The sequence below is a fragment of the Sphingobacterium sp. JUb20 genome (assembly GCF_004342035.1).
In the GTDB taxonomy this organism is placed as follows: domain Bacteria; phylum Bacteroidota; class Bacteroidia; order Sphingobacteriales; family Sphingobacteriaceae; genus Sphingobacterium; species Sphingobacterium anhuiense.
The window spans coordinates 288,358-346,028 of sequence record NZ_SLYV01000001.1; the positions used below are offsets into that span (position 1 = coordinate 288,358).

General features: G+C 37.7%; 52 protein-coding genes (1 of these 52 running past the window's edge). 18 read left to right on the forward strand and 34 right to left on the reverse strand.

All coding sequences use genetic code 11. The annotated features are described in order from the left end of the window. The first annotated feature begins 53 nt into the window (after positions 1–53). Both EDF66_RS01265 and EDF66_RS01270 read left to right on the forward strand, forming a co-directional pair. The gene (locus tag EDF66_RS01265) at positions 54–563 is read left to right on the forward strand and encodes a DinB family protein (RefSeq protein ID WP_132839958.1); all 510 of its coding nucleotides are present in this window, start codon (positions 54–56) and stop codon (positions 561–563) included. Between the two features lie 111 nt (positions 564–674). Next, entirely contained in the window at positions 675–1,163 is a 489-nt protein-coding gene (locus EDF66_RS01270; protein WP_132839959.1) for a PA2169 family four-helix-bundle protein, read from the forward strand. 160 nt (positions 1,164–1,323) lie between these two features. Here EDF66_RS01270 and EDF66_RS01275 read toward each other — a convergent pair whose 3' ends face one another. Then, positions 1,324–2,181, reverse strand: coding sequence for a bestrophin family protein (locus tag EDF66_RS01275; RefSeq protein ID WP_243655968.1), 858 nt, complete (start codon positions 2,179–2,181; stop codon positions 1,324–1,326). A gap of 193 nt (positions 2,182–2,374) precedes the next feature. On the opposite strand from EDF66_RS01275, the gene EDF66_RS01280 reads away from it, so the two are divergent. Together EDF66_RS01280 and EDF66_RS01285 are read left to right on the forward strand one after the other, a co-directional pair. Next, on the forward strand, positions 2,375–3,109 hold the full coding sequence (locus tag EDF66_RS01280) for a hypothetical protein (RefSeq protein ID WP_132839963.1): 735 nt from the start codon (positions 2,375–2,377) through the stop codon (positions 3,107–3,109). Positions 3,110–3,404: 295 nt separating this feature from the next. After that, the gene (locus EDF66_RS01285; RefSeq protein ID WP_243655969.1) at positions 3,405–4,325 is read left to right on the forward strand and encodes a hypothetical protein; all 921 of its coding nucleotides are present in this window, start codon (positions 3,405–3,407) and stop codon (positions 4,323–4,325) included. A gap of 245 nt (positions 4,326–4,570) precedes the next feature. Here EDF66_RS01285 and EDF66_RS01290 read toward each other — a convergent pair whose 3' ends face one another. From EDF66_RS01290 to EDF66_RS01300, 3 genes are all read right to left on the reverse strand, one after another. Next, positions 4,571–5,737 carry an FAD-dependent oxidoreductase gene (locus EDF66_RS01290; RefSeq protein WP_132839966.1) on the reverse strand — a complete coding sequence of 389 codons (1,167 nt, stop codon included), beginning with the start codon at positions 5,735–5,737 and terminating at the stop codon, positions 4,571–4,573. A gap of 28 nt (positions 5,738–5,765) precedes the next feature. Continuing rightward, a complete protein-coding gene (locus tag EDF66_RS01295) occupies positions 5,766–6,521 on the reverse strand; it encodes a helix-turn-helix domain-containing protein (protein ID WP_132839967.1) in 756 nt (251 codons plus the stop codon). Positions 6,522–7,059: 538 nt separating this feature from the next. After that, entirely contained in the window at positions 7,060–7,527 is a 468-nt protein-coding gene (locus tag EDF66_RS01300; RefSeq protein WP_132839969.1) for a PA2169 family four-helix-bundle protein, read from the reverse strand. Positions 7,528–7,783: 256 nt separating this feature from the next. On the opposite strand from EDF66_RS01300, the gene EDF66_RS01305 reads away from it, so the two are divergent. Further along, on the forward strand, positions 7,784–8,290 hold the full coding sequence (locus EDF66_RS01305) for an ankyrin repeat domain-containing protein (RefSeq protein WP_259192884.1): 507 nt from the start codon (positions 7,784–7,786) through the stop codon (positions 8,288–8,290). Positions 8,291–8,395: 105 nt separating this feature from the next. On the opposite strand, the gene EDF66_RS01310 is transcribed toward EDF66_RS01305, so the two are convergent. The 3 genes from EDF66_RS01310 to EDF66_RS01320 all read right to left on the reverse strand — a co-directional run bounded on the left by EDF66_RS01310 (position 8,396) and on the right by EDF66_RS01320 (position 11,551). Further along, positions 8,396–8,863: a ferritin-like domain-containing protein gene (locus EDF66_RS01310; RefSeq protein ID WP_132839973.1), complete on the reverse strand. Its 468-nt coding sequence runs from the start codon at positions 8,861–8,863 to the stop codon at positions 8,396–8,398. Positions 8,864–9,171: 308 nt separating this feature from the next. Then, positions 9,172–10,698, reverse strand: a complete 1,527-nt coding sequence (gene eptA, locus EDF66_RS01315; protein ID WP_132839975.1) for a phosphoethanolamine--lipid A transferase EptA — start codon at positions 10,696–10,698, stop codon at positions 9,172–9,174. Next, a complete protein-coding gene (locus EDF66_RS01320) occupies positions 10,679–11,551 on the reverse strand; it encodes a phosphatase PAP2 family protein (RefSeq protein ID WP_132839977.1) in 873 nt (290 codons plus the stop codon). The genes eptA and EDF66_RS01320 overlap by 20 nt, the downstream gene beginning before the upstream one ends. Before the next feature lie 215 nt (positions 11,552–11,766). On the opposite strand from EDF66_RS01320, the gene EDF66_RS01325 reads away from it, so the two are divergent. Continuing rightward, positions 11,767–12,444 carry a response regulator transcription factor gene (locus EDF66_RS01325; protein WP_132839979.1) on the forward strand — a complete coding sequence of 226 codons (678 nt, stop codon included), beginning with the start codon at positions 11,767–11,769 and terminating at the stop codon, positions 12,442–12,444. Next, the gene (locus tag EDF66_RS01330; protein WP_207898380.1) at positions 12,441–13,703 is read left to right on the forward strand and encodes a sensor histidine kinase; all 1,263 of its coding nucleotides are present in this window, start codon (positions 12,441–12,443) and stop codon (positions 13,701–13,703) included. Before EDF66_RS01325 ends, EDF66_RS01330 begins: the two co-directional genes overlap by 4 nt. Before the next feature lie 196 nt (positions 13,704–13,899). Here the strand turns inward: EDF66_RS01330 and EDF66_RS01335 are convergent, their stop codons facing one another. The 3 genes from EDF66_RS01335 to EDF66_RS01345 form a co-directional block, all read right to left on the reverse strand. Next, positions 13,900–16,287, reverse strand: a complete 2,388-nt coding sequence (locus EDF66_RS01335; RefSeq protein ID WP_132839981.1) for an ABC transporter permease — start codon at positions 16,285–16,287, stop codon at positions 13,900–13,902. Between the two features lie 215 nt (positions 16,288–16,502). Next, entirely contained in the window at positions 16,503–17,363 is an 861-nt protein-coding gene (locus tag EDF66_RS01340) for a polysaccharide deacetylase family protein (RefSeq protein ID WP_132839982.1), read from the reverse strand. A gap of 323 nt (positions 17,364–17,686) precedes the next feature. Further along, positions 17,687–18,406 (reverse strand): hypothetical protein, encoded by a 720-nt coding sequence (locus EDF66_RS01345; RefSeq protein ID WP_207898382.1) that lies wholly within the window; start codon positions 18,404–18,406, stop codon positions 17,687–17,689. Between the two features lie 309 nt (positions 18,407–18,715). Between EDF66_RS01345 and EDF66_RS26225 the strand changes: the two genes are divergently transcribed. Both EDF66_RS26225 and EDF66_RS01355 read left to right on the forward strand, forming a co-directional pair. Next, positions 18,716–18,958 (forward strand): hypothetical protein, encoded by a 243-nt coding sequence (locus tag EDF66_RS26225; RefSeq protein WP_132839984.1) that lies wholly within the window; start codon positions 18,716–18,718, stop codon positions 18,956–18,958. Between the two features lie 73 nt (positions 18,959–19,031). Continuing rightward, positions 19,032–19,268 carry a hypothetical protein gene (locus EDF66_RS01355; RefSeq protein WP_132839986.1) on the forward strand — a complete coding sequence of 79 codons (237 nt, stop codon included), beginning with the start codon at positions 19,032–19,034 and terminating at the stop codon, positions 19,266–19,268. Between the two features lie 44 nt (positions 19,269–19,312). Here the strand turns inward: EDF66_RS01355 and EDF66_RS01360 are convergent, their stop codons facing one another. The 7 genes from EDF66_RS01360 to EDF66_RS01390 form a co-directional block, all read right to left on the reverse strand. After that, positions 19,313–20,281 (reverse strand): Gfo/Idh/MocA family oxidoreductase, encoded by a 969-nt coding sequence (locus tag EDF66_RS01360; RefSeq protein ID WP_132839988.1) that lies wholly within the window; start codon positions 20,279–20,281, stop codon positions 19,313–19,315. Positions 20,282–20,288: 7 nt separating this feature from the next. Next, positions 20,289–21,491 carry a M20 family metallopeptidase gene (locus EDF66_RS01365; RefSeq protein WP_031289285.1) on the reverse strand — a complete coding sequence of 401 codons (1,203 nt, stop codon included), beginning with the start codon at positions 21,489–21,491 and terminating at the stop codon, positions 20,289–20,291. Between the two features lie 33 nt (positions 21,492–21,524). Further along, the gene (locus EDF66_RS01370; RefSeq protein WP_132839989.1) at positions 21,525–23,090 is read right to left on the reverse strand and encodes an SLC5 family protein; all 1,566 of its coding nucleotides are present in this window, start codon (positions 23,088–23,090) and stop codon (positions 21,525–21,527) included. After that, positions 23,087–24,460 (reverse strand): hypothetical protein, encoded by a 1,374-nt coding sequence (locus tag EDF66_RS01375; protein ID WP_132839991.1) that lies wholly within the window; start codon positions 24,458–24,460, stop codon positions 23,087–23,089. Before EDF66_RS01375 ends, EDF66_RS01370 begins: the two co-directional genes overlap by 4 nt. A 135-nt stretch (positions 24,461–24,595) precedes the next feature. Next, the gene (locus EDF66_RS01380) at positions 24,596–25,378 is read right to left on the reverse strand and encodes an SDR family NAD(P)-dependent oxidoreductase (RefSeq protein WP_132839993.1); all 783 of its coding nucleotides are present in this window, start codon (positions 25,376–25,378) and stop codon (positions 24,596–24,598) included. A gap of 10 nt (positions 25,379–25,388) precedes the next feature. Further along, positions 25,389–26,567, reverse strand: coding sequence for a galactonate dehydratase (gene dgoD / locus EDF66_RS01385; RefSeq protein WP_132839995.1), 1,179 nt, complete (start codon positions 26,565–26,567; stop codon positions 25,389–25,391). A gap of 192 nt (positions 26,568–26,759) precedes the next feature. Further along, positions 26,760–28,079 (reverse strand): aspartate aminotransferase family protein, encoded by a 1,320-nt coding sequence (locus EDF66_RS01390; protein WP_132839996.1) that lies wholly within the window; start codon positions 28,077–28,079, stop codon positions 26,760–26,762. Between the two features lie 201 nt (positions 28,080–28,280). Here EDF66_RS01390 and EDF66_RS01395 point away from each other — a divergent pair, with 201 nt between their 5' ends. Continuing rightward, positions 28,281–29,096: an SMP-30/gluconolactonase/LRE family protein gene (locus EDF66_RS01395; protein WP_243655971.1), complete on the forward strand. Its 816-nt coding sequence runs from the start codon at positions 28,281–28,283 to the stop codon at positions 29,094–29,096. 21 nt (positions 29,097–29,117) lie between these two features. Here EDF66_RS01395 and EDF66_RS01400 read toward each other — a convergent pair whose 3' ends face one another. The 4 genes from EDF66_RS01400 to EDF66_RS01415 form a co-directional block, all read right to left on the reverse strand. Further along, positions 29,118–29,753: a GntR family transcriptional regulator gene (locus tag EDF66_RS01400; RefSeq protein ID WP_132839998.1), complete on the reverse strand. Its 636-nt coding sequence runs from the start codon at positions 29,751–29,753 to the stop codon at positions 29,118–29,120. Between the two features lie 109 nt (positions 29,754–29,862). After that, positions 29,863–32,595, reverse strand: a complete 2,733-nt coding sequence (locus EDF66_RS01405) for a hypothetical protein (RefSeq protein WP_132840000.1) — start codon at positions 32,593–32,595, stop codon at positions 29,863–29,865. 72 nt (positions 32,596–32,667) lie between these two features. Continuing rightward, a complete protein-coding gene (locus tag EDF66_RS01410; protein ID WP_165902326.1) occupies positions 32,668–34,281 on the reverse strand; it encodes a RagB/SusD family nutrient uptake outer membrane protein in 1,614 nt (537 codons plus the stop codon). A 10-nt stretch (positions 34,282–34,291) separates the two neighbouring features. Continuing rightward, complete coding sequence (locus EDF66_RS01415; protein ID WP_132840003.1) at positions 34,292–37,387, reverse strand: SusC/RagA family TonB-linked outer membrane protein; 3,096 nt, start codon at positions 37,385–37,387, stop codon at positions 34,292–34,294. A gap of 527 nt (positions 37,388–37,914) precedes the next feature. Here EDF66_RS01415 and EDF66_RS01420 point away from each other — a divergent pair. The 4 genes from EDF66_RS01420 to EDF66_RS01435 are packed head-to-tail and all read left to right on the forward strand — an operon-like array spanning position 37,915 to position 42,769. Further along, positions 37,915–39,426, forward strand: a complete 1,512-nt coding sequence (locus tag EDF66_RS01420) for a PQQ-dependent sugar dehydrogenase (RefSeq protein WP_132840005.1) — start codon at positions 37,915–37,917, stop codon at positions 39,424–39,426. A gap of 6 nt (positions 39,427–39,432) precedes the next feature. Next, positions 39,433–40,659, forward strand: a complete 1,227-nt coding sequence (locus EDF66_RS01425) for an Nramp family divalent metal transporter (RefSeq protein ID WP_132840007.1) — start codon at positions 39,433–39,435, stop codon at positions 40,657–40,659. Positions 40,660–40,664: 5 nt separating this feature from the next. After that, positions 40,665–41,684 (forward strand): NAD-dependent epimerase/dehydratase family protein, encoded by a 1,020-nt coding sequence (locus EDF66_RS01430; RefSeq protein WP_132840008.1) that lies wholly within the window; start codon positions 40,665–40,667, stop codon positions 41,682–41,684. Continuing rightward, a complete protein-coding gene (locus EDF66_RS01435; RefSeq protein WP_132840010.1) occupies positions 41,684–42,769 on the forward strand; it encodes a dihydrodipicolinate synthase family protein in 1,086 nt (361 codons plus the stop codon). The genes EDF66_RS01430 and EDF66_RS01435 overlap by 1 nt, the downstream gene beginning before the upstream one ends. Before the next feature lie 445 nt (positions 42,770–43,214). On the opposite strand, the gene EDF66_RS01440 is transcribed toward EDF66_RS01435, so the two are convergent. The 9 genes from EDF66_RS01440 to EDF66_RS26415 all read right to left on the reverse strand — a co-directional run bounded on the left by EDF66_RS01440 (position 43,215) and on the right by EDF66_RS26415 (position 49,158). Continuing rightward, the gene (locus tag EDF66_RS01440) at positions 43,215–43,442 is read right to left on the reverse strand and encodes a hypothetical protein (RefSeq protein ID WP_132840012.1); all 228 of its coding nucleotides are present in this window, start codon (positions 43,440–43,442) and stop codon (positions 43,215–43,217) included. Between the two features lie 361 nt (positions 43,443–43,803). Next, on the reverse strand, positions 43,804–44,208 hold the full coding sequence (locus EDF66_RS01445; RefSeq protein ID WP_132840013.1) for a DUF5675 family protein: 405 nt from the start codon (positions 44,206–44,208) through the stop codon (positions 43,804–43,806). Continuing rightward, positions 44,205–44,738, reverse strand: a complete 534-nt coding sequence (locus EDF66_RS01450; RefSeq protein WP_132840015.1) for a DUF6266 family protein — start codon at positions 44,736–44,738, stop codon at positions 44,205–44,207. Before EDF66_RS01450 ends, EDF66_RS01445 begins: the two co-directional genes overlap by 4 nt. A 58-nt stretch (positions 44,739–44,796) precedes the next feature. Next, complete coding sequence (locus EDF66_RS01455; RefSeq protein ID WP_132840016.1) at positions 44,797–45,441, reverse strand: DUF6266 family protein; 645 nt, start codon at positions 45,439–45,441, stop codon at positions 44,797–44,799. Between the two features lie 474 nt (positions 45,442–45,915). Next, positions 45,916–46,227: a MerR family transcriptional regulator gene (locus tag EDF66_RS01460; protein WP_132840018.1), complete on the reverse strand. Its 312-nt coding sequence runs from the start codon at positions 46,225–46,227 to the stop codon at positions 45,916–45,918. Between the two features lie 35 nt (positions 46,228–46,262). After that, positions 46,263–46,982, reverse strand: coding sequence for a LytR/AlgR family response regulator transcription factor (locus EDF66_RS01465; protein WP_132840020.1), 720 nt, complete (start codon positions 46,980–46,982; stop codon positions 46,263–46,265). A 3-nt stretch (positions 46,983–46,985) separates the two neighbouring features. Then, positions 46,986–47,915: a hypothetical protein gene (locus EDF66_RS01470; RefSeq protein WP_132840021.1), complete on the reverse strand. Its 930-nt coding sequence runs from the start codon at positions 47,913–47,915 to the stop codon at positions 46,986–46,988. 118 nt (positions 47,916–48,033) lie between these two features. Continuing rightward, positions 48,034–48,789, reverse strand: a complete 756-nt coding sequence (locus tag EDF66_RS01475) for a hypothetical protein (RefSeq protein ID WP_132840023.1) — start codon at positions 48,787–48,789, stop codon at positions 48,034–48,036. Positions 48,790–49,032: 243 nt separating this feature from the next. Beyond that, complete coding sequence (locus tag EDF66_RS26415; RefSeq protein ID WP_259192727.1) at positions 49,033–49,158, reverse strand: hypothetical protein; 126 nt, start codon at positions 49,156–49,158, stop codon at positions 49,033–49,035. 270 nt (positions 49,159–49,428) lie between these two features. On the opposite strand from EDF66_RS26415, the gene EDF66_RS01480 reads away from it, so the two are divergent. Together EDF66_RS01480 and EDF66_RS01485 are read left to right on the forward strand one after the other, a co-directional pair. Beyond that, positions 49,429–49,971 carry a hypothetical protein gene (locus EDF66_RS01480; protein WP_132840025.1) on the forward strand — a complete coding sequence of 181 codons (543 nt, stop codon included), beginning with the start codon at positions 49,429–49,431 and terminating at the stop codon, positions 49,969–49,971. A gap of 455 nt (positions 49,972–50,426) precedes the next feature. Beyond that, positions 50,427–50,771: a hypothetical protein gene (locus tag EDF66_RS01485; RefSeq protein ID WP_132840026.1), complete on the forward strand. Its 345-nt coding sequence runs from the start codon at positions 50,427–50,429 to the stop codon at positions 50,769–50,771. Positions 50,772–50,824: 53 nt separating this feature from the next. Here EDF66_RS01485 and EDF66_RS01490 read toward each other — a convergent pair whose 3' ends face one another. Genes EDF66_RS01490 through EDF66_RS01505 form a run of 4 tightly spaced genes read right to left on the reverse strand, consistent with a single transcriptional unit; the run spans position 50,825 to position 56,776 of the window. Continuing rightward, complete coding sequence (locus tag EDF66_RS01490) at positions 50,825–52,117, reverse strand: TlpA family protein disulfide reductase (protein ID WP_132840028.1); 1,293 nt, start codon at positions 52,115–52,117, stop codon at positions 50,825–50,827. After that, a complete protein-coding gene (locus tag EDF66_RS01495; protein WP_132840029.1) occupies positions 52,107–52,559 on the reverse strand; it encodes a RagB/SusD family nutrient uptake outer membrane protein in 453 nt (150 codons plus the stop codon). Before EDF66_RS01495 ends, EDF66_RS01490 begins: the two co-directional genes overlap by 11 nt. A 12-nt stretch (positions 52,560–52,571) precedes the next feature. Continuing rightward, on the reverse strand, positions 52,572–53,477 hold the full coding sequence (locus EDF66_RS01500; protein WP_132840031.1) for a RagB/SusD family nutrient uptake outer membrane protein: 906 nt from the start codon (positions 53,475–53,477) through the stop codon (positions 52,572–52,574). 2 nt (positions 53,478–53,479) lie between these two features. Next, positions 53,480–56,776, reverse strand: coding sequence for a SusC/RagA family TonB-linked outer membrane protein (locus EDF66_RS01505; protein WP_132840033.1), 3,297 nt, complete (start codon positions 56,774–56,776; stop codon positions 53,480–53,482). 587 nt (positions 56,777–57,363) lie between these two features. Here EDF66_RS01505 and EDF66_RS01510 point away from each other — a divergent pair. Both EDF66_RS01510 and EDF66_RS01515 read left to right on the forward strand, forming a co-directional pair. Continuing rightward, complete coding sequence (locus EDF66_RS01510; protein ID WP_132840035.1) at positions 57,364–57,657, forward strand: hypothetical protein; 294 nt, start codon at positions 57,364–57,366, stop codon at positions 57,655–57,657. A gap of 13 nt (positions 57,658–57,670) precedes the next feature. Beyond that, on the forward strand, position 57,671 holds a 1-nt sliver of the coding sequence (locus EDF66_RS01515; RefSeq protein WP_132840037.1) for a GNAT family N-acetyltransferase. 407 nt of this gene lie beyond the right edge of the window; only 1 of the gene's 408 nt is visible here; only part of the start codon is in view: it crosses the right edge, with 1 base visible at position 57,671; its stop codon lies beyond the right edge, outside the window.

A 57,671-nucleotide genomic window follows, 5' to 3' on the forward strand; every position in this document is an offset into this window, starting at 1 on the left:
CTTCCATACGATCATTCATAAATTTAAAATCATGACAACTTAAAACGAAAATCATGGAAAAAATACTGATAACTAATATGATGCAGCAATTGCGAGATATCGAAAGTGCTGATCTATGGATCGATGAAAATTTCGAAAAGAAGCTTACTGAAGTTAATGAAATGACAGCGTTCGAGCGTCCGCTTCCAGACATGCACAGCATCGCCGAATTGATGTCGCATTTGATCGAATGGCGAAAGGAAGTCCTCAGCCGTCTCCATGGAAATCCCCGCGGACTTGAAATGACCGATGCCGCAAATTGGCGAACCAATACAGAACTTGCCAAAAAAGGATGGAAAAATATGCTGCAGGAATTTCATGGCACACAACAAAGCATCATCTACTTTCTGGAAGGCAAAGACGATGTATTTCTATCGACACCCTACCCTTATGCAGGTCCTGCATTTCCACACGATTACCAATATTTAGTAACAGGACTTATCCATCATGACCTATACCATCTCGGACAGATGGGCATAACGATTAAATTCTTAAAAATGCGCGAAATCAATCAGATGGCATAATCATCTTTCAGCTTCATGGCATGTTTTACCCTTTAACATTCACCATAAGTTTAAATAATGAACTAACATTCTTTTAGATTGTTTATTAAATAAACATGAAGAGCATATACGATGGAAAATTTATTGCAGGAACAGGCCTATCTGTTAAATAATTTAGTAGAGGCCAATAATGACCGAATTGCCGGTTATACCAAATATATTGAACTGTTACCAAAAGATACCCACAACGATATTGATAAGTACCTTAGGCAATACCGGGACCAGTCGGAGCAATTTATTACAGACCTCAAGCCCTTTGTCTATGAGGCGAGTGAATTTCCACAGATAAATACTACGATTTCAAGCAAATTACGCAACATGTGGCTGGATCTCAAGAATAGTTTTGTGGAAAATACGATCCAGAGCATCTTAAACGACTGCGAAAAAAGAGAAGATATTTATAAGCGCGTGTATCAGCACACCCTGGAAGAGAAAGAAGTGCTGACATTAGAAGCAGAGCATCTTATTCGGCACCAGGCGATACTGCAGCTTCAGGCTCATGATCATATAAAAAGCCTCCGGGACAAAAATTTAGCGGATTGCTCCTCATTGCCGCATTGATCCGTTAAGATGATTTATTAAAGTGGCGATGCGCAAAAAAAAGCAAGCACCAATCGATGCTTGCTTTTATATTCCTATTTATTTCAATACGTGAATCGATTTTCGCAGTTCTAAAAATCTGGAACTGCTATCCTTAGAATCGAACTCCTAATTCCCACAATTAGAGAATAAAAAAAGTCTTTGGCTTCAACGGCTCCGGTATATGATCTTCTCCAAGCAATTGTTTGATATTGATTTCAATATTACGGGCTATCGCGGTTACGGGTACATCACTTTGCCGATTGCGAAAAGGATCCTGCAGATTATAGGCGGTCTTATCTGCCAGGAAAAACAATGCAGCGATCAGCACCAATAGCGGAATTTCGAAAATCGGGCTGACATCCTGTATCGCGATCGAAAGGGTAATCAGAAAGAGATAGATCGCTCCGTGAAGAAAAAGGCGGTAAGTAACCGGAAATACCGTCGAATTGATCCGTTCGGCTCTACCCATCGCATCTACCAAACGCACCAAAGTCTGATCCAGCTGGACACGAAAAAAATCAGGTATTGCCTGCTTTTCTGATAAGTCCTTGATTGTAAGTGCCTGCATCTGGGTAATTGCCAAGGGTACATTTCGATGCTCCTGTAAATGGTCGAGTTCTTCCTGTGTCAATTCCAATGGTCTTGCAAGCGGGTTGAGGTCGCGAAGTGAATCCCCTAATGCATAGCACCAGGCAATCTGCTTATAAGCGATATCTTTGATCACTCCTGCATATTCAGCAGCGAGGTAACTCTGCATCTGGATAACAAGTGACCGGGAGTCATTGACAATAGCGCCCCATACTTTGCGTGCTTCCCACCATCTTTCGTACGACTGGCTCATTTTAAAAGACAGTAAGACCGATATGGCGGTACCTAAAAATGCAGGAACCCCCAAGGGCATATCCGGAAGCTCGTCGTGCAAAATATAAGTCAATCCATTAAATATTAAGCCAAAAATGGCCACCAAAGCCACTTCCCTTTTAACTTTGTTAAACATATAACGAAAGGGAATTTTAGAAGAGTTTAAAATCATAATAGCTTAACAAATAGTATTTATATCTGTTTCCGACTGCGCTATTTTTTTTGAATTTTGTAGCGGTATGCGGACAGACATAGGAATTACCATTTGATTTCCCGGTTTAATAAAACTTTTAGATATTTGTGTATAATGCCTTATACGATAACCGGGCGTGACTAAATCAAACGTAAACGACAATAGATTGAAAAATTATGCTGACAGTATTGAATACAAAAAATATTTGGAGCAATACAATTACATATTTGATAAAGACTATTTCATCGATCAAGAAATCCATTTTTTGACAGACGAAATCAAATTGACTATTGACAATTACAATCATTCTTATAACCTCACGCACAATTATGGAAAATCAATTAGTTGCCAAAGGTTAACGTTGTACGATAACCATGACAATCAATTATATACCACTCGATATGCTTTTGGAAAAATATTTTATCAATATATCAGGCATTCAAATAACAACGAGTATTTTGTTTCAGGTAACGACCTGATGGAGTATGCTATTTATAACATCACAAAAAACAAAGCATATAAATTTGTCAGTGAATGCCGCATTGACGAAAATTCTGAAGAGGATTGCGACAACGAATTTTGGTATATAAAAGAATGGCTTTATAACCCGGCAAATAATCTGATTGCCATTCATGGACAAGATGGAATGAACTGTTCGACGGTAACCGTCTGTGATTTTACCAACCCGGAAATACTGCCTCTAAAATTTAAAAATCTTTATAAAATTATAGCCGACCACTGTCATGATGGAACTTGCAGTGCTAAGCGCTGGACCGATAATAATCTTTTAGAACTTGAAGTGTGTGAAGAGAATTCAAAAATCATATATTTGTCAGCGCAAGAAATTATAGCATTATTAAACCTAAAATGAAACAAATAAGCACAAACGCCAACCTTAAACCGTTCAAGGTAATGTTAACCCACATCACAATTAAAAACTGTTCAGTACAGAAAAACATCAATCAGTAATTTATTTTTAAGAATTCGATTTACTGACAACACTTTTGAACCAAAAAACCACCAAAATACACATGAAGAAATTTTTAAAAGTCCTTAAATTCACATCGATTACTATTTTAAGTATTTGCGTGCTGTTTATCTTATATTTTTTTATCAGCAATAAATTATTTTTAGAATCTAAAAATGAGGATAATATAAGCTATCTGATGAAAAATAGTACGGAAATCACAAATTCAATTAATGACAAATTATTTGATGATGATTTTTATCAATCAAAGGTTTTCCTTTTGGGAGAAATTCATGGCTACGCTGACAATCAGACATTGGACAGGGAGTTGCTTTTTTTCTTAAATAAAAATGTGGGTGTTAAATATTACATTGCAGAAATGGATAGCATAACAGCTGCAAAACTGAATAATTTCCTGACAGATAGCTTGAAAAATCAAGAAACTTTAAAGGACGTTGTATTGGCAATCCGTAAAAGAATTCCGCAACAATCAAGTCAGGAGCTTTTGGAAAAATGGAATGCTATTTACGATTATAATCAACAGCTAACCGACTCTTCAAGAATTACAGTAATAGGAGTTGACAAGAATGTTGATGATCATTCAAAAGTAGCCAGAGATTCGGCAATGCTCATTAATTTTAAGAATTCAATCAAGCATTTAAAACTTGAAAATGAAAAATTCTACGGTCTTTTTGGTTATTTCCATGTATTGCAAAACACAACTGAAAATGGAAAACAAACATTCGCTTCTGAACTAAAAAAATCGGGTATAAAAACCACGAGTTTTGTTAGCTATACCTTAGACAGCGAAATGTACCTTCCTAAAATTCCGCAATTTCCCACGCCAGAAAATGAACGAGTGGACTGGAGTAATGCAGATGGTCCATTACAACTTGTAAAGGGAATCAATGATTTAAAGGAATTGAGTAAACCAAATTCAATTACGCTATTCAAGTTAAATTCAGAGAACTCACCCTTTCTAAAATCGCAACACCTAATCAGTATAAAATCGAGAGTTTTTGGTGAAAATATTGTACCTCAAAAGGGCACGTTTACAACAGATTATTTTCAATATGTTTTTTTATTAAGAAATTCCAAAGCATTAACAAGCCTGAAATAAGTATTTCAGCTTTTGCTAAAAACGTTAAAATAAAAAAATACCCGGCATGACCGGGTATTTTTATGATCGTAATGCTGATCGCTTATTCAGCGGAGATTACTGTTTCGAGATTAAATATCCATTATTTACAAGGTTACCTCGTCACGCAACATTTTAATGGCATCATGTGCCTCCAGCTGTTTATCCAGCTGCTTGAAGAGTATATTTTTCACCTCGATAGACAATTGATCAAGATCTGTTAACTTCTATTCTTCTATCCCATTAAAAAGATTAATCAGTTTTTCTTGGGCATTTTCAGCATGCATCCATTCAATCATTTCAGACGATGCCAAAGCTTCCTCTGCGGCTCTTTGGCGCATTGAGGTTTCGTAGACTGCAATGGCAGTTTGTAAATCATCAAATTTATTATTGGTAAGACACTCGCTTAATTCAAGCGCATCAAGCATTGCTAAATTTACACCTTCACCCGAAGGAGCCATGATATGAGCAGCATCGCCAAGTACCGTAATATTGGATTGCGCTTCCCAAGTTTGGTCGGTAGGAATACAATATTGCGGACGCATCAGCATGGGCAAATCTACATTTTCGAATAACTCAAACCATAGGCTGTTCCATTCTCCAAATGTTGCTTTAAACCACTTGTTTAATTGTGTTCTGTCTGAGAAGATACTATTGTTGTCCTTTGCCCAATTTTCGTCCATTTTGCTGCTGATGTAAAAGTCAATACTGCCATCGCCCTTTGCGGATACATGCAGATATTTTCCATCGGTATGCGTATAAATTTTTCCGCCTCTTAGCAATTCATGCATATGGGGAGCTTTTGCTTTTGCACTTTCAACGTTTCCTTGAAGAATGGTGATACCAGCATAAGAAGATTGAATTTCTGTTACAAACGGACGAATTTTAGAATTAGCTCCGTCAGCGCCAATTACCACATCTGCCCATGCCGTTTTACCATTCTTAAATGTGATTTCCCATTGCGTAGAAACCTGTACCATGCTCACAAAATGACTGTCCCACACAACGGTATCAAACGCTAGACTATCCACTAACATATCACGCAAATCGCTGCGGTCAATTTCGGGTCTTGCATCGGAGTCTTCAAAATTAATGCTGAATATGTTTTTTTCATGTTCATCGAAAAGGATATTGCCCGCTTTATCGAGTACCCGTCCTTTTTCTGCACCAGCTCTATATTTTGTTTTGAAGGTGTCGAGCAAGTTTGCCAAAGTCAGCGCTTTCAATCCTGAGTTTTGGTGGAGATCAAGGGTTGCGCCTTGTGTCCGTATAGCTCTGTTCAAATCTCTTTCATAAACCTTCACGTCAACTCCTTTTTGTTGAAGTAATCGTGCCAGTGTCAGTCCGCCGGGGCCACCACCAATAATGGCTACTTTTTTGTCTTTTAATAACATAGTCCTGAATTTTACATTTGGTACAAAATTAGGTCTCTGTCAGCGTTGACAATAGTACAAATCGGTCTTTTTTATGTCTGAATAATACTGTCGGCACAACGCAGGAAAATTTTTTCACCTGCTTGATGAAATGATTCTGGTCTGCAAAATCAAGTTCAGGGAAAAACTTCCCTTTCGCAATATGTTCCAAAGATGCTCTGAATCGCAGAATGTTACAATATACCTTCAATGAAAGCCCGAACTGCTGATTGAAATAACGGTTTATTTGACGGCTGCTCCAAAGTATCTTTCCGGAAAGCTCCTTCACCGTTATTTCGCATTTTGAAGCGTACATCAATTCAAATAATTTTCGTTTTCTGCTGTCCATTTCTTTCGGTAACAAAGACAAAATTTTATAGGAAGCCTTTTCGCAAAATGCATCAAAATCGGTTAAATCTTCCGTATTAAAATCCCAAAAATCACTTGGCAAAATTTTTCCTTGATCTAATAAATCAGCTACGGAAAAATTAAAGATATACTCAATTGCGGGCAGTTTAAAACCAATGGCAAAAATTAAAGTTTTTGGAGCAACCTCCACCTTATCGGGCTGTGTGCCAACACCTAAAATACCAATAGTAATTGGTTCTGATGCAGATTTTGATATAAACAAGTCAATTCGTCCGTCGGGCAAAGCGATAGCTTCTTCTGCATATTCCGAAAGATTTTGTAATGCCCAAAAACCAGCAACAAAACCGGCAAGTGATTTGTCGGGTTTCCTGAATTTGTATTGCAAGCTGTTGTTCATTTCTATTTAGTTCATTTGCTGCATTTAACTTTTTAATAACCACTTAAGATTTTAGCGTTTAGCACTTTAATAAAGATACAACTTTATTTCGAGTAGATATATCCATTAAAGATTAATCCTGTTCAAAACAATTGTTGTAAGCCTCTGTTTTTCTCGTCACTCAGCGAATTGGGGATACATTGTGTTGGTATCAATTGTATAAAATGGATTTCTATTTATTTCCCTGGAATGAATTTTCAACTTTTTAACGTATCAAAAAAGAAAATAAAGCTATAAGATATTTGATTGTTTAACCAAATATATTTTTGTATATTTCTCTTGACTTAATGAGTATACACTAGAATTCAAAGCAATAGCCTCTATTATCAAGTCATTAATAGACTTTCTTTTGTGTATAAGGAGTTAACATCTGATCAATATAGCTTTTGCTAAAAACGTTAAAATAAAAAAATACCCGGCATGACCGGGTATCTTTATGATCGTAATGCTGATCGCTTATTCAGCGGAGATTACTGTTTCGAGATTAAATATCCATTATTTACAAGGTTACCTCGTCACGCAACATTTTAATGGCATCATGTGCCTCCAGCTGTTTATCCAGCTGCTTTAAAAGTATATTTTTCACTTCGATAGACAATTGATCATTATCTTCTTGTAGAATTTTTTTGTACGTGTCCTTAAACGCATCCTCTCCCTTTTCACAACTTTCCAATAAACTTTTTCTGTCATTACCTGCAATGGTTACTTTCACACTCATCCACATTCTGAACAGTTTACCGCTTAACATGGTGGCATCGGTCGGTTGTTCACCTTCCAAAACGACAAAAGGTTTCAGCTCTTCAATAAAATGCTGTGATTGTAAGATATATTTTGCAAATAATTGCTGTAAGCTATCCAAACTTAGTGTATGCGAAAGATCTAATGCTGTTTTATAACCTTCCACCCGATCATTATTAATTTTTATCAGGTCATTGATAATTTCTGGGTTGTTCAAATGATTTTCCATAATACATTGAGTTACTTAATAAAATATTTGTACAAGGATAACAACCCATCGGAACAGGAGTTCACCGTTACTTTGATTTCAAGTATTAAAACCACGATCCGGGATAAATTACATGGACAAAGTCTTTTTTACTGTTTTCTGTCAAATAATGATACCAATACTGGTCAAAATCAAGCGTTAATCATCCAGGAAATACAGCTTTTGAAAATTTCATAAATTAATTTTTATCGGCAACTAAAATAGCTCTAGATTGTTATTGCTATACACGAAAGACTTAAATAAAAAATATATGATACAGGATGCGCACATTATCATTCACGCCGCACGGGCAGGCAATATTGAAGTACTAGAAGAACTCATTCGCCAAAAAGTAGATCTAAATAGCCGCGATGACAAAGGGTATAGTCCACTTATCATTGCCTGTTATAATAACCAATATGAAGCTGCACAATTATTACTGAAATCAGGCGCACATGTCAATGCCCAAGATAACGGCGGCAACAGTGCACTGATGGGCGTGGCATTTAAAGGCTATAAAGATATTGCAGAACTGTTGATCAGTCATGGCGCTAATCTCGATCAGCAACATGGAAATGGCGGTACTGCGCTCATGTTTGCGGCTATGTTTGGAAGAAACGAGATCCTGCAGCTTTTATTAGAGCGAGGTGCCAATAAAAGTATTCTCGACGCGAGAGGCTTATCCGTTGCAGATCTGGCTGCCCAACAAGGTAATGATGTCGCATTAGCGCTATTACAAGATTAATAACACATCTATATTTGTCATAACAATAACCCGGCAAGACCGGGTATTGTTATTGTCATCAATCATTCAACTGTGATTCCAATTTGATTTTTCATCGGATATTATTTAAGATGGGACCTTATCGCGCAAACTTTTAATTTCTTTATGCGATTCAGATTGTTTGCTCAATTGTTCCAACAATTTATTACATGCGCCCATTGATAAATCGTTAACATGCTCTTCAAGGGTTTTTTGATATGTTTCTTTAAACGCATCTTCTCCCTTTTCGCAACTTTCTAGCAGGCTATGTCTATCGTTTCCGACAATATTTCCCTTAATACTCATCCACATTCTAAACAGCTTACCACTTAACATGGTTTCCTCTGTAGGTTGCTCCCCTTCTCTAAGCACATAGGGTGTTAATTCTTTAATAAAGCCTTCAGATTGCAAGATGTTATTTGCAAACATATGGCGCAGGGTGTCAAGCTCTAAACCATGAGCAAGATCCAAAGCCCTTTTATAGCCTGCTATGCGGTCATTATTAATCTTTATTAAGTCGTTGATGATATCCGGGTTGTTTAAGTTATTTTCCATAATGAATATTTTAGTTGATTAAACAGTTATAGAAAAAGAACAGGTCGATGCATCGATAGTTCAGTACAGGATTGATTTAGGGTATTTACACAGGAGTTGCGTATTAACCACATATGACCACCGATGTATTATTTTGGAAATCTGCTATAATAACAAATGGAATTTGAAGGCTAATTTTTAAAAAATAAAATAGGTCACAGCATCTTAAGCTGTGACCCGAATTTGTTAGCCCTATGATAATCTTTTACACTATTTTTTTTACTAATCTGGCTGCATATTGCTAAAATAATGAACCTTAATTATTAAGATCACTTAAAAATACTCATACGATCATCATAAATAGGGCTCTGCACACTTAAAAAGTTTAGAACACTATGAAACACATGATTCTGTGTCAGTATTTTATTCGGCTTCACCTGTTTATATCCATCAGATATCCAGACAATAAAAGGTATTTCATACTGTTCTTTTGGAGCAATACCCATAGGGACCCCATGCATGTAAAGATTCTTTTCTCCTAAAGATTCACCGTGATCCGAAACGAAAATCATGGCACTATGACAACCCTCTAATTGCTTTAAATCTTCGATAATCTTCGTAAGTAAATAATCCGTATAGACAATCGTATTGTCATAAGCATTGATCAGTTCCTTTTGAGAGCATTTACCTAAATCAACACTCGTGCATACGGGTTTAAAAATTTCAAATCGAGCCGGGTATTTTGTGCTATAAGTCGGTCCGTGACTAGTGCTTGTATGTAGTATGATCAATACTTTATCCTTTTTACTGGATAAAATCTGTTCCTTAAGTCCGGTTAACAGGATCTCATCATAATCACATCCTTCCCCCTTACAATTTGGCAGTAATGCCTCTCTATTTTGATATTCCTTAATGTGTACAGGTGGCTCACCCCAATTCGATGTTCTCCATACGACATCTACCTGGTTCCGATATAAATAATTGGGCAAGATCTCATATAGCTTATCTGTATTGGTATGCTCCAAAATAGATTTTACACCTGCAGTAGTGTATGTCGCAGTGGAATTAGCATCAAAATGAAATAAATTAGGAATTTTTGAAAGCAATGGATTCGTATTTTTAGGATAACCATATAGAGAAAAATTTTCCCGTCTTGCCGATTCGCCAATAACTAAAACAACAACCGACTTCTGATGATCCTTTATCGTTGCATCCGGCAATAAGATCTCTTTTTCGTTACTCTTATATTTGTCAGAATAAAAAAGCACTGTATTAACCGAATAAGACCAGGGCATCGCCAGTGCACCTAAAACCTTTGAATTTTTATCTATCCACAACCAATTACGCGCATTTGCAAGGACCAAAACAAGAACCAACACTAAAGCTAACGAAGAAGTGATTGCAAATTTCTTCCATTTTACAGTAATAAAATTAATCTTGATAATGAACAAACTCGGGATAACTCCCAATACTACTATATAAAACAACAGTTTTATTGAAAAGAAACTGCTAGATTCAGCATAATTGGTATTCAGTATATTGCCGATCATTGTTTTATCGATGATAACACCATAAGTATTGACAAAGTACACAGCGATAGCATTAATATTAAAGAATAAAATCAATAAAGCCTTACCGACATAACGTGATAGAAAACAGATCAGATAAAAAACCAACGCATTCAAAACAAGCATGAGTATGATCAAGCTCAAGATAAGAACGATACCGTTCAGACTTTTATAATCAACATCATTGAAGACAAATGCAAAAAATGCATAGTGAAAGAATAAAAAATTAAGAGCACTCATCAGTAATGCAAAATGAGCTAATTTCAAATTATTTTTTAACGTAAACATGAATGGTTTTGTATAGAGAAATGATTAAACTTGTTAATGCCACATAAAATATAAACAGATTCTCATTCATTATCTTAGTGATTATTGAAATACAGCAGATCGAAAAAAACAGAATAAAAATTGGATAGTATTTTTTATTACTCACCCATGTCCAGAGATTGTACTTTTTATTAATAAAAATACCTAGAAGGCCTGAAATATATCCAATAGTACCACCGATAATAACATCCAGCGGATAATGTGCCCCTACACCTACTCTTGTAAATATCAGAATCAGTCCGAGACTGATAATAAGTATATACCACAGTATCTTATCGTTTAACTTCTCGGGCATAAAGCCAAATAGCAGTACAGTTAGAATAGTGAAAGCAGTAATGGAATGCCCCGAAGGCAAACTATTATGTCCATTCAGTGTTTTGCCTATAATTACGAAAGTATCATGGTCAAATACTGCTGCTGGTCTTGGTACTGTAAAGATCTTTTTTAATGAGCAGGAGAATATGCATGAAACTAGTGAGGCGGATATTAGAGCTTCCCATACTTTAGGCGCATAAAGCAGTAAAACACTTAATAATGACAGCATGACGATTTCATCTCCAAGTTGGGTAAGGTTAAATACAACAGTCGAAAACTGGGATAATGCCGTGTTCAAAAAATAGAAACAATACTTTTGAATCTGGATGTAATGATCAACGCGTAAAGCGTTTTCTTTATAGAGAAATATAATGATCCCTGTTAATAAAAGAAGGGGCACAATAAATAATGAACACCTGAATTTTAAATAATTATCCTTAACATCTACATTCTTTATGTTAGGAATTGAAAAATTGTTTTTAACAGATTTAGTTAACATATTTTCAAAATTTAACTGATATGTTTAGTCTTTCTTTATTCCGATACTCTACTTATAACTTAGCAATAACAGCTTCATCAGTTTTGCACGCTTTAATTAAAAGAGTAAAGAAATAAAGAGATTCTGTAGGAATGTTGAACTTATACCTTATTTCATAAAAAAACTTCATCATGAAAAAATTTATCAATTTCATTTTTTAACAGCATATTTACATAATGAAATTTCTAATTGTAGAAGACGAAGAAAGTTTAAGAAAAAGCATAGCGCAATATCTTGCTGCTGAAGGAAATATCTGTGATTGGGCATCTAACTACGATCAGGCATACCAAAAGATATCCATTTATAGCTATGACTGCATTTTACTCGACTTAACACTACCTGATGGAGATGGCATATTACTGCTCAAATACCTTAAAAAATTAAATAAAAACGATGGTGTACTCGTTATTTCAGCGCGTAATTCTTTAAATCAAAAAATTGAAGGTTTAAGTTTAGGTGCTGACGACTATCTCATTAAGCCCTTTCATTTATCTGAACTGTATGCTAGAATAATGGCTATAGTAAGAAGAAGAAACTATAATGGTAATAATATAGTCAAATTCAACGAGCTGGAAATCGACACCAGCAATAAGGAGGTTAAAGTTAACGAACGATTGGTGTATTTAACCAAAAAAGAATTTGATCTATTGCTTTATTTTGTTTCCAATAAAAATAAAGTGATTTCAAAATCTGCGGCTGTAGAACATATCTGGGGCGATGATGCAGATATGGCCGATAGTTTAGACTTCATATATACACATATTAAAAATGTTAGAAAAAAACTAACAGAGGCCGGATGTAAGGAATATTTTCATTCGGTATATGGAGTTGGTTATAAATTTACAGACAGATGAAACTATTTACGGGTTATAACCGAATTTTAGCAGGTATAACGCTAGCCGGATTATTGGCAATAGGTATACTATTCTATCAAACGCTTGGACAATACATCAATAAGCAGATAGAAGACCACCTCTATGAAGAATTACTTGAGGTCGAAGACTTTGCCCATGTCAAAAATATACTTCCATCACCTGAAGGTTTTGACGGAGTGATCGTGGAATATCAAAAGTTAGCTAAAATTGCAGATAAGCGTGAAGTACTTGCGGATACAAATTTTTACAATCCCAAAAAAAAGCACCAGGAATCAGCAAGATATCTAAAAACACAAATTCTTTTAAATGGCGAACCTTATGAAGTGAAAATCATTGCTTCAAAATTTGAAAGTCAAGAACAGATCAAAAGTATTGTACTCATCATCTTACTCCCGGTATTGATATTACTAGTACTGCTGTGGTTAGTAAACCGCCTACTTATCAGAAAAATATGGTTACCATTCAAGCAATTGCTCCACAATATTAAAGCCTTCAATATCAATCAGGAGGAAGTATTTACACCCATAGAAACTAAAATTGAAGAATTTAAAGAGCTCAATGATGCGATGGTGGAGGTAACACATAAAATTAAATCTGACTACAGGGAGATCAAATTATTTACTGAAAATGCCTCCCATGAAATGATGACTCCTTTGGCAGTTATCAATTCAAAGTTGGATACCATGTTGCAGTCAAATTCACTAAAGAAAGAAGATAGCGAAATTTTAGAAGATCTCTATCGTGCTACTTCTAAACTTACTAAACTAAACCAGTCTCTCCTCCTGCTTGTTAAAATCGACAATAATCAACTTCAAAGTAAAGAACTTATTAATTTGGAAACATTGATTAATGATAAAATCCTTTACTTTCAAGAGTTTATACAGGAAAGAAAACTGCAGCTGAATGTTAAGCTTGACAAAACCGAAGTTTATGCCAATCGATCTCTGATTGAAATACTCATTAACAACCTATTCAGCAATGCCATTCGCCACAATTTTGATGGAGGAAAGATTGCTATTAATCTGAACAGGAATAGCCTTCATTTTTCCAACAGTAGCGTTCAACCGAAACTTGATCCCAATAAAATCTTCGAAAGATTTTATAAAGATAATGGCTCAGAAGGTACTGGTCTAGGTCTTGCCATTCTGAAACAGGTTTGTTTGAGGCAAAATTACAACCTACTATATACCTATCAACAAGGTTTACACACATTCAATATTCAATTCGACAACGCGTAAAAGGATTCATCTACTTTTGAAATGTTAACGTAAATTAACAACCAACTTCAGAATTGCTTGTGATATTAGCTTCATAAATAAACTTTAACTGGTACTTAAAATATACTCATACGAAACTACTATTAATCCTATTTTTAATGAATGGAATAAGAGTCAAAGAGCTAAATGACCATTAAAAAGAAAAAAAACCTAGTTATTATTCTGACCGGAGTCTATCCACAGGATTTGTCCGTGCAGCTCTAAATATTCTCGTACCAATAATAGCACTACAGCAAAGGACTACAATGAGCAATGTACCAATATAAGGTATTGGTCCTGCAACCGGGTGATACTGATAGATAACCTGAAAAATAAATTTGTTTGTAAAAAGATATCCCAAAGCACTGCCAATAATAAATGCAATCAGCAAGATACGTGCAAACTCCCTGCTTACCAAACCAACAATCTGCATGATCGATGCACCCAACACTTTACGGACACCTATTTCTTTACTCCTTTTATCAATACTCAGCGATATTTGTGCAAATAAACCTGATGCAGACAATAACAAAGTAATCATAGCGAGAAAAAATGAAATAGCCTTAAATGCCTCTGTCATACGAATTTCCTTCTCAATTAGATCGGACTGCAGATAACCTCGATAAGGAGTGTTCGGCATCAGCTTCGACCAAGTTGATTTCAAAAACTTTGTCACTTGCAATAGTTTATCCCGATCTGCACGTATTACCATAAATTTTAAATCTTCCGGTTTAGCCATATGCAATACACAAGGAGGAACTAGACCGTGGAGGCCATATTCTTTATAATCGCGCACGACACCCGCAATTGTATATTGAGTACTATCCAGCGTCACTTGCTGATTAATCGGTTGCTTTAACTGCATCCTCCGCACAAAAGTTTCATTGACTATAATCGACGCATCAACATCGGCACCGGTATTGTAAAAAGACCTTCCTTGTATTAAGTCGATTCCCATAGTATTCAGATAAGCCTCGCCTCCTATACGAGCTACCTGTGTTGAAATTTCATTCTTTTCTGTTTTAGCAGTCTGCGTATAGCTTCCGTCACCGATCTGCTCAACAGTTCCACCTACACTTTTTATCTCCGGATACTGTAGAATTGCTTCCTTAAATACCTGGTACTCCTGCGGACTATTTATTGCTACAACGGACACTTCATGAATAGCATAACCAAAATCAGCTTCTTGCTGAAATGAGGCATTCTGAGACATCACAATACCAACCACCAGTGCAAAACAGGACAGACTAAACTGCGCGATCAACAAAAAACGCGTAAAACGATTTGATGTAGACAAAGCCGTTTTACCTTTAAGAATCAATACCGGTTGAAATGAGCTTACATATACCGCCGGGTACAAGCCGGAAAGGATAGCACAGACTAAAGGTATGCTGAACAGAAATAACCAAAAACCATAATCCCTTCCATAATCAGGTGAAAGATCAAGTCCAGTAAGCTGATTGGCTGCAGGAAGTAATAGCGTAACAAACAAAAATGCTAATAATGCTGAAAAGATACAGAGTACAATGTTTTCAGTCAAAAACTGAAAAATTAACTGTCGTCTCATCCCTCCCATTACTTTTCGTATACCGATTTCCTTTAATCGCTTACTGGCAAATGCGATTGAAATATTTGTGAAATTGAAGCAAGTAATCAATAAAATAAATAGTGACATGATAGCGGGTACAATGACCAGTACACCACGTGGATTAGCAGTCAATTGACTTCCATAAACATATCCAGACATATCAATATCAGAACTTTGTGCTAATTCAGAAAAAGGTTGCAGTGTAAAACCTTTAATCGGCCACTCACTTCGATTTTGGTTATAAATAGCAACATAATGATTTAGCGTACTGATTACAGAACGAGCGTCATTGGTATTGTTCAATTGAACAAAAGTTGTTATGAGATTAGGATTCTTCCAACCATCCAGTCGTTGGTCACTATATACCGAACTATTTTCAAATGAGGTAAGAAGATTAAACTGAATACTAGAATTACCCGGAATATTTTTTGAAACAGCAGAAATCGTGTATTCGTTAGAAATTCCATCACTGCCGATCATTATAATAGATTTTCCAATAGGCATTTGCTTTGAAAAGTATTTAGCAGCAAACGTTTCACTAATTACCAATTGTTTTGATTGGTCAAAATCAGCAAGATTACCATATTTTAATGGAAGATTAAAAAGCTCAAACAGAGATTTGTCCGCATAATGTATCTGTTCATCAAAAGTCTGTTCACCTATTTTTACAACCGTAGAAGTTTTACTAAAACGAGCTATTCGTTTAAAAGGAACCATTTCGCTCTTCATAACATCCGTTATTGGCTGCGGAACTACACCCCATATCTGTTGATTGCCGTCTACCAACCGACTGGTATTTAACCGGTAAATATCTTGCGTTTGATCATGATTTATATCAAAGTTTTCCCTATAATTATAATTGAGATACGACAAGATGCAACAGGCAATTGCAAATCCTAAACCAATAATATTCAGAATAACATAAAATTTATTATGCCAAAAAACACGCAGGGCGATCTTCAAATAGTTCGAAAACATAAAGTTAATTTAGGAATGCAGGCCAATAATTATACCACCTACTTTAGAATAAAAGAATAGGCGTTTAAAGCCATAATAATAGCATATTTAGCAATACCCTATTTAATACAGCATGTGCGATTTCGAACACTTTATTAAAAATTATGTTCATAAATGGACATCACTATATTATATTCTTCCTAAACAAGGCATATCAATTTGATTTTATAGAAATACTATCTGCTGTTTCTAATTTGATCCCAGGTTATTAATTGGATCTTATTTTCTTCTATCTTTAGTCGACATGCTTCACTTGTAAAGTAATCGAAATCGATCTGTCTCCAATGTGAACCAAAGTTAGGATGATTGATTGTAATACCCTTCATTTCATTATCATCGAAAGCAGGATGAATTAATAGCACATTGAAGCCTGGTACTACATTATCTAAAGCACTTTCATAATAACTCTTTAGTTTATATTGTTCAAAAGCAGCATAGTTTCCAATATGAAGAGCATCTGCGAGTAATACAGTATCAAAATTATATTCTTCATCTGTTAAGCAAACAGACGCGGTAAATTCCTTATTTAAGAAAACCGGGAGGTTAAATTGTTTTCCTAAATTAATATAAATCTCCAAAAATTGCGCAGATACGCCGACACTGCACATATGTGAGTCAATATGCGTTGGCTTCAACCCAAATCGCAGAGCTTTCTCGATTTGTGCACGGAGTTCTTTTTCTACTTCTTCCGGTTTAGCCATATTGAATAGACTGCTTCTGTTTTTGTAGAAATAGCCATTTTCATCTACCAAAGACGGGACCTGCTCGATCGGTAATATTGGTCCAAATCTATAATTTTGCCACTCACAAGTAAGTGTAAGATGGATTCCATTGTCATATTGTGGGTTTTCTTTGGCGAAATTGGCCATTTCATAAAACCATGGGCAAGGTACCATGATACTGTAAGAATTCACGATTCCATATTGAAGTGCCTGAATTGTTGCTCTATTTTCGGAATGGCATAGTCCTGCATCATCAGCATGGATCATTAATAATTTACTGTCTTCAGGATATCCCAGTTTTTGAGCTAAATTCATTTTCCGCAGTTCTATGTTTAACAATCTTTGTTAATGAAGCTTTTGCTCATCATCAGCTTCTATACTTTAGAATTAGATAGAACATTTAAATATAAAAACTTCATTTTCATAAGCAATGTAAGAAAAAAATCTATTGAGATCAATAATATACCTTTTGATCGATTAGCATTGTAAAAAATGGCTCAAACTATGGATAAATTGATGATTGAGCTAATCTTTATGATAAAATTTTGAGGGATTAAATTGACACCGATCACAATAAAGAATCTGCTGCTATTATTAATCTCATAACAATAAAAATACAGCTCGGAAAGCATGCGGATTTACGGCGTTGGGCTCACCTTTAGATTCCTGAAAAATCCTTCAGTTCCGATATCGACAAAAAGGCCTAAAGAGCCGTATTGATCAGCTCCCATTTTTAGATCGTTTACAATCAGGTATGGTTGCTTTGAGCCATTGATAAATAATTTGGCTTGATCACCATTTACCTCAATCTTTAGTTTTATCCATTCATCAAGCGCTATTGGCGCATAAGATTCATATTGTCCCGGAGCGGTTGCTCTGGAGTGTGTGAACTTAAAACTAGGATAAGAAAAATACTGAATGGTGCGGTTTCTTCTCAGCTGGTCGTCTGCTGTACTATTGGTAGGGCGTACGTAAATGCTTTCAAATTTTGAATCATCTTTATTGATACGAAAAGCAAGACCTATAAAACCTCTGGCGTGTGCTGGTGCATCAGGAAGTAAACGTGACAGCACATCCACCTCGATCACGCCATTTTTAAAATTGAAATCATTGATCTTAACATAAGTCGCTTCATCATCTTCTTTGACTGCGGCAGACTTCACTACCCGGACAGCTTTTTTACCTTTAATTTGCGTAATCGACATAGACGTCTGTACAGCAGTTAAACGATCCTCATCTAGCTTAATCTGCTGTGCCGTAGCTTTAGTCATCGAAAATACTGTAAAAACTAATATAAGTACAAATACCATGCGCTTAACAATAGGAGTTTTAATCTGCTGTGTTGTATTTTTTATCATATTTAAAACGTTTATGCATTAAGAACAAAATTAAACAGTTCTTAGGGATACTACCCATAAACTAGTTTAAGAAATAACCTTAAACTAGTTTAATAAGCTTTGTGCATTCTTCAATCATTGCCTTGATACTTTTGGAGTATATCTATAAATGCTTATTTCTCATAAGCGACGAATCATCCCGCCTATTCTTGTTATAGCCGGGATAAATTATTTAGTCGAGTAGTGACATCCCATTTAAATAAATATGAGATACAGTCAACATTAAAATCAATATATTTAGCACTTTAATATACAAATCGATAATTACGCATGAAGCCTGATCTTCTTTTAGACGCTATTACAAAGCATGTCAAGCTTACAAAGGACGAAGAAAAAATAGTTGTTTCTCTTTTGAGAGACAAAAAAGTAAAAAAGAAACAATACCTGTTACAGGAAAAAGAAATACAGAAATATGGCTTTTTCGTGCTCAGCGGATGTCTTCGAAGTTATTCTATCGATAAATTGCTCGAATCTCGAAAACTAAAATTGAAAATGAGCCTACTATATCCGTAAAAATTTTAAAACTAAAGTCGAAAACGACCATACTCAAAGTGAAGACAAATCACTTACGATCAATGATAGAAAGATGATATTCAAAGAGATTATCGAAGCTGAAGATAAATCAATGCTACTGGCAGAAAAAAAGTATCCGAAAACGAGTACTAATAGTTCTGACAGGAATGACGATTATCAAAAAAAGTTAGTGAAAAAACTCAAAGTCGCAATCCAAAACAAATATAAAGTTGATGAGAATAGATTAAAAGCAATAGCTCTTGAAGGATTGGAACATAACTGGACAATGCCTCCTATGTGGAAGGATTAGTATTTTAAATATATTGAATAGTTATTAATTAAAAATTAGTGTTCTCAATAAAGCGAAACCGTTTTGCCCTTATCTAACTTGCTCTTATAGGCGGCATCGATAAAAGCGCTAATTTCCAATGTCTCCCGAAAATCAAAAGGAGCGCTGCCCGTCTCAAAAAAATGAACAATATTTTTGAGTAAGGGGGCATAACCTTCAAATTTGCCTAATGTTACAATCTCCTTCTGCGTAAATACTTTTCCTCCAAAATCTTGGGCTCCTTCACGAATAGCCCTTAAACTTCCATAGCGACCTCCTTTCCATCGCCCAATAATTAAATCTGAATCTTGACCGATATAAGAAGTTACTTCCTCACAACCCACACCCATGATCGCAAAGAGCATCTCTACACCATGTATGCCATACCAATAGAGATCTTTATGAGAAGGTTCAATTGGAGCCGGACTATAAACCTCTGCCCCTGTTACCATGCTCTTATCCAAATCTTTTATGCCAGAAAGATAGCGTAATGAACTGCTTGAAAAACATGGAACACCTTCTTTTTTTGCTAATTCAAATATCTTTAAGCTATCCTGATACGAATTCGCGATAGGTTTATCAATAAAAAGGGGTTTTCGGAAACGAATAATCTGTGTGGCCTGATGTAAATGCATATTTCCATCATTTGTCTCCAAGAGAACATAGTCGACCATAGTCAGAAGCGCTTCGATGGTATCGACAATCAAAACATCGTATTGCTGTATTTCTAATATATTTTTTGGTATACGTTCTTTGTTTAAAGGAATGGTCATATTCCCATAGGGATAAGCAGCAATAACCTGATAGCCGAGATATTCATCTGAAAATCGTGATTCAAACAGTGTTTTCGTGAAAGCTAGCGCATGCGAAGTATCTAGGCCAATGATCCCCACTTTTTTGACTTTTCTATCACTTTTTAAGTTTTTCCATGAAATTAGCGTCATCCCTAGGGGAACTAATCCTTTGACAAATCCTCTCCGATTAATCTGTAACATATGATAATTATTTACGAATAGCCCCCAGTAAATCCAATCCTGCATAAAGCATGCTCCCCATCGCATGATGAAAGGATTCTTCATCGACATCAAATGTCGAAGTATGCAGCGCGGAACAACGATGCTTATCTACGTTTGCAATACCAATTAAATAAAAGACTGATGGAAACTGATGGGTGTAATAAGCAAAATCTTCGGCTGCCATCCACCTTTCTACTTCCTGAAAATGGGATTCACCGACATAGTCTAAAAAAACACTTTTCAGTTGTTGCGCAAGTTTAAAATTGTTAACGAGAAAAGGATATCCTCTTCTTACTTCAAGCTCAACTTTTGCACCCAATGTTTCTGGTAATTCTCTAATTACTTTTTCGATCTGAACCAGTGCACGCTCCCTCCAGTCCTCATCAAAAGTTCTAAAAGTACCTTCCATATATATTTCTGCAGGAATCACATTTGCTGCACCATTTGCAATGACCTTACCAAAAGAAAGTACGGATGGTACGGATGGATTGGCTGTACGACTGACAATCTGCTGTAAAGCAGTGAGGAGCTGTGCGCCAATAATCACCGGATCTATCGCCAAATGAGGTTCTGCACCATGCCCCCCTCGTCCTATTATACGAAGATAAAATTCATCACTAGAGGCCATAAAACTTCCAGCACGAAGTCCGATTACACCACTATTCAATCGTGGAGAAACATGCAACCCGATCATGGCCAAGACTTCTTTATCAGGGAAATTCAATTTACCTGAACGAAGAACTGCTACTGCACCTCCAGGGATCTTCTCCTCTGCTGGTTGAAACAGAAGCACACAGGTGCCGCTAAATTGAGATTGAAGTGATTTTAAAATTTGAGCAACTCCCAATAGATTTGCAGTATGAAAATCATGTCCGCAAGCATGCATCACTCCTTCATTTTGAGAGCGGTATGTAACGTCGTTTTCCTCATTGATAGGCAATGCATCCATATCTGCCCTAAAGATCACCACCTGATCAGATACCCCGGCATAGCCTTCAATACAAACTAATATTCCTGTGGTTGCTACTTCCTCAAAAGTCAGTTCCATGGCCTTTAACTGCTCCTTGATATAAGCGGAAGTATTAAATTCCTGAAAAGAAAGTTCCGGATATTGATGGAGATGTCTACGGTGCCGTATTACATCAGGCAGCACCTTGGCTACATATTGTTTTATATATAATTTATCCATGAGACCAAATTCAAATAAAATCGTTACCGATCATTAAAAGTAACGAACGTAAAAATATAGAACGATAACGGTAATTAATAACCACCAATAAAAAGGGTTTCGGACGCCTTTATTATGCTTACGTTCTGATTCAGGCAATTTTAAGCTTTCTTTATCCCATATTAATCCCTTCAAATCCATTTCGGCTGCTGGCTTAGTAACTAAACTAACCAGGAAACAAGCCAACATACAAGTCCAAAAAACAATTCCTGTACGATTAAAGAAAGGCATTTCTGGTAAAAAGAATTCTAAGATAAGCGAGAGCGGTATCGATATAAACCCAGCTGTAAGTGCTCCTGCCGAAGTGGTCCGTTTCCAAAAAATCCCCATCAAAAACATGGTTGCAATACCGGGTGTAAACAAACCATAAAGGTTCATCAGGTATAAAAAAATCGGTTTGTCTGAATAACTGATCAATAAAATAGAACTCATAATCCCGATCATGATAATAATAACACCAGACCTTTTGCCAAAACTTACAGCTTGTTCATCGGACGCTTTTTTATTAAAATATTCCAGATAAATATCCATGGTAAGAATTGTTGTACAGGAATTAATTGCTCCCGAAATATGCGACATGATCGCAGATATTAATCCCGCCATTACAAGACCAATCAATCCTTTAGGAAGCAACTGTTCGACTAAAGTAGCAAACAAAAGGTCTGGTTGATCCAAATGTGGCAAAAATAAAGGTGCAACCAGAGCTGGAATGGTAATAATCAAAGGCACCAAAAACTTAAGATAATTACCAAAAATAACCCCCATACGTCCATGCCATTCATTTTTCGCTGCTAAGACACGTTGCACAATAAATTGATTTGTGGCACAATAAAAAACACTGATACACAACAAACCACCTAAATACATCGTCCAAGGGAAATCGGGATCATCTGCTGGATAAAACATCTTCCAATCTCGACTTGAATCAATAACAGACTGTACGCCTCCAGCTTCTTTTATCGTAGCAAAAGTAAGCACAACACCTCCTACAACAAGTACAACCAGTTGCACCATCTCTGTCCAGATCACAGCGCGCAAACCACCTGTAATGGTATATATTCCGGTCAATATTGCGAGACCAAATACACTATACATAATTGGGATATCGAACAAGGCGTGCAATGAAAGTGCTCCTAAAAAAAGAACCGCTCCAATTTCCACGAAAATATAAGTAAACAGGATCAGCACAGCATAAACTGCTCTCGTAGCTTTGCCAAATCGCTTCTGCAGATATTCGGGTATGGTGTAAAAGCCATTTCGGAGATAAAAGGGTAAGAAAACCCATAATAGTGCATTAAATCCAATAAGAATAGCTCCCCACTCTAAAGTAATCGCCACAAAACCTCTGCTATAGGCTGCTCCCATCGCTCCGACTAAATGATGACTGCTGATATTTGCGGCTATAATACTCCCTCCAATCATCCACCATGGCAACTTGTCTCCTGCTAAAAAGTAATCTCTTTTAGTCTTTGCATTAAAACGGGAGGCATATAAACCTAATAATAAAATGGCTAATATGTAGATAACAAATATCGATATGTCAATAAGTTCTAATTTCATAAAGTCAGCTTTTGAATGGCTTGGGTGATGTGTTGAATAACTTTTTCAAGGCTTCCTGCCGCATATGGTGTTTGCCAAACTGCATACAGATCTTTTTCAAAGAGATCCGCCGGAGGTAAATATCCAACATATCCATTTGCGATATTTATAAATGCAATATTTTGATCTGGAAACGTTTTTCGCAGTTGCTCCTGAGCAAGAGAATACACTTCATTTGCCTGTGCTATTACAAGAGCATTGCCAAGTTGCCATATCCAAATGGGTATATCAACAGTTTTATGATCGCCAATACCTCGACGGGTATTGATCTTTCTCCATAATCTATCTTTCATAACCCGATCGTCACATAATTCGTATTCGAGCATCAAATCTGCTACTGCAGGCAGTTCTTTGTAAGCTACTGTAACCCGTAATATATGAGCTGTCATCCGGTTGTCTCGCTTCTTTTCTTGTAGACCCCACAATGCTAAAGGTGCTCCTGAAATCAATGCTCCTTTAAAAACTAAACTGCTGTTATTTTTAGGAATAGATTCTATTGTGGAAATAACGGCATATCCAAGTTGTCGACCGTGCCTATCCACTACGGCGGGATCGGAAACATATTGTTCTTTTGGAGCTAAGTCGCCTGAAGCACCTTGTAAAAATAAACATGAACATTTCGTATAGCCTTCTACCACTTCGCGCATAGCACCGATATAATCTGGAGATAACATGGTATTCTCATGCGCGAAGGTTGTAGGATGACAGGCATAATTAACCACAGTTGCGATGTGCGTTTCATGTTCGTCTCGCACTACGCCAACTAATAAAGTATCGTCAGCGATCTCCATTGGATTGTATCCGATAAGATATGTGCCATGGTCATCATAATCCCGCTTAGAGGCTAAATTACAAGATCCATATCCCCAAGTTAGAGTTCCGCTTTGTTTCTGTTGCATTCCCTCTTCAATAAGTCCAACAGCTGTTTCCGCTAAAAAATTGAGATAAGGTACAATTAAATCGCCGCCAGGTTTATCGCTGTCAGTGGAACAGATACTTGGTCCTGCGTGTGTATGGGAAAGGCAGATGAGCAGTTGCTCTTCTCGAAGGTTAAATTTATGAAGGATATAATTTCGCAGATTTTTTTCGTCGGTACTATTCTTCCACCACCCAAGGTCGGCCGTGATCCATACGAGAACATCCTGATCTCCACCTTCAATAAGCAGACATTGCATCATCAAAGGTTTGTGAATACTTTTCGCTAAATCGTGCTTTGCGGCTCCCCAATTTCGCGCATAAATAGCTAAAGGAGGCGTGATATCAGCAGCGGTTGCAGCAAATAACCCTGAAAAGGTATCATTTGGTTGTGTTTCGGTTCGCTTAGTGGTCATTATCAAGGTTTATTTCGGTTTAATTGGTCATCATTGACAGATTCTATTTTTCAAATAGTTATTTTCAATAATTGCAGATTCGGATATTGCCATCATTTTCAATCCCATCTGATAATTAGCGGTATCTTATCGATTTTACTTTTTCCGCATCAGAGAAAGCCCCCCGTCCATTAAAATTGTACTCCCCGTAAGATGTCGATTTTCCGGAAGACACATCCAGCAGATCTGCTTTGCTACTTCCTCTGATTCAATAAGTGCCTGAACGGGTACATGATTTTGCGCTTCGGCAGCAAGCTGTGGATCTTGTCTCCATACTTCTTTACTTACTCCAGCATTAACATAACCTGGAGCGATTTCATTGACACGGATGCCTTTTCCGGCATAGGTCAGAGCCATAGTTTGACATAACATTCTTACTGCAGCTTTTGAAACCGAATAAGCGGGTATATTTTCGTGAACAGCATGGGCGGCCCAGCTTCCTAAAAATACAACATTCCCCTTTATCCCTAATTTCACAAAAGATTTACAAGCACTATTTGCCATAAAAAACGAACCGTTCAAATTCACCTGGATTTCATTTTGCCATTCTTCAGTTGTAATCTGTTCTAAATTTTTTAGGGTTACTGTTGCAGCGTTGACAATTGCAACGTCGATATGTCCCCATCTGTTCTCAATATCCTGTATCCACCTCTCGACCGCTGATCCATCACCGACATTAACCTGTTGATAGTGATAATCTATATTTTGATCATCTAACACCGTAAGTTTGCTTAATGCGGCTTCTGGCGATCGCACATCTGCGATCGCTATTTTCGCTCCATGTTTACCAAATTCATGTGCTACAGCTAGTGCGATATCGCCCAAACCTCCGGAAATCAAAACCGCTTTATCTTTAAAACTATTTTCCCAAATGCTCATGTTGTTTTTATTACCAATCGCCTACACTGCCATCTTTGTAAAATGTACGCTGTAGATGTTCTTGTTTAAATGGATGTTTTTTTACTTCTTCCTCATTAATTTCTATCCCTAATCCCGGTCGGGTATTTGGAAGCACAATACGCCCTTCTTTTTGTACTGTAAAGCCTTCCGAAACAACGTCAGAACGCCATTCCACATCATTATGTACACTTTCGCAAATAATATAAGAAGGAGTTGCGAAACCGAGTTCAAGTGATGCTGCTGTACTGACAGGCCCTTGGGGATTATGCGGAGCCATGGAAACGCGGTAAGCTTCGGCCAATGCTGCAATACGGCGCGCTTCTGTAAGACCGCCACAATGGGTAATGTCTGGCTGAATAACACTTACTGCTCTTTTTTCCAGTAATTCCCGGAAAGCATGTACACCGACCAAACGTTCTCCCGAAGCGATCGGCGTCGTGACTGCACGTTGAATCAATGCAATATCATCCATGGTTTCTGGCCAGCAGGGTTCTTCAAAGAAATAAAGTCCGTAGGGTTCCAGTGCCTTAGCAAACATCAACCCCATTCTAGGACTGGGGCGGGCATGACAGTCGACCATGATGTCAATATGATCACCTACAGCTTCACGCATAGCACGCACACAGGCCTCTGCATATTTAATTGGCTGTAAACCTTCTAGCGACATGGTCTCTGGCACTGCCATTGATTTGAATGCCGTAAATCCTTCTTCGACGGCCTGCTGCGCGAGCTCCCCAAATCTTTTAGCATCTCCAGGTGCAGTTTCATAGAAATCTTCCATTTTCCCACCCCCAAGGTGGCAATACAAACGCACATGATCGCGTACACGGCCACCCCAGAGTTCATGACACGGTACTTGATGAATTTTACCTAAAATATCCCAAAGTGCAATATCGATACCACTGATGGCCGTTCCTCTGACAATACCGTTGCCATGCCAAAAATGTTGTCGGTACATCATCTGCCAGAGATGCTCTATGCGTCTAGGATCTTCGCCAACAAGCAACTGCGAGATATCTTCAATCGCTCCTACAACACTTTTTGTATGCCATTCAAGTGTAGCTTCTCCCCATCCCCATAATCCCGGCTGATCGGTGACAACTTTCACAAAAATCCAATTCCTCATCCGTGCATGACACACATAAGTTTCGATAGCTGTAATTTTCATTCGTTTATAATTATATCGTGTTAGTCTATTTTCATCATATACAGTAATAACCCACTCCTAATTCATGAGCTCAAAACAGGCTCTTTAAGTTACAGGTATTCGTATAAAACTTCGGTAGTGATAAAAAACTTCTTGTGCATAATTTCTACTTTTTGAAAAAGATATGCTTTTGAAGGTTCTGGTTTATAGCTGTTATAATTGATCAATTACTTTTTTTGTTTTATCCAATGTCTCTGCTATATCTGCAATAGAATGTGCATAGGATATACTTCCTTGTTTAATCGCTGCAGGGAAATTAAAAATCCCATTTTCAATCAACTTTTTACGATACGTTACATCAAACTGAAAATCGTGATGTGTCAAAATATCATGAAAATCTACAGGCGCATGATCCATAAAATAAGCACAGAATGCGGATCCTTGACGAGCAACATAATGTGTGATACCTTTCGTTGTAAAGATATCCCGCAACCCTTCTTCCATCATTTTACCTAAAGATTCAACATGCCCGTAAACATCGCAAATGGGATCAGCTAGTTTCTTCAAAGTAGCTATTGCCGCCGCTGTGGTCAATGGAAATGCATTGAACGTTCCCGCAATAAGGACTCTTTCTTTCTTTTCGGGATGTACAAAATAATCCATATACTTCTTCTTTCCTGCAATCACGCCTAAAGGATAACCGTTGGCAACCGCTTTTCCAAAAGTCGAAAGGTCCGGCTGTATACCACACAGAGATTGATAACCTCCCAACGCGTGTCTAAAACCGGTCTTTACTTCATCGAATACAAGTAAGAATCCATTCTCATCTGCCAATTTACGTAAACCTTCTAAATATCCAACTGTAGGTTTTACAATTCCAATGTTCTGTAAAATAGGCTCGAGAATGATACAGGCTATTTCGTATCTTTTAATTAAATAAGCAATAGATGCTAAATCATTATAATTAACAATATGTACAAGTGAGCTGTGAGATTTAGGAACACCGGCAGATGAAGAATCAAAAGGATATTCACCAGGAGAGACACGAGCTCCGATATCTTCCAAGGTACTGATGACATTACAAGAAACGTCGTTATGCCAGCCATTGTATCCGCCCTGCATAACAATAATATGATCGCGTTTTGTTGCCGCACGTGCTATTCTTATGGCATGATAAGTCGCTTCAGAGCCTGTTGTTGTAATCTGAATACAATCTACGGTTGGTACACTTTTACAAAATAAAGAAGCAAACTCACCTTCAAGAGTGGTTGGTCCAGCTCCCATTAAAATGGAATTATCCTGTAAAACAGCCGTCACTGCCTGATTAATATCCGGATCATTATGTCCTAGAAAAGAAGCTGCAAATCCCGCCTGATAATCGATATACTCATTACCATCTAAGTCGCGAACACGACTTCCTTTCCCGCTCTCAAAGCAGATATTTGGCTCGGATTTTCTGTTCAAGGAAACCACTCCTCCGGGTATCCATTTTTCATTTTCCAGTAATAAACTGTTAGATTTAGATCTGATCATATTGAATGTAAATTTTATAATTCCTGTTTACTTAAACAAAACAATTAACCAACATATAACAGGTAGAAGATTTTAATCTCCAAGAGCAGACACTAGGTTGTAATGGATATTAGTGTTATTATAATGTTTATAATTGATTGCTTATTATGTATACTAAATTACACTAAAAATGTATACATTTAAAATATATTTTGAATTTTTATGAAAATAAATGCAAATCATTCCATTTTACTCGAAGACCTCCAGTTTCCTGAAGGCCCTGCTTTTGATAAAAAAGGAACATTATGGTTCGTGGAACAGCTTAATGGCAGTATTAGTGAATATAATAACGGAATACTAACACGCCATTTGGTAGGTGGTCGACCGAATGGAATAGCTATAGACCAAACAGATTTAATATGGTTCTGTGATTCGCTAAACAATGAAATCAGAACGTACAACCCCGCAACAAGCACGGTTAACACCATTGTATCGCACATAGACGGGATGGCACTTAATCTACCTAATGACCTTGCGTTTGACGAGTTAGAAAATCTGGTATTCACGTGTTCAGGTGAACAATTACATCTGGGAGATGGCTATTGCTGTGCTCGCAACAGAATGGGAAAACTTGTCAAAATAGAAACCATTCGTTTTTATCCCAACGGCTTAGCTTTCAGCAAAGACGGACGGCACTTATACTTATCAGAAACTGGAACACAACGTATTTGGAAGGGAAATTGGGATAGTAAATCCTTAACTTGGAATAACCCAGAAGTCTTTACGGAGACCGGAGGACCTGTAGGACCAGACGGAATGGCATTTGATGAATTAGGCCGACTTTACGTAGCGGTATTTGGTTCTTCATCGATTCATGTATACGACCATAAAGGAAATATAGATCAGAAAATTAAACTCTCGGGTGCGAATCCAACAAACTGTGCATTTGACCCAATTAACAAATTAGGGCTTATTATAACGGAAGCAGAAAAGGGGCAATTATTAAGTTATAAAACTGATTTAAAAGGAATTGTATAAAAAAAAGAACTAAAGAGTCTATTAAAACTCAATAGACTCTTTTTCTCCCCGATCTAAATGTTCCAATAAGGTATCGATCGATTCCTTCAACTTTCCATTTTTCAAATAGTCAACTATTCTGCGATGTTCTACATCGGTTTGTTTGTAGTCGTCCATATGACTGAGTGCATTTCCTAGCTTGAGATGAAATAAAGGAATATTACTATTATGATAGATCTGCAATAACCGCTCATTACCGGTCGCTTCAATTATTTTTTCATGAAATTTAACATCTGCTTCACATGCTCCGCCATAATATCCTTTCTCGACCATAGATGTAAAGTCTTCACAGATAAGCTCCAGCTCTTTAATCGTCTGTTTATTATTTTTGCTAAATAGAATTTTCAGAGCACCAACCTCTAATAATTCACGTAGTTCACGAATATCTTTGATATCATCAGCTGTCATTTTTTTCACAAAGCAACCTCCCTTTTCGCCATACTCCACCAATCGCTCACCCGACAATCTCATGAAAGCTTCTCGAATAGCCACCCGACTAACGCTTAATTTTTCAGCCCACAGACTTTCTACTAATCTTGCTCCACCAACAAGTTGATTTGACAATATTTTCTTACGTATCTCCTGATACGCTTTATATGACAACGAGTCTTCCTTCATTTTGTATACAATTTTATTCAAAAATAAGAATACATCCGCTATATTACAGCATACTTTGGATATATTCTTACATGGCACTATAAAAATATAATAGTTGATTACATTTGCATTAATTAATACTCAAAACTGATTCTGATGCAACATAGGAGCGCTCTAGCTTGATGGTAAAATTTCCACCCGTAGTTCTAAAACTTAAAACATGTTTACCTGCATCGACGATCGTGTTAAAATTTACAGCTAAGTCTTTACTGCTTACATTCCAAAAGCCTTCTTTCACTCCGGCAAAAATCACTTCTTTTTCCTCTCCTGCTGGAATCTGGAGATGAATAATTTCATCAAGAAGATTCTTTCCTTTTGATATATAGACAATCTTATCTGCTACATGAAGCAAATAATAGTTACTGAACTCTTCGTATGCTACCTTCAATGGTTGCGCATCCCCATCAACCATTTGAAATATAGTTAAAAACTGATCTGCTTTATTACTTTGTTTAGGAGCATACATAATACGATAACCACTTGCTTCTGGCCATTTCGAATTCACTTCATATGCTGCTCCAAAAACATGACTGGACTCTTTACCCCCCAATATCTCAAGGGTACGGTCTTCTTTTTTTGGCAACAACATATCAACATAGGTCTTCCCTACTTTACCTTTCAATTCACTTTTCAAGACCAACCTTCCTTGTTCTTCAATTGGCGCATTTAATGTATTAATTTGCCAATATTTTTTAAACGTTGCATCTTGTACCAGCATATCATCGGTCAGAATAATCGCAGCCGGCACATCCTTGCGTTCCAGATTCAAAAAAAGAAAACCTCTGGAGTAGGACGTCATCTTTGCTGTATAAGCAGCTGTTAAATCCATGTTATAATAACTAAATCCTATTTTTTTAGCAACATCTCCTAATGCTGCTGACCGAACAAATCCAACATTGAACCAGGGATCTTTTTGCGTTTCTTCGGGAGTTTTCGGAAACCTTTGACTGAACCGTGTACCACCATCATTTGTCTTGGTTCTAAACAACAACTTCTCATTAGGATCCACTGCCATCATCATACTGTGAGATACAGAACGTTTATTAAAATTAAAGTCATAAGGGGATCCATAAGACAGGTACAAACCCAAATCACCAACTTGTATACCGCGATAATAAATCTGCAACGCACCTGCATCAGCATGTTGATGATTACCAAAATGATAACCACCTCCTTTTATTTCAGCAACCACATCATCACTGCTAGGCTCTTGATTCCATCCCGTACGCACAACCATACTCCCTAAAACTGGGCCAAAGTCTTTAGCTAGCGGAAGGGTAGTCTGATCATACTCAGGCTTTACATCGGGATCGTTCAGCAGTAAAAACAGAATGGGATTATTAGGCAACCCTCCTTGTTTATAAAACTCACCTTTAATAATCCTATTTCCGGAAAAAGCATAACACAATAGCATCGTCTGCGGGTTTTTCCAATAGAATTCATCGCTCGCCGAATATTTTACATTAAACATATCACCATCTCGAAGCATTTTTCCATCTGGTGTACGCATATAGAGCCAATAGTCACTCATATTTTTTATATTATCATCAAAAACAGAATAACCCAACATACGGTAATATAACCACACGGCATGCATTTCCCATCCAAACCGATATCCTCCATAATCAACACCTTGATTATGACGTGGTGATTGATATTCAAATTTGCGCATCGGTACCAATTGCTCTAAAATAGTATATGAGATATACTTATAAGGTTCTGGATCTTCATCATATACAGCTAAACTCCAAGACAACATATCTCTGCATATCTGCGCTTCATTACCATGCCCATTGATGATACTTTCCAGACCATAAAAAGGTGGCCAACCAATTTCCATATCGCGCACCAACCGTTTAAAGTCTAATCTTAATGCAGTTTTGGTCTGTGTATCGATTAAAGGGTAACACCAATCATAGACTAATGCCCCTGTATAGATCGCCCTTCCCAATTCTCTGGTTATATCTCCATGTGTCACATTTCCAAATTCCAATACAGAGAGATACTTTGTCACTAAATCAACGGCTTCTCTACCAACAGAGACATCTTGGGTCATTAAATAATAGAATGCTTTCTGCTCGATAACCTGTTCCAATTTTTCATCATAAAAAACTTCTTTGCTGCGATCAAATTCCATAGGATACGGTTTTAGGGAAGCTGCTTTCACAGCTTCCCAGGCAACCTTATTCTCTGCAGCTAACAATCTACTTTTCACTATAGGCAGACTCTCTTTATTAACCCATAATCGCGGTCTTTCGGCACTTGGAACTATCTTAGGTTTATACTGCTCCGCAGCCAATGGTGCAACAGGTGGAACATATGGCCTTATTGCAATCGTACTCACCAATACTTGAGCAGGGAGCCAGATCTTTAATTTTTGTTTCTTTTCGGTGATTTCAAATTTACCCAGCACCTGCTTACCAGCATTATAACGATCATAGACAATACGTTTTGTTAGTCGAGCAGCTCCAATTTGAAAATAAGCATAAGCGGTTAACAAACCTGTTGTATCCTGTTTCTTCAATAATTCCATATTTACGGGCTGCGACTCCGTCTCCAGTACATATATTCCCGGCTGGTCAACTTGAATGTCAACTTCTACATCCGCCATACCTTTTTGATAACTATTATGTCCGGCTGCATTTAAGCACACACCAAGCTGACCTTCAACTTTACGTACGACAGTTGTCTTCTTATTTACTTTCCCGTATTGCAACAAGATAACCGAACCCGCTTTTTCTTGCCCCAATGAAAACAAACTAGATAAAATCAGGGAAACTATTAAAATAAACCTATTAAACATCTTCTTATAAAATCACTAATAAATTAAAACTTCTGATCTGCATCTAACATGCAAATATCTGGGCAGTAATACTTATTCCCAACCCGGATTTTGAGTTAAAGCAGGATTGACATCCCTCTCTGATTGCGGTATTGGCCATAAATAATAATGATCGGGGAAACCTCTTTGTCTGATTTTAACTCCTGTAAATTCTGTCATCCATACACCATCAACGACACCTTTAGCGATCTTCCATCTTCGGATATCAGAATAACGCTGCCCCTCTCCACACAACTCAATCATACGCTCATGTCGAATTTTTTCGCGCATTTGCTCTTTATTTAATCCTTTTGAAAGAGCAGGCATATTTGCACGATTACGAACAGCATCAACTGCGTCGTAGACGCTCTGATCAGCTCCAGCACTTTCATTTTGAGCTTCAGCATACATCAACATCACATCTGCCAAGCGTATGAGCGGAAAGTTTTGAGGCATATTGTCTTGTAATACATATACCGAACCTGTTTCTACAAATTTTCGCCAAGCATAACTACCAGCTGTCCAAACAGGCACATAAGCCTGAGGATCAGAAGTCACCACAGGGAATTTATATAAATATTCCACCCCACCTTTACCGACAAAGGTTGACCACGGTAAAACTACAGACTTCTGTAAACGGAGATCTCTGTTTTCAAAGAGCTTTCTCACTGAAGATTCATCTGTCCAATCGGCAGGATTGTCAGGATTAAAAGTCGTTCCCTGTGCATTCCTAAAATTCTTAAAGTCAAATGGAGTACCGTCTTTCATTTCATAAGCATTTATTAATGCAGGTGTTGGGCGTGTACGCTGAGAACCAGAAGTCGCCCCCCTGGCATTACCGTAGTTTCTATCGGTTGCTAAACCATTTCCCTGCTCGGCAATATACTGTACATCAAAGATAACTTCACTATTATTATTTCCAGCTACACGAAATAAGTTATGGTAGTCACTTACTAATGTTCTATCACTTTTTTGCATCAACTCTTTAAAATCTGCTGCGGCTTTTTCATACTCTTTAGCCCACAGATGCGCCTTTCCACGCATCGCTAATGCTGCCCATTTTGTAATACGCCCTTTGCTTGACTGACCATAACTTGCTGGTAAAAGCTGATAGGCATCTGTCATATCCTTAACAATAAAATCATAAACTTCCTTTTCACTATTTCGTGCTTTGTATGATTCATCTACATTCATAGGATAATCGTAAAGAGGTACAGCCCCAAAATAATCCCATAACTTGAAATAGAAATAACTCCTAAAAAACTTCGACTCTCCTAGCGTACGATTTTTAGTTTCTTCGCTCATCTGGATGCCCGGTATATTTTTCAGTGCCGTATTAGCACGATAGATCCCTTTAAAAAAGATACCCCATGAAGTCGAGTAAAATGATGCATTTGCAGGAAACACTCCGGTTGTCAAACCGGTAGCAAATGACTGATAAGAGATATCAGTAAAATCATCCATCATTCCATACATAACGATGCTATTTGTAAACTCACGATTGGCGTGATAAATAGCATCAACACCCATTACCGCGTCTTTTTCTGATTTCCAGAAATTGCCTTCTGATAAACCTACTAATGAATTTCGATCCAGAAAATCATCACAAGAACTAAGAAAACAGATAGACAATGAGGCTAATATTATTTTGCTAATTTTTTTAATCATGACTTTTCTATTAAAATGTAACATTTAAACCAACCACCCACTGCTTCATTAATGGATAGGAGACACTGGCATTCTCAGGGTTGTATCCTTTAAAAGTTGTGAACGTGAAATAATTCTCAAGATTTGCATAAACCCTTAATCTATCTACTTTAAATTTAGAAGTCATCGCTTGGGGTAAAGCATATCCTAACTGAAGTGATTTAATTCTGAAATAAGAGGTATTGTACAACCAATAATCACTATACATCGTATTTAAAGCTGATCCTGAATTTAGTAACCTTGGATATTCTTTTGATTTATTTTCAGGTGTCCAACGGTTTAAAATTTCTTCGCGTTGCAAGAATCCTTCATTGATATTGAACGTATTAAAACCATCATTGCCCCAATATTCCTTTACTCCTCCGGTTCCCTGACCAATAACACTGAGATCAAAACCTTTGTAACCCACATTCATATTTAATCCATAGGTGATTTTTGGTAATGCAGAATACGCTTTTACCACCCGGTCTTGATCATTAAAGATCTTATCCCCATTGGTATCCTTGTAAAGCATATCCCCTGGCTTTGGAACACCTCCCACATAAGTACCAAAAGTGTAACCATCGGCCAGCAACTGATCTATTTCGGCCTGGTCCTGGATAATCCGATCAAACTCTAAGAGATAATAACTATTGAAGGCATTATTTTCCTGTGTAATAGTCGCTGCATTTATAGATTTTGAACCATTAAACTTGGTTACTTTATTATTTACTGTAGACAGGTTACCTGCAATATGATAAGTTAAATCCCGACCGATCTTACCTTGGTACCCTAACTGAAACTCCATTCCCTTGTTTTTCATTTCGGCAATATTTTGCCATGGTGGTGAAAAATTACCTAACACAAGTGGAATCGGAATTTTAGTTAAGATATCACTAGTTGTTTTATCAAAGTACTCCACAGTTAAAGTTAATCGATTTTTTAACAAGGCCAAGTCAACACCAACATTCGTGATCGTCGTAGTCTCCCATTTAATCTTACTATTGGCGAGCTCCTTTGGAGCGACACCTTGCTGCAATTGACCTCCAAATGGATAAAGGTAAGACCCATAAACAACTTGATATGTGTAGTCTCCAATTCGATTATTTCCTAAACGTCCCCAGGATCCTCTTATTTTTATATCGCTGAATGTACTTTTCAATCCTTGTGCAAACGATTCTTCCAAAACTCTCCAGCCGGCAGAAAAAGAAGGAAAGAAACCCCATCGATTCTCTTTTGCAAACCTCGAGGAACCATCATACCGTGCATTAGCTTCGAATAAATACTTTCCTTTATAATCATAATTAACACGTCCAAAATAAGATTGAAGAGCATCGTCTGTTCCTGAACCATTTATAGCTTCAAGATTAGCTCCTGCGTCAAGAATATAGATCGCATCATCACCTAAGATATCATTCTTCTTCGCATCAAATTTATCCATACGATTATATTGCTGATCGAAACCAAATAACACCGCAAGATTGTGGCTTTCATTGAAAGTTTCTCTATAACGCATAAGCGTATTCAACACCGTTGAATAATCGCGACGGCTTCCATTGAACAGACTATTGACACTCGGTTTCTTTTGATATTCAAAATCAGTCTGGAAATTCCAAAGAGAGTAGGGACGTACATATTCCCAATCTCGATTATTCCCATAATTAAAACCAAAGCTACTCTCCCATTCTAAATTTTTCAATATATTAACGATACCAAAAAACTTTAATCCCAAACGTTGCTTTTCGTAATTCCCTCTTGTATTATCTACATAAGCTCTAGGATTTGATCCTGCAGGTAAACCTTTAAACATCTCACCTCCATATCGACCATCTTCATATACCGGAATCACTCCTGGTGTAGTATTGCGGATACTCGAAAAGAAACTAGAGACATCTACCGGCCCACGATCTGACCACGATCCAAAAACGTTCCCTCCCAGGGTGAGGAAGTTTTTTATTTTCGAATCTGCATTAATTCGAAAATTGTATCTTTTAAAATTTGAGTTATCAATAATTCCCTTATTATCGAGATATCCCAATGACATCGCAAAACTGCCCTTCTGTCCTCCTCCACGAACAGATAGATTATGTTCTGTTAACATAGAGCTTTTTAACATTTCATCGTACCAATCCGTATTAGGATAAAGCGGATTTCCTGCTGCAGACTCTCTACGCCACTCTTCAATAAGCGTATTTGGATATTTCTCACGACCTTCAGATTCATTAACCAATTCCATATGTGTAGCCATATCGGTGATAAATCCGATATTTTTAGACGCTGACTGCCGTCCTGCGTAGCCACTATAGGTAACAGTAAACTTATCTTCCTTTCCTCTTTTTGTCGTTACAAGAATAACCCCATTCGCTGCTCTTGATCCATAAATAGCGGAAGAAGAAGCATCTTTAAGTATGGAAACGTTTTCTACATCATTAGGATTAACATCATTTAACGCACCTGGAACACCATCAATAATAACCAAAGGAGATGCATCATTCATGGTCCCCTTACCCCTTACCAGGACATTAAATCCCTCAGCACCTGGAGCAGCGGAAGTCTGCGATATATTCAAACCGGAACTCATGCCCACTAATGCTGATGATAAATTCATGGTCGGCCTACTTGTAGTGGATTCATTAAATTGAACAGAAGAAACAGCTCCTGTCAAATTAGCCTTTTTCTGGGTTCCATAGCCCACAACTACAACCTCATCTAAGGCTTCTACAGAAGAAATCAAAGTAACTGAAGCCGCTTCGTTGGCTCTTAGGACTTGACTAGTAAATCCAATAAGTCTAAACTGCAGTTTATCAGTTTTACTCCCCTTGATAACATATGAGCCATCTCCAGCTGAAGATGAAACGTACCCTGTCGTCAAATTCTTAATTTCTACACCTGCAAGTGCATTCCCGTTGGGATCTACTATTCGGCCATTAATCATATCCTGTTTGGCTAGAAGAGACAAAGAGATTTCTCGATTCTCCAAGGCCGTTGAAGAAAGAGGAAGCACTGCCAGAAAATTAATGACAGGGACAAGGAGAAGACCTGATTTTGCCTTACCCCAAAGCCTGTTTCGGTTGATGTGTGTTTTCATTATTTATCTTGGTTTATAATTGTAAACATTTTAAATATTAGCACTGAATTCGACTAAGTGATGATAAAATCTATTCTATAGCGTTCAAATGCGCTGATTTATTCATCTTTACACCGATCCATTTATGCTTCATGGATTGATGTTACTACATATGTATTTCTTTTTCAAGACTTAATTGGCAATTAACTATCTGAGATATTGATCTCGGTAAAACTCTATAATTTCGGTTACGCTAGGTATCGTCGCAACAGTTGTTTTCATAATTATGTATACAATTATATAAAACTTTTGTAAACAAAAAAAATATTTTTTTTGATACAGAACAAGTTGTGATTACCGAAAGATGATACAAACAATTAAAATATTGGATTTTAATGGCCAGAAGCTTGTTTTTAAAAATGTAATCTATATAAACTTAATTTTGTATACATTTTTTATTGCAACTTCGCTACAGAATTTCTACATTTGAATCAGCGCATCAAAAATCAATTAAAATCTGAGATGCACATAAACCAAATTATTAATCCATGTTTAGAAGAAATGATTTAATCGTGTTCGCACTTGCCTTTGGTTTGTTTTTTAATGCTTGCCAGAATCGTGAACAACTTCCTGAAAATGCTGAATTTGTCAAATTAGATAAAACTTCTTTGGCGCTTACCATCGAAGCGGACAGCCTTGACGTCCCTTGGGACTTGCAATACGATAAAAAAAGTAGATCTATTGTTTTTTCTGAAATAGCTGGTAAAATCAAAAGATTGGATTTAGAGACACGTCAAATAGAAACACTACTACAGATCCCTGATGTATATCATAAGCGAACATTAGGATTATTAGGTATGGCGTTATATCAGCCCAAAAATGGACCGGCTTACCTTTTTGTTTCTTACACGAGCATGCTTGGGGATAGTATCTACTCCAATCTGGTGCGCTATGAATACAATAATAAACCAATCAATCCTAAAACTTTACTCCGGATACCGGGTAGTACAGGTCATAATGGTTCTCGTATTATTATTTCCAACGATCAAAAAGTGTTGTGGGCTACTGGAGATGCTGCTAGTGACACTTTCGCTCAAGATAGCACTGCTATGAATGGTAAAATTCTGCGATTAAATATTGACGGTTCTATTCCTACTAATAATCCTATTCCTCATAGCTACGTCTATGCTTGGGGATTTCGCAATATGCAAGGACTTACACAATCATCATCAGGAAAAGTCTATACTTCTGAACATGGGGACGCTATCGAAGACGAAATCAATTGGATTCAACCTATGCATAATTATGGATGGCCACAAATTGAGGGAATGCACGACACAGATGCCGAGATAAAAATTGCTTCACATTCCTCAAGAACAGAACCTATCCGATCTTGGACACCTGTCATTGCTCCAGCTGGTCTAGCATATTACGGTAGCAATACGATACCCGAATGGACCAATACCCTTTTACTAACAACACTAAAGGATCAATCACTCCGTATCTTGAAACTTTCAGAAGATGGAACTCAAATTACTGATGAACATATTTTATTTTCAAAATACCTCGGCAGACTTCGTTCAGTACTTGTTGTCCCTAATGGAGATGTATATTTTTCAACGAGTAATAGAGATTGGAATCCGCAACCAGGGTTTCCTAGATTAAAAGACGATATTATTTATCGTCTCCATCCGACAAACATACTTTCAAAAGCTCCAATCTTACCGACAAAACCTGAAGCCAAAATTGCAAAAAGCGGAAAAGAATTATATAAAGCATATTGTGGATCTTGCCACAAGGAAAATGGAGAGGGACTTGCCCCTTCTTTTCCGCCACTTTCCAGATCTGCCATGGTAAATGGATCTGAGCAGATCTTAATAAAAACAATACTTAATGGATTGTCTAAAAAGGAGATAAATGGCACTAAGTATGAAGGTGCAATGCCCTCTTTTTCATTTCTTAAAAATGAAGAAATAGCATCAATCGCAACTTATATCAGAACTCATTTTAGCAATCAAGCGGCTTCTGTAAACGCTAATTCTGTTCAATCTAACCGATAATATATCATGGAAACAATCACAAATAAGAAATCAAAGACAAACTGGCTCTCCATATTAGGCCCGGGTATTATTACTGCAGCTCTTGTTTTTGGCCCAAGTAAAATGACCATAACCTCCAAAATGGGTGCAGATTATAAATATGACCTACTATGGGTCATTATTGTAGCCATATGTTTCATGATGGTTTTCACAACAATGGGAGCTCGTATAGGAGCACAAAATCAAGATTCTTTACTCACACTCATTCGGAAAAAATTCGGGAAACCGGTATCTATCGTAATCGGATTAGGGATTTTTTTGGTAGCAACATCCTTTCAATCGGGAAATTCTACGGGAGTAGCTATATCTATAGGAGAAGCATCCGGCACCAATCCGAAAATTTGGATTATTGTCTTTAATGTTATTGGAATCTTGCTTCTATTTTTTAGATCATTTTACAAAGTTCTTGAAAAGCTGATGCTGGTATTGATCATTGTGATGCTATTCTCATTTCTAACTACCGCAATCTTAGTCCAGCCAAATTTTCTGGAAATGACAAAAGGATTAATTCCCACGGTACCTTCAGGTTCAGTTGGGCTCATTATTGCTTTTACAGCATCCTGTTTTTCTCTTGTTGGTGCTTTCTATCAAGCCTATCTTGTTCAAGAAAGGAAGAAACTAACGAACACTAATAATCAAGATGGAACAGAAAAGGTAGGAAGTCGTGTTGGTATTATCATCTTGGGTATTATGAGCACAGGTGTACTTATTTGTGCGGCAAATATCTTGCATCCTCAAGGTATAAAAGTAACTTCTGCCAGTGAAATGGGAAGAGCCCTAGAACCACTCTTTGGAGATTATGCTTCTCACCTATTTTTTATCGGTTTGTTTGGTGCATCTTTTTCCTCACTTATCGGTAACGCGGTATTGGGGGGCTCCCTACTTGGTGATACATTCGGATACAGCAGCAATCTTAACAATAAGATGGTTAAGCTCTTTATCTCCTTCGTTATGATTGCAGGATCTGCTATTGCTCTGATATTTGGCAGCTTGCCTTTAGAACTTATTGTATTTGCACAGAGTATTACGATATTCCTTGTTCCTTTTATCGGCATTACCATGTACCTCATTGGAAATGATAAAGCAATTATGAAAGAGCATGTAAACTCGACCAGTACAAAAATTTGGGGGGCACTTGGCCTTCTCCTCATCATTGGTTTGGCCTTCAGTAATTTTATCAATTTAATAAACTAAATAAAATGAACAATAACTTAATCGAATTAGAAGATCAAATCTTAGCTCCTTCAGCTTCTTTAGTCGCTGATATAAAAAAAATAGAGGGTGATATCATGCTTTTGGGTATTGGTGGAAAGATGGGACCTAGTATGGGGAAATTAGCCGTACGCGCTATTAAAGAGGCAGGAATAAATAAACGCGTCATTGGGGTCTCTAGATTTTCGGACAGTAATGTAAAAACTCAATTGGAGCAAATAGGTATTGAAACCATTTCATGTGATTTATTAAATTCACATGAGTTACAACAATTGCCACAAGTACACAACATCATCTATTTGGCCGGCCATAAGTTTGGCACAACTGGTCGTGAAGATTTTACCTGGGCTATGAATACCTATCTTCCGGGCATGGTAGCAGAACATTTCAAAAATTCCCGAATTGTCGCATTCTCCTCTGGAAATGTACTTCCTTTTGTACCGGTAACAGCAGGTGGAGCTTCAGAAGAACTTACTCCTGAACCTATAGGGGAATATGCCCAATCCTGTTTGGGTCGCGAACGAATATTTCAACATTTTTCCAAAAAGAATCAAACAGATATATTGATGTATCGGCTCAATTATGCTGTAGATTTTCGTTATGGAGTATTAGTCGAAATTGCGAAGTCGGTTCTATCTGCTACGCCTATCGATCTAACCACAGAAAATGTAAATGTGATTTGGCAAGGAGATGCCAATGAGATTGCCCTACGTGCTTTACTACATTGCTCAAGTCCTGCTAAAATATTAAATGTAACTGGACCAGAAACACTATCCGTAAAATGGATTGCAGAACGATTTGGAGAGCTTCTAGAAAAGACTCCTGCCTTTATTAACGAAAGCGCCGGAACCGCCCTCCTCAACAATGCATCCGAATGCCATAAATTATTCGGATATCCACGAACGACCATACGGGAAGCCATTGAAATAACGGCACAGTGGCTTCAACAAGGAGGAGAACTTTTTAATAAAGAAACTCATTTTCAAGAAAGAGGAGGAAAATTCTAATGAAACATCTTGATATCAACTTACATAAACATTTACATTCAGGAACAGTCATACCTGCACATCCATTAGCCTTGCATGAAGACAGAACAATCGATGTAGAGAGGCAAAGATTACTCACAAATTATTACATACAAAGTGGCGCTGGCGGAATTGCTGTAGCAGTACATTCTACGCAATTTGAAATTCGAGATCCGGAAATCAATCTTTTTGAAACTGTATTAAAATTAGCTAGCCAAGAAATTGAAAAGGCAAATTTACAACGACCATTTCTTAAAATAGCGGGCATATGTGGCCCTACACAGCAAGCTTTAGAAGAAGTCCGTATTGCAATCAAACACAAATATGACATTGGATTACTCAGTATGGGCGGGCTTCAAGGATGGAGTGAAAATGAAATTCTGGATCGTACTCGTGCAGTAGCAGCTGAAATTCCAGTTTTTGGTTTTTATCTGCAACCATCGGTAGGTGGTCAGGTTTTTAGTTATGAATTTTGGCAGAAATTTGTTGAAATACCCAATGTTGTCGCGATAAAATGTGCTTCTTTCAATCGATATCAGACCTTAGACGTAATGCGTGCAATCGCTAACTCAACAAGAAAAAATGACATCGCTATGTACACTGGAAATGACGACAATATTATCGTTGACCTGATGACGACCTATCAATTTCCCGTAAACAATGAAATAGTTGAGATCGAATTTAAAGGTGGACTTCTAGGACATTGGGCTGTATGGACTAAAAAAGCTGTTGAACTCCTGGCTGAGATAAAAATGTACAAAAATAATAAGAAATTAGCGACTGAAAGTGCATTACTATCCAAAGCTATAGCAGTAACAGATAGCAATGCTGCTTTTTTTGATCCAGCTCATCAATTTCATGGTTGCATACCTGGAATACATGAAGTCTTGAGAAGACAGGGCCTTATGAAAGGTATATGGTGTCTAAATATCAATGAAAAACTTTCAATAGGTCAAAAAGAAGAAATTGACCGTGTCTATCGCGATTATCAACATCTTCATGATGATGAATTTGTAAAAGAATTTTTAAGCCGTTACAACGACAGTTCACAAACAGGCGATCGGTGATGCGGCATTGCAAATTCAATTAAAGGCACTGGAGATCAAAGGAAACTCGCTTCCCGAGATAAGTTCAATCAGTCTGATCCCTGTACGAAGTAAATTTTTCTATACCCGTTCTACTTATACAGATCGGGTATATTTTAATACAGTTTTTAATATTATAGTAATATGATTTGTGTTTACAACAACAGGATCAAATCATAATCTACATTTGCTGGAATAGGAAATCTACTTCAGAATGAAGTATTCAACAACCCTTACTAAAAAAGGCTTATCCGACAACAGATAAGCCTTTTCTTATTACTTTTTCCTCATTCTTCCCAAGAGCCTGCTGGTCACATAACTCACGACTGTCCCGACTATAGCCATCAGTGCTGTTTGCAGGACATCACCCAGCGAAAAGCTCGCCCATATCGAACAGAGTGTTCCGCCTAAGGTACCGATACGGATATCATTGGATTTCATCCTGTACCTCCTTATCTTGATTAGGTAGGAGACCGTCTGCTGTTGGCGGGTCTTCCTCCACTCCTTTATTGTCTTTATCCTCCAGCACAGTCTCCACCACACCAAGTCCCAGAGCAATGTATTTAATAATATTTAATGCCTTTCCCGGCAATTTAATCGGCGCCAGCAAGACCACTTGCAGCGCCGCACTTATTTTTTGAATTATCTTTTTCATGTTTTTAATTGTTAAAAGGCTATATAGTGAGAGAGTTAGTAGGTTACAAAGTCACTAATCACTTCGTTACTCCGTCACTGGTTACTCCAGAGAGCCGCAGGCTTAACCGAAAGGTCTAACGTTCCGACTGCGTAATTGCACCGAAAAAGAGGCGTTAAAAATGAATTTCTGTCTGAGTGAAACGAGTTTAAATTCATTTAGCCTATTCAAGGTGAAATAGCAAAAAGGAATGCAGCCTTGATGTTATGGATTAATGTTTATTTTTTCGGTATCCATGGTCTCCCTCCGGTCGGCTTTTGATTACTTTTTGTGTCAAGACAAAAAGTAAAAGCCCGTCGCGGCTCGAGCGACACTTCCTCCGTTACTTAATCACCAAATCCACCTCTTCCCCTTTGTCCCACATTTCATAGACTAAAGCCTTTAACTTCGCCAATGCTTTTCCGCTGAAATCACCTTTACCTTCACCAGTTAAAGTTGTGACTGGAGCGATACACCCTAAAAGCTCCTTTAGCGCATCATTTGCAGCATGGATCAGGATCGCTTCTCGTCCTAATACATGCGGAATACCGATCTGTTCCCCATGTTTTGGATAACGCCGCTTCTCCAGTTTATATTGACCTATGGGGATACAGCTTATGCGAGGGATATTATTACGATCTGGCAATTCGATGGTATGGCAGATAACCTCGCCTTTGTATGTAATGGTTCCATTTGTTCCCTTAGCTCCATAAATCCGTTGGAGCAGCAGGATATGTTTTGTTTTCATTTTGTTGAATACCCTAAATATTGCGAACGGGAATATTTGCTTCCCGAACGGTCACTAGCCATGAGATATAGATGTAGGCTGTCGTCCTGAAAACCTTTTGGCAACTGAACGATTATCTTTCCTTCCTGTCGGTGCCAGATCTGCTGATTCACAAAAGCATAACCTTTGTCCAGCTGATAAGCACAAAGCGTAAGGCAATCATCTCCAGCACTAAAGTCTGAAGGAAACCAGTTGTGCAGCACTTCGATACGGTCGGAAGAACGTTCGATCTGCTCTACCCGAATAGGTGCCAGTGCACCCTCGCTTAACATCACCTCTGACGGATCAACCTGAGGCTTACCATCCGTTATTTTTATTGCGGTATGCAGCACATGCCCGAGTGCCAAAGCTGACGCAACCGATTTTTTACGTCTAGCCTTTTCGGCAAAACCTTTTTTGATCACCCCTTTCAACGGAGTCAAAAAAGCAACAGCCATTTTAAATGCAGTCCTTACGCTCTCCTGCGCAGGACTAACGATTCTTTTTGCCATAATTTTAAATACCTTAGAAAAAAGGGTCAGACCGGACAGGCCTGACCCGGGGTTTTAATTAGTTAAGTAATACCTCTCCCAGGTATACACTTTTTGATACTCTAGTTTTAGATCTATTGGTTAAAAACATCCAGGTATGTACGATACCTACTTGAAGATGTTCTGAAATAATAAAGCTGATCTCCCCACTTGCCCGTGTACTCGGAGCCGGTGAAGACATGAACTCATCTTTTTCCGGATGATAAGCCAGCACGAAGACCATATCATCACCAAAAGTCTCAAAAGTATCATTGGCAGTCGGATCCCAGGTAAAAGTAAGCTCACCTGCGGCGTGCGCTACGGACACTGTGCCACCGCCATATAAAGTACCATCCGAAATGCTGACCTTGGAGTAATCCAACGCATAGGCCGGATACGTACCCGTGATAGCTTGCTTCAGATTAAACTGAAAAGCCGCATTGATCGGAGTTAAACGTTCCGTATTTTTACGTCCAAAACCAATTTTCAAAAACATATTGATGGGAAGCAGAAACCGCATCAATGTTCTAAATTTTTCCTGTTGCATCATCTGCAACTCTGAAGCGGGCTTTGATCTCTTTTTATAAAGTCCCTTGATGTAATTGATACTTTTCCAACTACTTCCTATTACTGAGCCGGCTTTACCTTTAAAACCTCCATTTGCTCCATTTACGATTGTTCCCATATTTTTTTAAATTAAAATCAACCTCGTTTTATACCGGTACTATCGATTGACATAACAAACATAAAACACTAAAAAACAATTACAAATAGATACACAACGAAAGACCGATACGTGACCGATCAGCATCGGATTTTTGACCGACACGTTGCCGATGTGAACAAAAAGTATCGCTAAAACCACCGCAAAATTCACTTAAAAAAATGAGACATTAACAGGTAATTAATTCCTAACCAATTCCACCTTTTTATCGGCTCGGCCTCGGGTGCGCTTCGAGATTTCATGCATGCCCGCCGATGAAATCCCGAAGCCAGGTCGAAGAAAACTGAAGTAAAAGCAGAAGTTGGTTATAATAAAATAAGAATCAAGTCACTCTGAAAGATGGGTGCAATTTTCAAGAAATTCGTCCCTCAAAAAAAGAGAGACGAATTACATAATGTAGTTCAAAATAGCAAAAGATCAGGCGATCCCTTACAGCTATCCACGGTAGCTATTCCGCAGACGCTCCACATCTACATCGCGGTAATAGCGTTTGTTTCGGGTGCGTTTGGCAACGCAGATATACCCGTCCCGTTGCAGACGGTAGAGCGTTTCTGTTGAAATACCCACGTAAGATTTAACATAGTCCGCATCCCGCAGCGGCGTATTGTCCTCCTCCATCTGCTCCCGGAGATCAAGATAGCTGGCCAACTTACGCTTGGTAGCTAGGAGCTCCAACAAGATTAATTTTTGGGCATAGGAATACCCCGGGCTTATGAGAAAGCCCCTTAAATAGCGATTTTTACGCATAGTTATATAATTAGATTTATAAAAGAATAGACCGTTTATTCCAATTTATCATAGCCGCTGATATTGATTTTGCGACTCTTGCTGATCGGCAGTTCGGTTTCCGGACCCTCAGATAGAATCAGTGTACTTTTTTTCACTTTAACTGCGAATCTAAAATTGACAATAAATCCACGGTGGATCCGTACAAAATACGACTTGGGCATGATTTTTTCGATTCTGCCAATGGTAATACGCGCTGTGATCGTTTCGTCCCGGGTCACGATATCGACGTAATTATCAGCACTGGTAATATAGATGATGTTTTTAAAATGAACAATCTTCGAATAGCCATTTTTCACTTCAAACAGGTAATATTCCAGCTCGTACTGCGTATAGATATTGACCGAAACATTCATGACCTTTAAACAGCGCAGAAAGGAATTGGTGACATCAGCATATTTGGCCGGCTTCAGCAGATAATCGACAGCAGCCAATTTAAATCCATCCAACGCAAATTCCGTATGAACACTCACCAAAACAAGTGCAGGCCGCTCCTTTTCCGGCAATAAAGTATAAAGTTCCAAACCTGAAATATTCGGCATTTCAATATCCAGAAATAAAATATCCGGTTTATTCTTAAGCAGGTACTTTGCTCCCTGTACACCATCATAAAAGACCTCAATATGACCTACGTCATCAATTTCCTTTAGATGTTGCACTAAGCTGTCGGCATCCGCTTTATTGTCATCAATGACTACAATTGTATATTTAGGCATATGCTATTTCAAAAATGATAATTTGACAATAAAATAGGTGTTATTTTCGATGGTATATTCCAGCGCTATGCGATCGTTTTTACACGATTTGTAGAGCCTATTGACCAATCTCAGCCCATTACCAGTGCCTCTTTTTATACTTGTTGTGTGAATCGTATTCCGTATTTCCAGCACAAGATTATCCGATTGATTGATCCAGGTGAGCATAATCGGATTATCTGTACCATCCATGCTATAGGCTACCGCATTTTCAATCCATGTCAACAGAGACAACGATGGAACAGAGCGGTTCCAGAACTGTTGCGATACATGTTCCTCCCCATGAATTTCAAAATGGCGGTCATAACATAAAGCTATCATGCGTTTTACAAAATACCATTCTTCCTCCAATGCTACTCTTACATTTTGCGCCACCAGCTTGTTGCTTATCGTTTGAAAGAAATCGAGAACCTCCACATCTACCTTCTTTTTTCCTTTAGCAGTCAGTTGGTAGATCCGACGTAAAAAATGACCTGACAGCAAACTGCTATCCGCCCGGTCCCTCATCATAAGTTCGAGCCGCGTACTTTTAATTTTCGTTTTTAACCACTTAAATAAGAAGTAGTCTACACCGATCAATAGCAAAATAATAAACAAGCCCTGACCGATTTTCTGCAATAATACCCAATGGTGATGGTCCTCCCAGGACGAATAAAAAACTACACCTATCGCAGGTAATAGGTTATAAAAATAAGATTTGACAACCCAAAAACTTCCCAAAACTAATAGCGAGCAAAGAATCAACCAAGCAAGTTGTCTTAAACGAAAGCTCACACTTAAATGAAACAGCGCATAGCATATACAGAAATACAGGAGGTATGGCGCTACAAAAAGCGGGAAAACATACATTGGTTGACCTGTGAATGTACCGATGTTGCGTATGTATATCACCATAAAAAAAATGGACATAAATAGCAAACAGCGATAATATAAATTATAAAGATATGTTGTATTTTTAATACGTGTATACATTACGGAAAAAAGGTTTATGATTAACCTAAATTACAAAATATTATTTATTCTTACAAACCATCTCAAAAAACCCTCTAGTAGCTATATCAAATAGATAAGCTTTCTGACCCAAAGTAAAAGGCATTAACCAACTACCAGTGCTATTGATACAAGCAACTCTATTTTGATTTTTAACCACTGTATACCGATGCAACAGTGTCCAATTTTCCCAAGCGGTCCAGTCACCAGCAATCATCGCTTGAAAAATTTGCTGCAATATCTCAAACGCTTTTAATAAGGCATCCTGCCGATTTTTATCTCTGGTGCTGAGCACTATTTGAGGTATCCGCATTTGCCATGATTGTTGGTCACCTTGTTGTCTCACTTCCATATGCGTGACAGATACCGAGATGCCCAGACGTTGGGCTAACTTCAGCATATTAGTCCGCCAATAGAAATAATGTGCACCAAAGGCGATCCGCAACTTTCCCTCCCGATCCTTATCCGCATTATTTGCCAGGGACTCATGAGCATCTAAAAATACCACGACCATCCGCTTGGCCTCTACAGCTTGACAAAGCTTGCGGAGTACCATTGGATTTTGGGCATCCAAACACTCAAAACAATCTTTAGACAGCCCCATGCTGGCCAGCTCTCTCCGGTAATCAGTTTCTTCACGGAGCAGCACATCTGCCGATACCAAAAGTGTTACTTTGTAACCCATAGCCAGCAGGTATCGTGGCACTAAGCGGTACGGACCATAGTGAAAGGTGAGCATGATCCCTGCTTCTAGGTCTACGCGCGGAGCTCTGTCCACCACTTCCTTTAATCGAGCGAGATCCATTTTAGCATACAGCTTTTGGAACGCTTGTTTGTGATGAAGCCATTGGTTATAGCCCTGTTGCAAATCCATTGCAGACCTGTCCGGGAAGAAGCTATGTACATTGCCCAGCCATAGCAGACGTTTCAAATTACTTTTTTCTTGTTCCTTCATATCTTCAGATTAAAAACCGATCCACCTACAGCAGCAGATGGATCGATTAGTAAAAAGGTAAATTCTTTAAATTGATACCGGCCAGCATTTATCATCATCGATATCCCCTAGTATAGGTTCTCTATCCAGCAGGTCGAAGAAGGTGTAACCTTCCAATAAAATTTCATCACTAGTTTGCATGTCATTTTTCATAATTTTTAAATTTTATAGTAAACATTAATTCATCAGCTGATACTCAAAAATGCAGAAGATTTTGATGAATATGGATTTGAGGGAAACATAGTTGATTGGCCACTGTGAATGGTTTCAATCGCTATAAAGAGCACTTTCAGCAACCATTCATACCTCGTATTGAACCATTCACCCCTCATATAGGCTAGTTTTCCCTGAATAACCCTTTATAACAAAGCATTTTATATTTTACAGGTCTTTTTTAGCCAGAAAACCATTATAAATTAAGCCATGAGGAAAAGTAAAGAAGAGATTTTAGCCAGTTTTTTAAAGGATATCCATGCAGAATGGGTATCTGCTATCCCCGAACTAACGGATGCATTTGAGGAGATCCGCTTCGTAAAGGGCGAATACCTCACCAATAACTGGGGCGAGCTGTATCTGATTGTAGAGGGTATATTTGGAAAGTATGAAAAAACATGTCCGGTACGGTATGCCGTTAGCGGCGAGTCTCTGATGATCCCCAATCATAGACACAATTATCAGTTTATCGCACTGAGTGACTGCAGGACCTTCATGACCACACGGAAACAACTGTATGAGATCAACGCAAAAAACCCAAATCTTTTACCGATCTACATCGGCCTTATGGACAAACAGCAAAATTATCTGGATTATAGACAGCATTTACGCGATTTGCCAAATATTGACAAATACCCTTTTTTACTGCAAAAGTATCCGAATATCACAGAGTATGTGACTCAAATAGAACTCGCACAGTTCATGGGAATGAGCCGTGAGTATTTACGGCAGCAACAACGCAACTATGATTGATAGATTATTAACAAGTAATAAAAGTCCTTCATTCTTGAAGTAAATAATGTCGATATCTCTAAATGAGTTCGACATTATTATTTTACCAGCCTAACAATATCATTAAAGTGCAAATATTTGGCATCAAAATCACAAATATTAGGCATTAAAAGCGCAAATATTTGCAAAAAGTTCTTCCCAATTTTGACTTAACAGCTTTTCATACTGAGATGACCGATTATTAAATCGGCATACATGCAAGCTGACTAAACTTTGCGCAGGCAGTATAAATGTGAATAAGAAAATCGCTAATCGCTATACATCGGCACTTGGATTCTAGGCTAATCTGGGGAAAGGGCATTACCAGCCAAATGGTTTTTATGGTATTCAATAAGTGGGATAGATGGCACCGTACAGAAAATTCGATCCCTTGGGAATAGAAGAATAAAAAAATTATAAATCTAAAAATCATGAAAATGATAAAACTAATTAAAAAATACCTCGTGGCTATAGTAGCTGTGGGTATCGCAGGCACATCTTTGATGGCTGCAGAGTGGAACAAGGAGTCAAAAACTGCATTGACAGAACCTCCTTTATTTTGGTATAAAATTGATGCTTCTGGAAACATCGGAAGTTTAGAAAATCTTAATCCATCAGTTCCACAATCAAAAACGGAATCTATGCCCGGTGGTTCAAAACAAATTACTCCTTGTGATGACACCAGTACAGAAGTATGTTTGAGAGGATATGAAAGTCCTCAGACAACTGGGTCTCCTGCAGGGCCTGCATTAAGTGCTGACCATCGGATTAATCAAAATTAGTAGTAACTTAAAAAACATATGGGGACAATTTCCCCATATGTTTCCTATAGTGATTACTTCACTTCCTTCAGCACAAGCCTTTCAATAGGCATATTTCTTATTTCCAATTTCAAACCATATTTATTCAGTTCTTCCTGTAACCCCTCAAACGTGAAAAAATCAAATGTTAAAGCATCAAAAACAACATCGACATTTCCTTGATACTGCACTAAATCAACAAATGGAGTCTCCATACCAATTTCAACCAGACCTTTGATGGCATTACTAAAAAATTGATAAGGCTTATTTTTTAGTATTCGATGTTCTCCGAATTCAACCTCTCTTATGCTCGGAAATCTAGGCAGGCCCCTGAAACTAAATTCCTCGGAGCCACCCTTAGTTTTTAATAAATCTTTATCCGAGGACCGTAATAGTACATACGATGGCATGATTACAGTATCTACAATTGATTTTATAGGAAAATACCGTTCTAAATCTTCAATCATCAATTGAAACTTTTTATTTCCTTTTTCCTTTGGGACACGCAGGTCATAATCATACCTATACTGCCCCCCTTTATTGGACTTCTGGAAATATCGGCCTATGTTTTCACCTATAATCGAGAACTCCCAAGGTCTATTAAAATTACGTTTATAGATATGCTCGTAAGCATCTTTAAACAATACCTCAACGGAAATATTAGACCATGAAACATCTGTCGCTAAATGAACTTTCTCTTTATTACTACCGATCCTTTTTTCATATTGTGCTTTTGCTAAATAGCTATAGGCAATTAAGTCTTTTCTATAACGCTCATCAAATAAGCTTGGAATATAAGCAGTTTTCACCTTTACGTTCATTTCTAATGAGTCAGATTCAATAAACTTCAAGATATTGCTTTCATTGAGATCTTGCCCCTCGGTGATATGCTGAACCGTTAAATTGCTATCTAACCATACAATATGGGGCATCCCTTTTACATCAAAAAGCTGATGCAGTAGTGAATCTCCTGCAATCATTTTTGTTTTTGGTTGCGTAAGCCACGGCTTTGCCGTGAACATTTTTTTATTTTGAATATCCGTTTCCTTATTTACAAAAATGATCTGAATGCTATTTCCAAATTGTTCCTGTAATTGATTTATCTTTGGCATAGACTTTAAACAGCTTGAACAAAAATGTGACCAAAAATCTAGTATCGTTAATTTATATTTTGCATCACCTTTACTCTTATGAAGGTCCGAATTGACAATCATGGCATTCAGATCCACCCCCAACGGGCTACCTATCTTTAAAGTTTGCGCTGTGGTAGTCTGCACTAATAGCACAGCTGCTAGAATCATTATTACGCGATATATATTAGTCATCATATCCTGGGTTTTGTATTAAAAATATATTTGTTTGAATTTCTGAAAGCGGTATCGGCAACCATTGCGCTGTAGCTTTCCAATTTGGTTTTGAATCTGTCAATACCTGATCGATCAATCCCCATCTTTTCAGATCAAACCAACGGTGTCCCCATTCGGCAAAATACTCTGAGCGCCATTCTTTTATTAATGCTTCCCGCAGGACAATCGGATCAAGACTTTGTATATCCATCAACCCTGCGCGCTTGCGAATTTGATTGATGTTATCTTGAGCCTGCTGACAGACATTCAACGCAATCAGCGCTTCTGCTTTCATCAGATAAACTTCTGATAATCGAAAAACTACTGCATATTCATTTGTCGGTAAGGAATTATAATTCTTATACTTAGCCGGATATGGATACGCGATTCCTGCGATCACTTGTGTCGAAATCCAATTCTTCAAGCGTAAGTCTGTCTATTCAAATTGATCCAATAGACTCGTTGAAATCATAAAAACGGGTTTTAAAGTAGCCGAACTGGGAATGAATAAGGTTCCTTCAGATACTGTGGCAGTCGTACTACTCAATTGCCATATAGTCTCTTTACTTGTTTTTAAAAATGTATTATTCACATTAGATTCAAGTTTAAAATTTGGATCCTTCAAGATCATTTCACAAGTAGCAATCACCTGATCATAGTCCTTTTGGTAAAGATACACCCGAGCCAGTAGCATATATGCAGCATTCAACTCCGGAACATCACGTTCCTTTGACAATTGATTTCCAATCAGTGCTGTCGCCAATTTCAGATCCGCTGTAACTTGTTGGAGAATCTGATTACTAGGCGTACGTCCTATTTTACTATTTTTAGTATAGTCTGTCTCTGTGCTCAAGGGTATATCTCCAAAAAGCTGCATCAAGTAGAAATAGTAAAATGATCGCACGAAAAGCGCTTGCCCTTTAAAATTATCTCGCACCGTCACCGTCAGCACTTTGTCTTCCTCCAGTTTTTCCAAGATTAAATTTGCGCGATAGATCGCTTTATAGGCATTCATCCAAAAATTACTCACGATTGAGTTGGAACTCAATACCGTATTTTGGTAGAAACTTTCATTAGCTACCGTTGTAGAAGTAGTCATCAAATCATCCGATCCTAAAGACACATAACTTGAAAGCCCACCTCCTGAAATACTCTGATGGCTCCGCATCTGCATATAGAGTCCTGCCATAGCAGCCTCATATCCCTTTTGAGATGAGAAAACATCTGCCGAAGCGATCAGGTTACCCGGAGATTCTACTTCTACCCATTTTTCGCAAGACGTTAATATAATTTGACAAAAAACAGCAATCATAATCGTGTATTTTAACATCACATTTTTCATAATTAAAAAACAAATTTGATCCCCAGTGAAGTCGTCTGCATTGGAGAGGTGATAAATGGATTTTGAATTTCAGGGTCTGCAACCTCGTACCGGGTGAAGGTCAATAGATTTTGAGCTGTCAGAAAGAAATCAACAGCCTGAACCCAGGTTTTTTTTCTAATCGGTAAATGGTAATTAATGTAACAGTTTCTCAGTTTGATAAAGGAAGCATCAACAATAGCCCCATCCGAAGAAGCAAAACGTTGTGCGGCTTGATAAGCAGGGTCTGTGGCGGCAGCAACATAGCGCTGATACTCGGCATCATTATTCTGCCATCTTGTCAACATTGTTTGCGGGTGATTAATTAAGCCATATCCAGGAGCATTAGGCAATGAAGTGATATACGAGTTTCCTTTTTGTTTTCTAAAATCAAACAATATACCCACTGTCAATTGGCCGTAACTAATTGTATTCATTAAACCTCCATAGAACTTTGGGTCTAGATTGACCAATTGGTTTTGATCCAGCGTATTAAACACCCCATCTCCATTCTTATCTTCAAACATATAAATCCCTTGATCAGGATCAATACCCAAATACTTATACTTCCTTTTAACAGAAAGAGACTCACCTGCCACATAGCGGCTCGCATAGGAGGAAGTTTCTAAGTTCGGAAAATCAATCAATTTATTTTTTGTAACCGATAGATTGAACTTAATATTCCAACTAAAGTTATCTCTATTGAGCACTTTGCTATCTATTGTAAATTCGTATCCTTCATTCTTAATCTTAGCAGGCCAATTTTGAATGATACTGGTAAAACCAGTTTGATAAGGAAGCTTATAAGGGATCAATTGATTATCGCTTATGTTATGAAAGTAAGATGCTCCTAATAACAGACGGTCGTTCCATACTCCCAATTCCAGAGCAAGTTCACGTTTTCGGTTTCGCTCCCATGAATAGTTTGGATTAAATAGTTTTGTTGGCTGCACAGCCGTCACACCATTATATGCAGACCCAACTCCTGTCCAGGTCTCCATGTACATATAATTTCCGATCCCATCATTTCCCGTTTGTCCAATACTTCCCCTTAACTTTCCATATGTAAGCCATGGCATGACAGATTTTATTATTTTTTCGTCCGAAAATATCCAACCTAGACCAAGAGAATAAAAAAGAGCATATTTTTTCCCCGGTCCAAATCGACTAGAACCATCCTCACGTAGGGAAACATTCAATAAGTATTTTTTATCATATTGATAATTGACACGGCCAAAGACTGCGGCATACTTATATTCAAAATTGGAATTACTAGGAATCAGTAAACCAGCATTGACGATGTCTTTAATAAAGAGATCGCTCACAAAATTGTAGCCCATTAATACCGTGTTATGCCCCGTACTATACTGAGCTGAACCGCCTATTACCCCATTAAATGAGTGTTTGTCGACAAGTTTATTATACGTTAAATAAGGCTCTAGTATCCAGCTATTATTATTTCCAATAGCCGATTGTGCAAATGGTAAATTTGCTGTCGATGGATCCAAACTTGTGCTAGGGCTGAAAGAATATTCATTATTATTCCCCCAGGTATAGCCTGAAGAAAGTTTCAATTTCAGATCGTCTAGAATTTCATAAGAGATCGAAAGATTGGCAAATAAATTATTAAATCTACCGGTATAACTTTTCTCCAACATTCCCAATGGATTACTCAACCCCAGACTGCTGAAACTAGATGAGCCGACACGCCAATTTAAAGTACCGTCCGCATTACGAAGCATCAGATGCGGGGGTAGCGTCAGATAGACTGATGGGTCAAAAGTTGGAAGCTGAGATTCATTATTTGATAAATTGATTGAAAGATCCATATTAAATTTCCGATCCTTCGAACTATGATTCAGATTGCTAGAAAAAGTATATCGTTTGGAAAATCGATCATCAGATACTTGAAAATTTTCTTTCTGAACACCCAGATTAACTCTAAAACTAGTACGATCACTTCCACCTGCTAATCCTAGAGTCCAATCTTGCGAATATTTGGTTGAGCCTGCAAGATATTTGGTGAAATCAGTATATTGAGTCGTATCCATCACTAATAAATCAGGAGCATTGGTTTCATTCATCGTAACCTTACTATTTGAAAATGCCTCTCTGCGCATACTAAGATACTCCGCTGTCGTCATCATTTTCATCGTATTAGAAGGAGCAGAAAGCCCATTAGTAGCATTGAAATTAATACGCAAGTGATCAGAAGTGCCTTTTTTAGTGGTGATTAAAATAACGCCATTCGCTCCTCTGCTACCATATATTGCTGTCGCATCGGCATCTTTCAAAACTTCTATACTTTCGATATCGGTCGGATTAATACCATTGAAAAGACTTAAGCCACTCGGTCCTGTTGCATTTGTCAATTGGGAGATACCCTGCCCATTGACTGCAATTGGATTACCGTTTAATAGGACTAACGGTTCGGTGCCTTGTGCTAAAGAAGCTGTACCTCTTATTTTTAGGCTAACAGATCCTCCATTAATGCCACTATTAGGTGATACTTCCAATCCCGGAACCAATCCCTGTAAGGCTAGCATTGGATTAGAAATTGGCTGTTTTTCAATTTCTTTAGCACTGACCTTGGTGACAGATCCTGTTGCATATCTTCTGGTCGTGGTACCATAAGCGATAACCATAGCTTCATCAAGCTGGTTATCTTCAGGTATCAATTTCACAGTCATTGATACTCCTGCGGTATAACTGAGTTCTTGGCTTTTAAAACCGATGGAAGAGAATCTGATCTTTCCACTTTTATTACTGACCGTCAATTGAAACCTTCCATCTTTGGAGGTTTTTACCTGTAAGTTTTCGGCCTCGATTCGCACAGACACTCCTTGCAGTGGTGTACCATCGGAGGAGGATACAACACCAGATAGCTCAGATTTTACCTGCCCATTCACCCCACTGTCCTTGCGGGGTGTCTGAGCTGATAAACATAAACTATGAAATACTGCGATGATCATGATACAGGGTATCGCAATTACTTTAATGGCCTTTAATAAGCATAAGAGCAGATTAAAGGCATGTAGCATTGGAGCAAGCAGGATGTATAGCGCAAGCTTCCAATGTGTTTTTATATATGAAATCGTAGCTCGATCATGCTCTTGCAGAGCGTAATCATGTTTAACGTTTTCACTATTTAGTATAGAACTTTTCAATGTGTTTATATTTTGGTTTGTTTTTGATGGAAGACCAAAAAATAACGCTGGATTTAGGACAATACTTTTCCTTCGGGATAGCGCATAGCTCTCCCCATTGCAAGTTTTTTGCATGATTCTAAGTTTAAATTGAGGGTCGATAAGGAGTTAAAATCTAAGCAATAGCCTCCCTGTCCAACTTCAATAGTTAAAAAATAAAATGAAAAAATGCAATTTTAAATCGTCGTCAATTGGTTATATAATGGTCTACATTATTGCATTTTGAATGGATAGTCAACATAGTGACTTGGCGCACCAGATCTAATCTGCCGGCTTGATAATGTTTTTGGTCGTTTGTTTTTTATTCATAACTCGTTGTATAATTAACGAGTCTCGGGGTAATTAAAGGACTATAGCTGGGCCTATCACCGTACTGTTAGCTTCCGACGGCTTTGGAACGGATAAACGATAGGGCCCATACGCTATAGGTATATCAAAGATATACAAAATATCGATATGGGCATTAAACCTATCGCCTCGTCCACTTGAAAGTCGGAATTCACAGTCGAGACTCTTATTGTCTAATGCTCAATTTCATTACTACATGATATCAAAGTAACAAAATAAAACTCACAAAAACTAATTATTTATTTACGATTAATAAATATTAACATAGTTTATAACAACAATTACAAACATTTGCTCAATTAAAACTTAATAAAATGAGTAAAAGAAAAAATTTTGAAGGATTAGACTCTGATTTTATAGCTATAAAATCTCTTTTTGAATCAGGTATTGCAAAATCAATGGTAATTCTTGAACAACAAGGCCCAACAAAGATGGCCAAAGAATTAGGATTACAATACAATTCATACTTAGAGAAATTAAAAAATCCCGAGAAATTCACCTTTAAACACATATTTAAAATGGCTACCCTTTGTGAATTAAACCCTGACCTAATCTACAAAGTGATTAAAAAACAGCTAAATATTACGGACACAACGATTGAAATATAACAATTTTGATTCTA

Coding starts and splice junctions, on each gene's coding strand:
- EDF66_RS01265 (WP_132839958.1), top strand. CDS start 54: ATGGAAAAAATACTGATAACTAATATGATGCAGCAATTGCGAGATATC.
- EDF66_RS01270 (WP_132839959.1), top strand. CDS start 675: ATGGAAAATTTATTGCAGGAACAGGCCTATCTGTTAAATAATTTAGTA.
- EDF66_RS01275 (WP_243655968.1), bottom strand. CDS start 2,181: ATGTTTAACAAAGTTAAAAGGGAAGTGGCTTTGGTGGCCATTTTTGGC.
- EDF66_RS01285 (WP_243655969.1), top strand. CDS start 3,405: ATGAAAAATAGTACGGAAATCACAAATTCAATTAATGACAAATTATTT.
- EDF66_RS01290 (WP_132839966.1), bottom strand. CDS start 5,737: ATGTTATTAAAAGACAAAAAAGTAGCCATTATTGGTGGTGGCCCCGGC.
- EDF66_RS01295 (WP_132839967.1), bottom strand. CDS start 6,521: ATGAACAACAGCTTGCAATACAAATTCAGGAAACCCGACAAATCACTT.
- EDF66_RS01300 (WP_132839969.1), bottom strand. CDS start 7,527: ATGGAAAATCATTTGAACAACCCAGAAATTATCAATGACCTGATAAAA.
- EDF66_RS01310 (WP_132839973.1), bottom strand. CDS start 8,863: ATGGAAAATAACTTAAACAACCCGGATATCATCAACGACTTAATAAAG.
- eptA (WP_132839975.1), bottom strand. CDS start 10,698: ATGTTTACGTTAAAAAATAATTTGAAATTAGCTCATTTTGCATTACTG.
- EDF66_RS01320 (WP_132839977.1), bottom strand. CDS start 11,551: ATGTTAACTAAATCTGTTAAAAACAATTTTTCAATTCCTAACATAAAG.
- EDF66_RS01325 (WP_132839979.1), top strand. CDS start 11,767: ATGAAATTTCTAATTGTAGAAGACGAAGAAAGTTTAAGAAAAAGCATA.
- EDF66_RS01330 (WP_207898380.1), top strand. CDS start 12,441: ATGAAACTATTTACGGGTTATAACCGAATTTTAGCAGGTATAACGCTA.
- EDF66_RS01335 (WP_132839981.1), bottom strand. CDS start 16,287: ATGTTTTCGAACTATTTGAAGATCGCCCTGCGTGTTTTTTGGCATAAT.
- EDF66_RS01340 (WP_132839982.1), bottom strand. CDS start 17,363: ATGAATTTAGCTCAAAAACTGGGATATCCTGAAGACAGTAAATTATTA.
- EDF66_RS01345 (WP_207898382.1), bottom strand. CDS start 18,406: ATGATAAAAAATACAACACAGCAGATTAAAACTCCTATTGTTAAGCGC.
- EDF66_RS26225 (WP_132839984.1), top strand. CDS start 18,716: ATGAAGCCTGATCTTCTTTTAGACGCTATTACAAAGCATGTCAAGCTT.
- EDF66_RS01355 (WP_132839986.1), top strand. CDS start 19,032: ATGATATTCAAAGAGATTATCGAAGCTGAAGATAAATCAATGCTACTG.
- EDF66_RS01360 (WP_132839988.1), bottom strand. CDS start 20,281: ATGTTACAGATTAATCGGAGAGGATTTGTCAAAGGATTAGTTCCCCTA.
- EDF66_RS01365 (WP_031289285.1), bottom strand. CDS start 21,491: ATGGATAAATTATATATAAAACAATATGTAGCCAAGGTGCTGCCTGAT.
- EDF66_RS01370 (WP_132839989.1), bottom strand. CDS start 23,090: ATGAAATTAGAACTTATTGACATATCGATATTTGTTATCTACATATTA.
- EDF66_RS01375 (WP_132839991.1), bottom strand. CDS start 24,460: ATGACCACTAAGCGAACCGAAACACAACCAAATGATACCTTTTCAGGG.
- EDF66_RS01380 (WP_132839993.1), bottom strand. CDS start 25,378: ATGAGCATTTGGGAAAATAGTTTTAAAGATAAAGCGGTTTTGATTTCC.
- dgoD (WP_132839995.1), bottom strand. CDS start 26,567: ATGAAAATTACAGCTATCGAAACTTATGTGTGTCATGCACGGATGAGG.
- EDF66_RS01390 (WP_132839996.1), bottom strand. CDS start 28,079: ATGATCAGATCTAAATCTAACAGTTTATTACTGGAAAATGAAAAATGG.
- EDF66_RS01395 (WP_243655971.1), top strand. CDS start 28,281: ATGAAAATAAATGCAAATCATTCCATTTTACTCGAAGACCTCCAGTTT.
- EDF66_RS01400 (WP_132839998.1), bottom strand. CDS start 29,753: ATGAAGGAAGACTCGTTGTCATATAAAGCGTATCAGGAGATACGTAAG.
- EDF66_RS01405 (WP_132840000.1), bottom strand. CDS start 32,595: ATGTTTAATAGGTTTATTTTAATAGTTTCCCTGATTTTATCTAGTTTG.
- EDF66_RS01410 (WP_165902326.1), bottom strand. CDS start 34,281: ATGATTAAAAAAATTAGCAAAATAATATTAGCCTCATTGTCTATCTGT.
- EDF66_RS01415 (WP_132840003.1), bottom strand. CDS start 37,387: ATGAAAACACACATCAACCGAAACAGGCTTTGGGGTAAGGCAAAATCA.
- EDF66_RS01420 (WP_132840005.1), top strand. CDS start 37,915: ATGTTTAGAAGAAATGATTTAATCGTGTTCGCACTTGCCTTTGGTTTG.
- EDF66_RS01425 (WP_132840007.1), top strand. CDS start 39,433: ATGGAAACAATCACAAATAAGAAATCAAAGACAAACTGGCTCTCCATA.
- EDF66_RS01430 (WP_132840008.1), top strand. CDS start 40,665: ATGAACAATAACTTAATCGAATTAGAAGATCAAATCTTAGCTCCTTCA.
- EDF66_RS01435 (WP_132840010.1), top strand. CDS start 41,684: ATGAAACATCTTGATATCAACTTACATAAACATTTACATTCAGGAACA.
- EDF66_RS01440 (WP_132840012.1), bottom strand. CDS start 43,442: ATGAAAAAGATAATTCAAAAAATAAGTGCGGCGCTGCAAGTGGTCTTG.
- EDF66_RS01445 (WP_132840013.1), bottom strand. CDS start 44,208: ATGAAAACAAAACATATCCTGCTGCTCCAACGGATTTATGGAGCTAAG.
- EDF66_RS01450 (WP_132840015.1), bottom strand. CDS start 44,738: ATGGCAAAAAGAATCGTTAGTCCTGCGCAGGAGAGCGTAAGGACTGCA.
- EDF66_RS01455 (WP_132840016.1), bottom strand. CDS start 45,441: ATGGGAACAATCGTAAATGGAGCAAATGGAGGTTTTAAAGGTAAAGCC.
- EDF66_RS01460 (WP_132840018.1), bottom strand. CDS start 46,227: ATGCGTAAAAATCGCTATTTAAGGGGCTTTCTCATAAGCCCGGGGTAT.
- EDF66_RS01465 (WP_132840020.1), bottom strand. CDS start 46,982: ATGCCTAAATATACAATTGTAGTCATTGATGACAATAAAGCGGATGCC.
- EDF66_RS01470 (WP_132840021.1), bottom strand. CDS start 47,915: ATGGTGATATACATACGCAACATCGGTACATTCACAGGTCAACCAATG.
- EDF66_RS26415 (WP_259192727.1), bottom strand. CDS start 49,158: ATGAAAAATGACATGCAAACTAGTGATGAAATTTTATTGGAAGGTTAC.
- EDF66_RS01480 (WP_132840025.1), top strand. CDS start 49,429: ATGAGGAAAAGTAAAGAAGAGATTTTAGCCAGTTTTTTAAAGGATATC.
- EDF66_RS01485 (WP_132840026.1), top strand. CDS start 50,427: ATGATAAAACTAATTAAAAAATACCTCGTGGCTATAGTAGCTGTGGGT.
- EDF66_RS01490 (WP_132840028.1), bottom strand. CDS start 52,117: ATGATGACTAATATATATCGCGTAATAATGATTCTAGCAGCTGTGCTA.
- EDF66_RS01500 (WP_132840031.1), bottom strand. CDS start 53,477: ATGAAAAATGTGATGTTAAAATACACGATTATGATTGCTGTTTTTTGT.
- EDF66_RS01505 (WP_132840033.1), bottom strand. CDS start 56,776: ATGCAAAAAACTTGCAATGGGGAGAGCTATGCGCTATCCCGAAGGAAA.
- EDF66_RS01510 (WP_132840035.1), top strand. CDS start 57,364: ATGAGTAAAAGAAAAAATTTTGAAGGATTAGACTCTGATTTTATAGCT.